Origin of the sequence: Streptomyces sp. NPDC021093 (assembly GCF_044333135.1) — a bacterium.
GTDB lineage: Bacteria > Actinomycetota > Actinomycetes > Streptomycetales > Streptomycetaceae > Streptomyces.
The window spans coordinates 114746-169445 of the sequence record NZ_JBIRQJ010000011.1 but is presented as its reverse complement, the minus strand read 5'-3'; the positions used below and the strand labels follow the sequence as shown (position 1 = coordinate 169445).

General features: G+C 71.6%; 55 protein-coding genes and 1 tRNA gene (2 of these 56 cut by a window edge). 28 read left to right on the top strand and 28 right to left on the bottom strand.

Annotation, left to right across the window (positions count from 1 at the left end; genetic code table 11):
* Positions 1-230: the 5' portion of a histidine phosphatase family protein gene (locus ACH4SP_RS32045; protein ID WP_398420047.1), read on the bottom strand. It extends 466 nt beyond the left edge of the window; 230 of the gene's 696 nt are visible here — the first part of the coding sequence; its start codon is at positions 228-230; the stop codon falls past the left edge of the window.
* 59 nt (positions 231-289) lie between these two features.
* Between ACH4SP_RS32045 and corA the strand changes: the two genes are divergently transcribed.
* Positions 290-1282 (top strand): magnesium/cobalt transporter CorA, encoded by a 993-nt coding sequence (gene corA / locus ACH4SP_RS32040; protein WP_398420045.1) that lies wholly within the window; start codon positions 290-292, stop codon positions 1280-1282.
* Positions 1283-1306: 24 nt separating this feature from the next.
* On the opposite strand, the gene ACH4SP_RS32035 is transcribed toward corA, so the two are convergent.
* Both ACH4SP_RS32035 and ACH4SP_RS32030 read right to left on the bottom strand, forming a co-directional pair.
* Positions 1307-2092 (bottom strand): ferritin-like domain-containing protein, encoded by a 786-nt coding sequence (locus tag ACH4SP_RS32035; protein WP_398420043.1) that lies wholly within the window; start codon positions 2090-2092, stop codon positions 1307-1309.
* Between the two features lie 291 nt (positions 2093-2383).
* On the bottom strand, positions 2384-3433 hold the full coding sequence (locus ACH4SP_RS32030) for an LLM class F420-dependent oxidoreductase (protein WP_398420041.1): 1050 nt from the start codon (positions 3431-3433) through the stop codon (positions 2384-2386).
* A gap of 130 nt (positions 3434-3563) precedes the next feature.
* Between ACH4SP_RS32030 and ACH4SP_RS32025 the strand changes: the two genes are divergently transcribed.
* Positions 3564-4547: an aldo/keto reductase gene (locus ACH4SP_RS32025; RefSeq protein ID WP_398420039.1), complete on the top strand. Its 984-nt coding sequence runs from the start codon at positions 3564-3566 to the stop codon at positions 4545-4547.
* Positions 4544-7081: a helix-hairpin-helix domain-containing protein gene (locus ACH4SP_RS32020; protein ID WP_398420037.1), complete on the top strand. Its 2538-nt coding sequence runs from the start codon at positions 4544-4546 to the stop codon at positions 7079-7081. The genes ACH4SP_RS32025 and ACH4SP_RS32020 overlap by 4 nt, the downstream gene beginning before the upstream one ends.
* 89 nt (positions 7082-7170) lie before the next feature.
* On the opposite strand, the gene ACH4SP_RS32015 is transcribed toward ACH4SP_RS32020, so the two are convergent.
* Positions 7171-7818, bottom strand: a complete 648-nt coding sequence (locus ACH4SP_RS32015; RefSeq protein ID WP_398420035.1) for a hypothetical protein — start codon at positions 7816-7818, stop codon at positions 7171-7173.
* Positions 7819-7865: 47 nt separating this feature from the next.
* On the opposite strand from ACH4SP_RS32015, the gene ACH4SP_RS32010 reads away from it, so the two are divergent.
* Positions 7866-8054 (top strand): DUF5703 family protein, encoded by a 189-nt coding sequence (locus tag ACH4SP_RS32010; RefSeq protein ID WP_005319466.1) that lies wholly within the window; start codon positions 7866-7868, stop codon positions 8052-8054.
* 119 nt (positions 8055-8173) lie between these two features.
* On the opposite strand, the gene ACH4SP_RS32005 is transcribed toward ACH4SP_RS32010, so the two are convergent.
* From ACH4SP_RS32005 to ACH4SP_RS31995, 3 genes are all read right to left on the bottom strand, one after another.
* A complete protein-coding gene (locus tag ACH4SP_RS32005; protein ID WP_398420033.1) occupies positions 8174-8917 on the bottom strand; it encodes a chaplin family protein in 744 nt (247 codons plus the stop codon).
* 145 nt (positions 8918-9062) lie between these two features.
* Positions 9063-9296 carry a chaplin ChpH gene (chpH, locus tag ACH4SP_RS32000; RefSeq protein WP_398420031.1) on the bottom strand — a complete coding sequence of 78 codons (234 nt, stop codon included), beginning with the start codon at positions 9294-9296 and terminating at the stop codon, positions 9063-9065.
* 168 nt (positions 9297-9464) lie between these two features.
* Entirely contained in the window at positions 9465-10796 is a 1332-nt protein-coding gene (locus tag ACH4SP_RS31995) for a M20/M25/M40 family metallo-hydrolase (RefSeq protein ID WP_398420029.1), read from the bottom strand.
* Positions 10797-11002: 206 nt separating this feature from the next.
* Here ACH4SP_RS31995 and ACH4SP_RS31990 point away from each other — a divergent pair.
* Together ACH4SP_RS31990 and ACH4SP_RS31985 are read left to right on the top strand one after the other, a co-directional pair.
* Positions 11003-11090 (top strand) — tRNA-Leu (locus tag ACH4SP_RS31990).
* A gap of 74 nt (positions 11091-11164) precedes the next feature.
* A complete protein-coding gene (locus ACH4SP_RS31985) occupies positions 11165-11521 on the top strand; it encodes a zinc ribbon domain-containing protein YjdM (RefSeq protein ID WP_398420027.1) in 357 nt (118 codons plus the stop codon).
* A 63-nt stretch (positions 11522-11584) separates the two neighbouring features.
* Here the strand turns inward: ACH4SP_RS31985 and ACH4SP_RS31980 are convergent, their stop codons facing one another.
* From ACH4SP_RS31980 to ACH4SP_RS31965, 4 genes are all read right to left on the bottom strand, one after another.
* Positions 11585-12217, bottom strand: coding sequence for an MBL fold metallo-hydrolase (locus ACH4SP_RS31980; protein WP_398420025.1), 633 nt, complete (start codon positions 12215-12217; stop codon positions 11585-11587).
* Positions 12214-13302, bottom strand: coding sequence for an S-(hydroxymethyl)mycothiol dehydrogenase (locus ACH4SP_RS31975; RefSeq protein ID WP_398420024.1), 1089 nt, complete (start codon positions 13300-13302; stop codon positions 12214-12216). Before ACH4SP_RS31975 ends, ACH4SP_RS31980 begins: the two co-directional genes overlap by 4 nt.
* 125 nt (positions 13303-13427) lie before the next feature.
* Positions 13428-14894: an amino acid permease gene (locus tag ACH4SP_RS31970; protein WP_398420023.1), complete on the bottom strand. Its 1467-nt coding sequence runs from the start codon at positions 14892-14894 to the stop codon at positions 13428-13430.
* Positions 14887-15762, bottom strand: coding sequence for a FadR/GntR family transcriptional regulator (locus tag ACH4SP_RS31965; RefSeq protein ID WP_398420022.1), 876 nt, complete (start codon positions 15760-15762; stop codon positions 14887-14889). Before ACH4SP_RS31965 ends, ACH4SP_RS31970 begins: the two co-directional genes overlap by 8 nt.
* A gap of 64 nt (positions 15763-15826) precedes the next feature.
* Here ACH4SP_RS31965 and ACH4SP_RS31960 point away from each other — a divergent pair, with 64 nt between their 5' ends.
* Complete coding sequence (locus ACH4SP_RS31960; RefSeq protein WP_398420021.1) at positions 15827-16330, top strand: gluconokinase; 504 nt, start codon at positions 15827-15829, stop codon at positions 16328-16330.
* Positions 16331-16851: 521 nt separating this feature from the next.
* Here the strand turns inward: ACH4SP_RS31960 and ACH4SP_RS31955 are convergent.
* The 4 genes from ACH4SP_RS31955 to ACH4SP_RS31940 form a co-directional block, all read right to left on the bottom strand.
* On the bottom strand, positions 16852-17499 hold the full coding sequence (locus tag ACH4SP_RS31955) for a cytochrome b/b6 domain-containing protein (protein WP_398420019.1): 648 nt from the start codon (positions 17497-17499) through the stop codon (positions 16852-16854).
* A complete protein-coding gene (locus tag ACH4SP_RS31950) occupies positions 17441-18106 on the bottom strand; it encodes a molybdopterin-dependent oxidoreductase (protein ID WP_398420304.1) in 666 nt (221 codons plus the stop codon). The genes ACH4SP_RS31955 and ACH4SP_RS31950 overlap by 59 nt, the downstream gene beginning before the upstream one ends.
* Positions 18107-18388: 282 nt before the next feature.
* Positions 18389-19990, bottom strand: coding sequence for an APC family permease (locus ACH4SP_RS31945; RefSeq protein WP_398420017.1), 1602 nt, complete (start codon positions 19988-19990; stop codon positions 18389-18391).
* Between the two features lie 55 nt (positions 19991-20045).
* Positions 20046-20996 carry a hypothetical protein gene (locus ACH4SP_RS31940; protein ID WP_398420015.1) on the bottom strand — a complete coding sequence of 317 codons (951 nt, stop codon included), beginning with the start codon at positions 20994-20996 and terminating at the stop codon, positions 20046-20048.
* A 186-nt stretch (positions 20997-21182) separates the two neighbouring features.
* Here ACH4SP_RS31940 and ACH4SP_RS31935 point away from each other — a divergent pair, with 186 nt between their 5' ends.
* Positions 21183-21692, top strand: a complete 510-nt coding sequence (locus ACH4SP_RS31935; RefSeq protein ID WP_398420013.1) for an ASCH domain-containing protein — start codon at positions 21183-21185, stop codon at positions 21690-21692.
* A gap of 198 nt (positions 21693-21890) precedes the next feature.
* Here the strand turns inward: ACH4SP_RS31935 and ACH4SP_RS31930 are convergent, their stop codons facing one another.
* Positions 21891-23612: an FAD-binding dehydrogenase gene (locus ACH4SP_RS31930; RefSeq protein ID WP_398420011.1), complete on the bottom strand. Its 1722-nt coding sequence runs from the start codon at positions 23610-23612 to the stop codon at positions 21891-21893.
* Positions 23613-23826: 214 nt separating this feature from the next.
* Here ACH4SP_RS31930 and ACH4SP_RS31925 point away from each other — a divergent pair, with 214 nt between their 5' ends.
* The 9 genes from ACH4SP_RS31925 to ACH4SP_RS31885 all read left to right on the top strand — a co-directional run bounded on the left by ACH4SP_RS31925 (position 23827) and on the right by ACH4SP_RS31885 (position 30847).
* Positions 23827-24717 carry a DMT family transporter gene (locus tag ACH4SP_RS31925; protein WP_398420009.1) on the top strand — a complete coding sequence of 297 codons (891 nt, stop codon included), beginning with the start codon at positions 23827-23829 and terminating at the stop codon, positions 24715-24717.
* A 146-nt stretch (positions 24718-24863) separates the two neighbouring features.
* Positions 24864-25502, top strand: coding sequence for a TetR/AcrR family transcriptional regulator (locus ACH4SP_RS31920; protein ID WP_398420008.1), 639 nt, complete (start codon positions 24864-24866; stop codon positions 25500-25502).
* Between the two features lie 14 nt (positions 25503-25516).
* Positions 25517-26287: a glucose 1-dehydrogenase gene (locus tag ACH4SP_RS31915; protein WP_398420006.1), complete on the top strand. Its 771-nt coding sequence runs from the start codon at positions 25517-25519 to the stop codon at positions 26285-26287.
* Between the two features lie 25 nt (positions 26288-26312).
* A complete protein-coding gene (locus tag ACH4SP_RS31910) occupies positions 26313-26861 on the top strand; it encodes an NUDIX domain-containing protein (protein WP_398420004.1) in 549 nt (182 codons plus the stop codon).
* Positions 26858-27250, top strand: coding sequence for a YidH family protein (locus ACH4SP_RS31905; protein ID WP_398420002.1), 393 nt, complete (start codon positions 26858-26860; stop codon positions 27248-27250). The genes ACH4SP_RS31910 and ACH4SP_RS31905 overlap by 4 nt, the downstream gene beginning before the upstream one ends.
* Positions 27238-27594 carry a DUF202 domain-containing protein gene (locus ACH4SP_RS31900; protein WP_398420000.1) on the top strand — a complete coding sequence of 119 codons (357 nt, stop codon included), beginning with the start codon at positions 27238-27240 and terminating at the stop codon, positions 27592-27594. The genes ACH4SP_RS31905 and ACH4SP_RS31900 overlap by 13 nt, the downstream gene beginning before the upstream one ends.
* 158 nt (positions 27595-27752) lie before the next feature.
* Positions 27753-28817, top strand: coding sequence for a phosphotransferase family protein (locus tag ACH4SP_RS31895; RefSeq protein WP_398419998.1), 1065 nt, complete (start codon positions 27753-27755; stop codon positions 28815-28817).
* A gap of 6 nt (positions 28818-28823) precedes the next feature.
* Positions 28824-30038 carry an acyl-CoA dehydrogenase family protein gene (locus ACH4SP_RS31890; protein ID WP_398419996.1) on the top strand — a complete coding sequence of 405 codons (1215 nt, stop codon included), beginning with the start codon at positions 28824-28826 and terminating at the stop codon, positions 30036-30038.
* Positions 30039-30199: 161 nt separating this feature from the next.
* On the top strand, positions 30200-30847 hold the full coding sequence (locus ACH4SP_RS31885; protein WP_398419994.1) for an acetate uptake transporter: 648 nt from the start codon (positions 30200-30202) through the stop codon (positions 30845-30847).
* Between the two features lie 20 nt (positions 30848-30867).
* On the opposite strand, the gene ACH4SP_RS31880 is transcribed toward ACH4SP_RS31885, so the two are convergent.
* The 3 genes from ACH4SP_RS31880 to ACH4SP_RS31870 all read right to left on the bottom strand — a co-directional run bounded on the left by ACH4SP_RS31880 (position 30868) and on the right by ACH4SP_RS31870 (position 33977).
* Positions 30868-31461, bottom strand: a complete 594-nt coding sequence (locus tag ACH4SP_RS31880) for a TetR/AcrR family transcriptional regulator (protein ID WP_398419993.1) — start codon at positions 31459-31461, stop codon at positions 30868-30870.
* A 63-nt stretch (positions 31462-31524) separates the two neighbouring features.
* The gene (locus tag ACH4SP_RS31875) at positions 31525-33219 is read right to left on the bottom strand and encodes a class I adenylate-forming enzyme family protein (protein WP_398419991.1); all 1695 of its coding nucleotides are present in this window, start codon (positions 33217-33219) and stop codon (positions 31525-31527) included.
* Positions 33216-33977 (bottom strand): SDR family oxidoreductase, encoded by a 762-nt coding sequence (locus ACH4SP_RS31870; RefSeq protein WP_398419989.1) that lies wholly within the window; start codon positions 33975-33977, stop codon positions 33216-33218. Before ACH4SP_RS31870 ends, ACH4SP_RS31875 begins: the two co-directional genes overlap by 4 nt.
* A gap of 167 nt (positions 33978-34144) precedes the next feature.
* On the opposite strand from ACH4SP_RS31870, the gene ACH4SP_RS31865 reads away from it, so the two are divergent.
* The 4 genes from ACH4SP_RS31865 (at position 34145) to ACH4SP_RS31850 (ending at position 38692) form a co-directional block, all read left to right on the top strand.
* Positions 34145-35398, top strand: coding sequence for an exo-beta-N-acetylmuramidase NamZ domain-containing protein (locus ACH4SP_RS31865; protein ID WP_398419987.1), 1254 nt, complete (start codon positions 34145-34147; stop codon positions 35396-35398).
* A gap of 76 nt (positions 35399-35474) precedes the next feature.
* A complete protein-coding gene (locus ACH4SP_RS31860) occupies positions 35475-36806 on the top strand; it encodes an MFS transporter (RefSeq protein ID WP_398419985.1) in 1332 nt (443 codons plus the stop codon).
* A gap of 323 nt (positions 36807-37129) precedes the next feature.
* Complete coding sequence (locus ACH4SP_RS31855) at positions 37130-37741, top strand: hypothetical protein (RefSeq protein WP_398419984.1); 612 nt, start codon at positions 37130-37132, stop codon at positions 37739-37741.
* Between the two features lie 198 nt (positions 37742-37939).
* The gene (locus ACH4SP_RS31850; RefSeq protein WP_398420302.1) at positions 37940-38692 is read left to right on the top strand and encodes a 3-keto-5-aminohexanoate cleavage protein; all 753 of its coding nucleotides are present in this window, start codon (positions 37940-37942) and stop codon (positions 38690-38692) included.
* A gap of 124 nt (positions 38693-38816) precedes the next feature.
* Here ACH4SP_RS31850 and ACH4SP_RS31845 read toward each other — a convergent pair whose 3' ends face one another.
* Both ACH4SP_RS31845 and soxR read right to left on the bottom strand, forming a co-directional pair.
* A complete protein-coding gene (locus ACH4SP_RS31845) occupies positions 38817-39719 on the bottom strand; it encodes a phytanoyl-CoA dioxygenase family protein (protein ID WP_398419982.1) in 903 nt (300 codons plus the stop codon).
* A gap of 68 nt (positions 39720-39787) precedes the next feature.
* On the bottom strand, positions 39788-40252 hold the full coding sequence (soxR, locus tag ACH4SP_RS31840; RefSeq protein WP_398419981.1) for a redox-sensitive transcriptional activator SoxR: 465 nt from the start codon (positions 40250-40252) through the stop codon (positions 39788-39790).
* A gap of 131 nt (positions 40253-40383) precedes the next feature.
* Here soxR and ACH4SP_RS31835 point away from each other — a divergent pair, with 131 nt between their 5' ends.
* Positions 40384-40845, top strand: a complete 462-nt coding sequence (locus ACH4SP_RS31835) for a MaoC family dehydratase (protein WP_398419979.1) — start codon at positions 40384-40386, stop codon at positions 40843-40845.
* Positions 40846-40860: 15 nt separating this feature from the next.
* Here ACH4SP_RS31835 and ACH4SP_RS31830 read toward each other — a convergent pair whose 3' ends face one another.
* The 3 genes from ACH4SP_RS31830 to ACH4SP_RS31820 all read right to left on the bottom strand — a co-directional run bounded on the left by ACH4SP_RS31830 (position 40861) and on the right by ACH4SP_RS31820 (position 43109).
* Entirely contained in the window at positions 40861-41529 is a 669-nt protein-coding gene (locus ACH4SP_RS31830; protein WP_398420300.1) for a TetR/AcrR family transcriptional regulator, read from the bottom strand.
* Positions 41530-41610: 81 nt separating this feature from the next.
* On the bottom strand, positions 41611-41898 hold the full coding sequence (locus ACH4SP_RS31825) for a YiaA/YiaB family inner membrane protein (protein ID WP_398419977.1): 288 nt from the start codon (positions 41896-41898) through the stop codon (positions 41611-41613).
* Positions 41899-41957: 59 nt separating this feature from the next.
* Positions 41958-43109, bottom strand: coding sequence for an acyl-CoA dehydrogenase family protein (locus ACH4SP_RS31820; protein WP_398419975.1), 1152 nt, complete (start codon positions 43107-43109; stop codon positions 41958-41960).
* A 98-nt stretch (positions 43110-43207) separates the two neighbouring features.
* Here ACH4SP_RS31820 and ACH4SP_RS31815 point away from each other — a divergent pair, with 98 nt between their 5' ends.
* Genes ACH4SP_RS31815 through ACH4SP_RS31805 form a run of 3 tightly spaced genes read left to right on the top strand, consistent with a single transcriptional unit; the run spans position 43208 to position 45644 of the window.
* Positions 43208-43879 (top strand): TetR/AcrR family transcriptional regulator, encoded by a 672-nt coding sequence (locus tag ACH4SP_RS31815; protein WP_398419973.1) that lies wholly within the window; start codon positions 43208-43210, stop codon positions 43877-43879.
* Between the two features lie 14 nt (positions 43880-43893).
* Positions 43894-44628: an ArsR/SmtB family transcription factor gene (locus ACH4SP_RS31810; protein WP_398419971.1), complete on the top strand. Its 735-nt coding sequence runs from the start codon at positions 43894-43896 to the stop codon at positions 44626-44628.
* A 32-nt stretch (positions 44629-44660) separates the two neighbouring features.
* Complete coding sequence (locus ACH4SP_RS31805; protein WP_398419968.1) at positions 44661-45644, top strand: DMT family transporter; 984 nt, start codon at positions 44661-44663, stop codon at positions 45642-45644.
* Between the two features lie 5 nt (positions 45645-45649).
* Here ACH4SP_RS31805 and ACH4SP_RS31800 read toward each other — a convergent pair whose 3' ends face one another.
* The 4 genes from ACH4SP_RS31800 to ACH4SP_RS31785 all read right to left on the bottom strand — a co-directional run bounded on the left by ACH4SP_RS31800 (position 45650) and on the right by ACH4SP_RS31785 (position 51617).
* Positions 45650-46732, bottom strand: coding sequence for a Zn-dependent alcohol dehydrogenase (locus ACH4SP_RS31800; protein WP_398419966.1), 1083 nt, complete (start codon positions 46730-46732; stop codon positions 45650-45652).
* 306 nt (positions 46733-47038) lie between these two features.
* Entirely contained in the window at positions 47039-48433 is a 1395-nt protein-coding gene (locus tag ACH4SP_RS31795) for an aldehyde dehydrogenase family protein (RefSeq protein ID WP_398420298.1), read from the bottom strand.
* Positions 48434-48513: 80 nt separating this feature from the next.
* Positions 48514-50775: a molybdopterin oxidoreductase family protein gene (locus ACH4SP_RS31790; protein ID WP_398419964.1), complete on the bottom strand. Its 2262-nt coding sequence runs from the start codon at positions 50773-50775 to the stop codon at positions 48514-48516.
* A gap of 242 nt (positions 50776-51017) precedes the next feature.
* Positions 51018-51617 carry a TetR family transcriptional regulator gene (locus ACH4SP_RS31785; RefSeq protein WP_398420296.1) on the bottom strand — a complete coding sequence of 200 codons (600 nt, stop codon included), beginning with the start codon at positions 51615-51617 and terminating at the stop codon, positions 51018-51020.
* A gap of 246 nt (positions 51618-51863) precedes the next feature.
* Between ACH4SP_RS31785 and hmgA the strand changes: the two genes are divergently transcribed.
* The 3 genes in view from hmgA to ACH4SP_RS31770 are tightly spaced (at most 28 nt apart) and all read left to right on the top strand, a layout consistent with a single transcriptional unit that may run on beyond the window.
* Positions 51864-53201, top strand: a complete 1338-nt coding sequence (gene hmgA / locus ACH4SP_RS31780) for a homogentisate 1,2-dioxygenase (protein ID WP_398419962.1) — start codon at positions 51864-51866, stop codon at positions 53199-53201.
* Positions 53202-53229: 28 nt separating this feature from the next.
* A complete protein-coding gene (locus ACH4SP_RS31775; protein WP_398419960.1) occupies positions 53230-53979 on the top strand; it encodes a GntR family transcriptional regulator in 750 nt (249 codons plus the stop codon).
* 21 nt (positions 53980-54000) lie between these two features.
* Positions 54001-54700: the 5' portion of a type ISP restriction/modification enzyme gene (locus tag ACH4SP_RS31770; RefSeq protein WP_398419958.1), read on the top strand. 527 nt of this gene lie beyond the right edge of the window; the window shows 700 of its 1227 coding nt (coding positions 1-700); its start codon is at positions 54001-54003; its stop codon lies beyond the right edge, outside the window.

Here is a 54700-nt window from a genome sequence, read left to right as displayed (position 1 = left end):
TGCAGCGGCAGACCGGGGCGTGCGTCGAGCAGCGGCTGCAGGGTTTCCCGGCAGCGCTGCAGGGGGCTGCTCACCACCGCCTCAAGAGGCAGTCCGGCGAGCCGTCCGGGCAGTGCGGCGGCCTGCTCGGTGCCGCGTTCGTCGAGGGCGACACCGGGCGTCCGGCCCGCGAGCAGCCCGGCGGTGTTGGCGGTGGAACGTCCGTGCCGTACGAGGATCAGCGTGGCCATGCCTCCCAGCCTAGGCGGAGCGGTGACCCCGGGTGCGCAGGACCCCGTGGCCGGGGAGAATGCACGCCGTGATCGTCGACTGCGCCATCTACCGCGAGGGCCGCCGCACCGAGGGCCCGTCCGACTTCTCCGACGCGCTCGAAGAGGCGCGCGCCGCGCAGGACCGCTTCCTGTGGATCGGGCTGCACGAGCCGACGGAGCAGGAGTTCGGCCTGGTCACCTCGGAGTTCGGGCTGCATCCGCTGGCCGTGGAGGACTCCCTGTCGGCGCATCAGCGGCCGAAGCTGGAGGTGTACGAGGACTCTCTGTTCGCCGTGCTGAAGCCGGTCGTGTACGAGCCGGAGAGCGACACGGTGACCTCCGGCGAGCTGATGGTCTTCGTCGGCGACTCGTTCGTGGTGACCGTCCGGCACGGCGAGGGCGCGCCGCTGGCCGCCGTACGCAAACGTCTTGAGTCCGACCCGCAGGTGCTGGCGCACGGTCCGACGTCAGTGCTCTACGCGGTGAGCGACGCGGTCGTCGACCACTATCTGGAGGTGGCGGCGGAGCTGGCGACGGACATGGAGGAGCTGGAGGCGGAGGTGTTCTCGCCGCAGGGCGGCGACGCCAAGGGCACCGCGGGCCGGATCTACACGTTCAAGCGGCAGGTGCTGGAGTTCCGCCGGGCGAGCGCGCCGCTGGCGCAGCCGATGCTGCGGCTGTCCAGCCCGGGGCTGCCGTTCGTGCACGACCACGCGCAGCCGTTCTTCCGGGACGTCGGCGACCACCTGACCCGCGCCAACGAGCAGGTGGACGGCCTGGACCGGCTGCTCTCCGACATCCTTTCCGCGCATCTGGCGCAGATGGGCGTCCGGCAGAACGACGACATGCGGAAGATCTCGGCCTGGGCGGCGATGGCGGCCGTGCCGACGATGGTGGCGGGGATCTACGGCATGAACTTCGAGCACATGCCGGAGCTGAAGTGGGGGTGGGCGTACTACGGGGTGCTGCTGTTCATGGCGTTGTGCGAGGTGGGCCTGTACCGGCTGTTCAAGCGGCGCGGCTGGCTCTGAGCCGGCCGGGTCCGCCCCGTCCGCTCACGCCGCTTCTCCGGCGGTGGCGGGCCCGTCCAGCGCTCCCCTGCGCTCCGGCATCGTCAGTGTGACCGCCTTGCGCCAGCCGCCGAGCCGTTCGTACAGGTACATCAGGCGGATGCCCGTGGAGAGCAGGGCGGACTTGTGCGCGGGCCAGCCCAGGACGCGGCCCATCCGGTCCATCACGGCGAGGCTGACGTCCCGGTAGACCTTGATCTCCACGCGCACGCACTCGCGCAGGGTGCGCTGGATGGTGCGGCCGTGGCCGAGGGCGGCGAGGCGCAGCAGCTCCTCGTGGCAGTAGGCGAGGTGGTTCTCCTCGTCCTGGCAGATCATCTTGATCGGCTTGCCCGCCTCGGGGTGGTCGCCGAAGTAGGTGACGAGCATGTCCATCTGGTCGGCGGCCCGCTGTTCGGTGACGCGGCTGTGCGAGAGGTAGACGACGATGTCCTCCTCGGTGAGGGTCTCGTCGGCGCGCAGCTTGCTGTGCGCGAGGCCGATGCCGGCGCGCTCCAGGAGGAGCGTGTAGTCGAGTTCGAGGGGCACCTCGACCTCTTTGAGGTCGCGTTTGCGCAGCAGAGCTCGGAAGAGGCGGCCGTGCTTGTCCTCGTCGGCGCCGTGCCGGGTGATCTTGGGCGCGAGGTCGCGCATGGTGTCCGGGACCAGGGCGGCGATCCGGCCGTTCTCCCAGCCGCCCTGTGCCTCACCGCTGGCGGCGACCGAACAGAACAGCTGGAACGACTCGTCGTTGTCGAGGATTTCCTGGAAGAGACTCCGAGCAGAGAGCATCACTGCCACCTCCGTGTGCCCTTCCGGGCGCCTGTCCGTACGCACTCAACTGCGCTCGATGAATCGAGTGAAGTGCGGCACGGACCGGGAGGCAACAGGTATGACGGACAAGTCGCCCGCATGGCGGAGTGTGCAATCCCTCAAGAGGGCGTAACCCCCTGGCGTCTCGGGCGTTGTTCTGCGTGACGGCCGTGGCGGGGAAGACCCCCGAGCCCCCACCACGGCCGCAGACTTCAACTCCCGCACACCTCTTGAGGGTTGTCCCCCTTGAGGAGTGCGCCCCTTCGAGGGTTACGCCAGTCCGGCGCGCTCCAGCGCCTCCGTGCCCGCCCGCAGTGCGGTGATCCGCTCGTCGAGCGTGAACCCCGCGGGGGCCAGCGTCAGCGTGGTGACTCCGGCGGCGGCGTACGCCTGCATCCGCTCGGCGATCCGCTCGACCGGGCCGAGCAGCGTGGTCTGGTCGATGAGCTGGTGCGGCACGGCTGCGGCTGCGCCGTTCTTGTCGCCGGACAGGTACTTGTCCTGGATCTCGGCGGCTTCCTTCTCGTAACCCATGCGCTGGGCAAGGCTGTTGTAGAAGTTCTGCTTGCGGCTGCCCATGCCGCCGACGTACAGCGCGGTGTACGGACGGAACATGTCGGCCAGTGCCGAGACGTCGTCGCCGACGGCGAGCGGCAGCGTCGGACAGACGTCGAACCCGTCCATCGACTTGCCGGCCTTCTCGCGGCCCGCGCGCAGCGGGGCGATCGCCGTCTCCTCAAGATGTTCGGCGGACGGGAAGATGAGCAGTGCGCCGTCGGCGATCTCGCCGGTCTGCTCCAGGTTCTTGGGGCCGATGGCGGCGATGTAGAGCGGGATGGTCTCGCGCTCGGGGTGCACGGTCAGCTTGATGGGCTTGCCGGGGCCGCCGGGCAGCGGCAGCGTCCAGTGCTGCCCTTCGTACGAGAGCCGCTCGCGGGACATGGCCTTGCGGACGATCTCGACGTACTCGCGAGTGCGGGCGAGCGGCTTGTCGAACTTCACGCCGTACCAGCCCTCGGACACCTGGGGGCCCGAGACGCCGAGGCCGAGCCGGAAGCGGCCGCCGGAGAGGGAGTCGAGGGTGGCGGCGGTCATCGCCGTCATGGCGGGCTGGCGGGCCGGGATCTGCATGATCGCGGAACCGATGTCGATGCGCTCGGTCTGGGCGGCCACCCAGGAGAGCACGGTGGGGGCGTCCGAGCCGTAGGCCTCGGCGGCCCAGCAGACCGAGTAGCCGAGCCGGTCCGCTTCCTTGGCGACGGCGAGGTTGTCGCCGTCCATGCCCGCTCCCCAGTAGCCGAGGTTGATCCCGAGCCGCATGCGTCGCTCCTCTTACTGATCAGTAACGTTCTGGTGCGGCGGAGCCTAGCGCGCATCGGGGGAATTCGTCAGCGGCGGGTTGTCCACAGGCCTCCTTCGAGCGGGGGTGCGGACCAGTAATCTCGCGGCCATGGAGCAGAGGCATCTCGGCCGCACGGGCCTGCGCGTTTCCAGAATCGGGCTGGGCACCCTCACCTGGGGCCGGGACACCGGCGAGCACGACGCCGCCGATCTGTTGAAGGTCTTCTGGGAGGCGGGCGGCACCCTCGTCGACACCGCCGACGTGTACGGGGACGGCGATGCGGAGTACGTGCTCGGGCAGCTCGTGGAATCCCTCGTACCGCGCCGCGACCTGGTGATCGCCACCAAGGCGGGCAGCGTCCCCGACCCGTACCGCCGCTTCGACTGCTCGCGCGGGCACCTGCTGGCCGCGCTCGACGCCTCGCTGGAGCGGCTGGGGACGGACTACGTCGACGTGTGGCAGGTGCACGCCTTCGACCCGGGCACCCCGCTGGACGAGACGCTGCAGGCCCTCGACATCGCGGTGGCCAGCGGACGGGCCCGCTATGCGGGGGTCTCCAACTTCTGCGGCTGGCAGCTCGCGAAGGCCGCCACCTGGCAGCTGGCCGCCCCCGGCACACGGACCCGGCTGGCCAGTACCCAGATGGAATACTCCCTGCTCCAGCGGGGCGTGGAACGCGAGGTGCTGCCCGCGGCGCTGGACCTCGGGGTCGGGCTGCTGCCGTCCTCCCCGCTCGGCCGGGGCGTGCTGACGGGCAAGTACCGGCACGGCACGCCGCCCGACTCGCGCGGCGCCTCCGAGCAGCTTTCCCCCTTCGTCGCCCCGTACCTGGACGACGCGGCGGGGCGCATCGTGGACGCGGTCGCGACCGCCGCCGACGGCCTGGCGACGACCGCGCTCCAGGTGGCTCTCGCCTGGGTGCGGGACCGGCCGGGAGTGGTCGCGCCGATCGTGGGGGCGCGCAACGCGCAGCAGCTCGCGGCGGCATTGTCAGTGGAGGCGCTTAGTCTTCCTGACGAGATCTGCCGAGCGCTGGACGATGTGTCCGCGCCCGTGCACCGCTATCCCGACCAGGACTGGAGCACGCTGTGACCGCGCACCCCCGGGGGGAGACCCCCGTCCCCCCGGCCGACCCCGAGACCGCCGACACGGCGGCCGGGACACCGGACGACGACACAGCAGCCGCGCCGCCGGACGCGCAGGCCGCACAGCACGACACCGGGACGGTGGAGACCATGGACACGGACGCGCGCACGGACGCGGAGACCACGACGGACCCGCAGGACGAAGCGGACGGGACGGATCCGCAGGACCAGGAGGGCGAGGCGGCCGAGGCGGCCTCGACGGCCGAGGAGGGCGAGGCGGGCGAGGCGGGCGAGACAGCCGCGGTGGCCGAACCCGCGGACGGCGAGGCAAACGCCGAATCCGCGGAAGCTGCCCCCGACGCCCCCGCCGTCCCCCAACTCTCCGAGGCCCAGGCCGAGTTGGCCGCCCAGCGGGAGTTCCGGGCGAAGATCGAGCAGCGCAAGGCCGAGAAGGCCGCCATTGCCGCCGGGTCCAAGCTGAGCGGTACGGCAGCCGACCTGATGGCTGCCGTACGGGCCGTGGAGAGCGGTGCGAAGCCGTCGGCCGCGTTCACGGCGGCGCCCACGCCCGCGCCCGCACCACCGCGTGCCGGGTCCGCGCCGGTCGCCGCCCCCGTTCAGGCATCCCCCGCAGCCGTACCGGCGCAGGCCGCGCAGACCGCGTCGGCCCCGCCCGCGCCCACCGCCGGAGCCGTCGTCGCGCCGGAGACGGTGGCGGACGTCCGGAGCGTGCTGACCGCCGGCGGCGCCCCCGATTCGCTTGCCCCCGAGGTCGCAGGGGCGCTCGGCGACCGGGCCGCGCAGGCGCTGCGCGAGGATCCCTGGCTGCTGCTGTCCGTCCCCGGGACGCTGCCGGAGCAGGCCGACGGGTTCGCCCGCGCGCTGCTCGGCGCTGAGTGCGGTCCCGCCGACGGACGGCGGGCCGCCGCTCTCGTCGGCTGGCTGCTGGAGCGGGCCGCCCTCAAGGGGCACACGGCCGTCACGACGGACCAGATCTGCAAGGCGCTCGCCGGGCTCGGGGTCCCCGACCCTGCCGAGGCGGTGGCGCACGCGGTCGCCGAGGGCGTCGCACTGGCCCTCCAGGACGGGCCCGAGGCCGAGGACACCGCGGAAGAAGCCCCGGAGGGGGCCGAGGACCCGGCGGCGGAAGCGGTCGAGCCCGCCCCGGCCCTCCTCGGCCTCGACCGGTACGCGATGGCCGAGGAGAGCCTGGCCGAGGGCCTCGCCCGGCTGGTGAACTCCCCCGTGCAGGACGCCGGGGAGTGGGAGCTGCTCCCGGGGTCCGCCGGTGATCTGGTGCGTGCAGTGGCGGGCCACGGCCTGGTCGCCCACACCGGCGGCGAGGCGTCCCGCGCCGAGCCCGCCGCCCTGCTGGCCGCCGCCCACCGGCTCGGCCTGCGGGCGTACGCGGCCACGCACAGCGCGGACGGCCGGGACCGGGTGGCGGCGGTGCTGCGCGCCCGCGCGGCAGACCCGGCAGGCGCGGCAGGCGCGGCAGGCGCGGCAGGCGCGGCAAAGGACGCAGCGGAGGACTCCGAGGGCGCGACGGCGGGCACCGAAGGATCCGAAGGCACGGACGGCACCTGGGCCGTCACCCTCTCCGGTCTGCTGTCCGGCGCCGAGGGGCCCGGCCGGGACGCCGACGGCGCCCTCGACCTCGATCTCCTGGTCGTGTTCGACGCCCCCCAGCTGGACGTGGAGACGGGTGCGGTGCTCGTCGAGGCGCTGCCCGACGGGGCCCGGCTGGTGCTCGCCGGCGACCCGGGTGTGCTGCCGTCGGCCGGTGCCGGGCAGGTCTTCGTGGATGTGCTGGGCGCCCGGGCCTGCCCGCAGGTCGCCTCCCGCACCCCCGACCCGGGCCCCATCGGCGAGCTGGTGTCCGGCATCGGCATCGGTGAGCTGAACCAGGTGGAGGCCCCGGAGAAGGAGGTCGTGATCGTGCCGGTGCGCGACGCGGGCGAGGCCGTGCACCGTACGGTCCAGCTCGTCGCGGACTCGGTGCCCAGGGCCATCGGCGTACCGCCCGAGCACACCCAGGTGATCACCCCGGGCCACGGTGGTTCGGCCGGCACCCGGGCGTTGAACGCGGCGCTCAAGCAGCGCCTCAACCCCGGTCCAGGGCGCTTCGGCGGCTTCGACCCCGGCGACCGGATCGCGTACGTCCCGGTGCCCGGCCGGACCGTGCCCGGCACGGTCCGGGGAGCCGACGCGGACGGGCTCCGACTGGACTGCTCCGGGGTACCCGTCGTCGTACCGAAGGAGCGGGTCGAGGCGTCCGTACGGCACGCGTGGGCGCTGACCGCGCACCAGGCGGCCGGGATGCGGTGGCCCGCGGTGGTCGTGGTACTGCCGGGCGACGCGGCGCAGGCCCTGAGCCGCGCGTGGGTGTACACCGCGTTCGGCCGGGGCGAGCGGCACCTGTCCGTGGTGCACGGCGTGGACCAGGCGCTGCCGCGCGCGGTGGCGGAGGTGGTGGCCCAGCCGCGCACGACCAGGCTGGCGGAACTGCTGCGCCCGGCACCGGCCGAGGCCCCGGCGTAACGGGGCAGTACGACGTAAGCAGGGCGGCGTACGGAGCAGGGGGTGCGGGCATTCGATGCCCACGCCCCCTCCTCCGTACCGCAGCGTGCTCAGGCCTCTTCGAGGTCGTCCATCTCGTCGTCGTCGAAGACCGAGCTGACGTCGAAGCGGCACACGACGTCTCTCTGGTCGGCGCTGTCGAAGGGGGAGCCCAGCCACTCCCCCGGCTCCGGCAGTTCCTCCACCGCGGCCACCCACAGCGTGGAGTCGCCCTCCTCCAGGCCGAACTCCTTGTGCCTGGAGGCGATTTCGTCCGGCTCGTACTCGCCGAAGAGGATCCCCAGTGCGGCCTGCACGCTGCTGCCGACGACTCCTCCGGAGGCGGGCAGTCCGTTCGGCCCGGAGTCCGGGTCGAGGTCGGCGAGGCGCTGCGCCTGGGACAGGAGGCGCTGGGGCTGGGCGACGGAGTAGTCGCGGCGGATCAGCACACTGAGCGCGTCGACCGGCCCCTTGTGGGCGGATACGGAGTCCTCGGGGCTGGGGATCTCGAAGGGGGTGACCTCGTCGTACCGCTCGTAGAGCAGTTCGTCGTAGTCCTCCGCGGCCGCGGCCAGTTCGTTGAAGGCGTCGTAGACGGCGGGGTCGTCGTCTCCGGAACGGCGCTCGACCGCCTCAAGGTGGCGGTCCAGCGCGGCTTTTACCGCCTCGGCGGCGGCGCGTACCTCGGCAGCGGTGGTGGGCTGAGCGGCATCAGACATAGTGCAGACGCTATCCGTAGACGACCTCTGCCCGCACAATAGATGCGATGCCGGAATACGAATTTGTCGACGTGTACGTCCCGCGCGGGGTCTCCCGCAAGGAAGCGACGCGTCTGCTGACCGACCACGCCGAATACGGACACTGGGAGCTGGACCGACTGAGTCTGCACCGCGACGGAAGCCGCCGGGTGCGGCTGCGCAGGCGGATCATCCGCCAGGTGCGCGCCACGTGGTGAGCCCACCGGACCACGGGTGAACCACAGGCACGACGCACGGAGCGGGCCCCGCGACCACGGGGCCCGCTCCGGGTACAGCTGTGTACGGTGCGGGTGTGACGCCGCCGGGTACAGGGGTGTTACGCCGCCGAGCGTGCCCTGCGGTAGAGCACCGCGCCCGTGAGGAGCAGTCCGGCGCCCACCGGGATCACCGTGCCGAGCGCACCGGACGCACCGGTCTCCGCCAGCATCTCGGTGGCCCTGGGCTGGGTGACGGTCTGCGTCTGCGGAGTGTTCGGGATCGCCCGGGTGGGCGGGGGGCCCGGCTCGTCCGGGGTGGCGGGGGGCAGCGGCTCGTCGGGGGTGGCCGGAATCGGCGGCTCGTCCGGGGTGGCCGGGGCCTGCGGCTCGTCGGGGGTGGCCGGGCCGGACTCGTTGGCGCAGTCGTTGCCGAAGGTCGGGTTGAGGAGCCCGATGACGCTGACGCCGTTGCCGCAGGCGTTCACCGGGACGTGCACCGGAACCTTGACGTTGTTGCCGGAGCCGACGCCCGGCGAGTTGCTCGTGTCGCCGTCGGCGGACGCACCGCCACCCGTGTGGGTGCCGGTGTGCGTGCCCGGTCCGCCGGGCGTGGCCGAACCGGACTTGTTGGCGCAGGCGTTGCCCATCGCCGGGTTGAGGGCTCCGACGACGCTGACGGTGTTGCCGCACGCGTTGACCGGGACGTGCACCGGGACCTGCACCGAGTTGCCGGACAGCACGCCCGGTGAGTTCGACGCGGTCCCGTCGGCACCCGAGTCGGCGTGCGCAGCGCCGCCGCTCAGTGCGAGCACGCCACCGGCGGCCGCGACGGTGATCAGACCTTTTGTGGTGACCTGACGCATTGGATCGTTCCCTTGCCTCTGCCTACCGGAATGTCCGCGGACGTCTGTGTCCGCGGACGGAAATCGCGAACGGCCCCGGAGTGCATGGCGCGCACTCCGGGGCCGCCCGGGAATATCAGACCCTCAGAGGGTCATACACACAGCGTCACTTGTTGATGCAGGTGTTGCCGAAGGTGGGGTTCAGCAGACCGATCACGTTGACCGTGTTGCCGCACGCGTTCACCGGCACGTGGACCGGGACCTGCACGACGTTGCCCGAGACGACGCCGGGGGAGTTCAGCGCGGCACCCTGGGCGCCCGAGTCGGCGACGGCCATGCCCGCACCCGCGAGAACGAGGCCACCCGTGGCAGCCGCAGCAGCGACGATCTTCTTGATCATTTTGTTCCTCCTAGTTGAAAGGTGCGATCCCAGCCGCGGACCGCATCACCTGTAACGAAGAGAAACCAGTGGGGCTACGACCCCGTCCGCCCATTCACTCTTTTCATTCAAGTAGCACACGCTGGCGAATAGTTGGGCAATACGTTTCCTCGGTCACAGCCCCGGGCATCAGCAGTTGTCGATGAACCGGTCCAGCACCCGGGCGCCGAACTTGAGCCCGTCGACCGGCACCCGCTCGTCCACGCCGTGGAACATGCCCGCGAAGTCCAGCTCGGGCGGGAGCTGGAGCGGCGCGAAGCCGAAGCAGCGGATGCCCAGGTCGTCGAAGTGCTTGGCGTCGGTGCCGCCCGAGAGCATGTACGGGATGGCGCGGGCGATCGGGTCCTCGGCGCGCAGCGCGCTCTGCATCGCGTCCACGAGATGGCCGTCGAAGTCGGTCTCCAGCGCCTTGTCGCGGTGCGAGCGACTCTCGTCGATCTTCACCTTCGGGCCGAGGATGCGGGCGAGGTCGGCGTGGAACTCCTCCTCGTACCCGGGCAGGAAGCGGCCGTCGACGTGGGCGCTGGCCTGGCCGGGAATGACGTTCACCTTGTAGCCCGCGTCCAGCATGGTCGGGGCGGCCGAGTTGCGCAGGGTCGCGCCCACCATCTTGGCGATGCCGCCGAGCTTGGCCAGGGTCTCGTCCATGTTCTCCGGGTCGAGCTCGGTCCCGAGCGCGTCGGAGAGCTCGTCGAGGAAGGACCGCACGGTCTTGGTGACGCGCACCGGCCATTCGTAACGGCCGAGCCGCCCCACCGCCTCGCACAGCTCGGTGATGGCGTTGTCCTTGTTGGTCATCGAACCGTGGCCCGCGGTGCCGTCCACCGTGAGCCGCATCCAGTTCATGCCCTTCTGCGCGGTCTCCACCAGGTACAGGCGCAGGTTCTCGTTCACGGTGAAGGAGAAGCCGCCGACCTCGCCGATGGCCTCCGTGACGCCCTCGAAGAGGTCCGGATGGTCGTCGACCAGATGCCGCGCCCCGTACGTGCCCCCCGCCTCCTCGTCGGCGAGGAAGGCCAGCACGATGTCGCGCGGGGGCTTGCGGCCGGTGCGCAGACGGTCGCGCACGACCGCGAGGGTCATCGCGTCCATGTCCTTCATGTCGACCGCGCCGCGGCCCCACACGCAGCCGTCGGCGATCTCGCCGGAGAACGGGTGGTGCGTCCAGTCCTCCGCGTTGGCCGGTACGACGTCGGTGTGGCCGTGGATGAGTAGCGCCGGCCGCGACGGGTCCTCGCCCTCGATGCGGGCCACGGTCGAGGCGCGTCCCTGGTGGGACTCGAAGATCTTCGGTTCGAGGCCGACCTCGGCGAGCTTCTCCGCGACGTACTCGGCGGCCTTGCGCTCCCCCGGCCCGGAGTGGTCGCCGTAGTTGCTGGTGTCGATGCGGATGAGATCCCGGCAGAGGTCGACGACCTCGTCCTCGCCGCTCACTGTCCGGGTCGTGTTCGACTCGCTCACGTTGCTTCCTCCCACTGCGTTGCTGGTGGTCCCCCTCATCCTCCCGCTCCCGGCTCCGCCGCCCAAGGGGGGCCCACCTGCGCAATGTGCCGTTCATGCAGGTGGGAGGGGACGAGGAGGGTGGTGATCGAGCACCCGAAACCCCTGGTATTGTTTTCCACGTCGGAACGGGACAGCACAGAACAGCCCCGAACGACAGACACCTTGTCCGGGTGGCGGAATGGCAGACGCGCTAGCTTGAGGTGCTAGTGCCCTTTATCGGGCGTGGGGGTTCAAGTCCCCCCTCGGACACCACAGAGAAGACCCCAGTTCATCTGGGGTCTTTTTGTATGTCCTGGAGCGTTCTCGCAGGCCGATATCCTGGGCGAATGATGGAGAACCTCCCCCCTTGCCCCGAATGTTCCTGTGAGTACACCTACGAGATGGACGCCCTCGTGGTGTGCCCGGAGTGCGGGCACGAGTGGGTGCCCCAGGAAGGGGCGGCCGACGACGGTGACGCGGGGCCGGCCGCCGTGCGGGACTCCGTGGGGAACGTGCTGGCCGACGGGGACAGCGTGACCGTGGTGAAGGCCCTCAAGGTGAAGGGCAGCCCGTCGGGGATCAAGGCGGGCACCAAGGTGCGCGGCATCCGGCTGGTCGAACCGGTCGACGGGCACGACATCGACTGCAAGGTGGACGGCTTCGGGGCGATGCGTCTCAAGTCGAGCCTGGTGAAGAAGGTCTGAGACGGGGGACGACGGAGGGGGCGGACCGTGTGCGGTCCGCCCCCTCCGTCGTCGTATGTGCCGTCAGTGGCCGCGGGCGATCCACTCGGCGAGGTGCGGAGCTTCCGCGCCGATGGTGGTGGGGTCGCCGTGACCGGTCCGTACGGACGTCTCCGCGGGCAGCGTCAGCAGGCGGTCGCGGATCGAGTCGACGATCGTCGGGAAGTGCGAGAAGGACCGGCCCGTGGCGCCCGGACCGCCCTGGAAGAGGGTGTCGCCGGTGAAGACCGTGGCCAGGGACTCGGCGTAGAGGCAGACCGCGCCCGGGGCGTGGCCCGGGGTGTGCAGGACCTTCAGGGCGGTGCCCGCGACGGTGAGTTCCTGGCCGTCGGTGAGGGCGGAGTCCGGGTCCCGGTCGGGGTGGGTCTGCTTCCAGAGGGGGAGGTCGTCCTCGTGGAGGAGGATCGGGGCGCCGGTGGCGGCCGCCAGGGCCGGGGCGGCGTCGATGTGGTCGTTGTGGGCGTGGGTGCAGACGATGGCGAGGAGGGTGCGGTCGCCGAGGGCGGCGCGGATGGCGTCCGCGTCGTGGGCGGCGTCGATGACGATCGCCTCGGAGTCGTCGCCGACGATCCACACGTTGTTGTCGACGTCCCAGGTGCCGCCGTCGAGGGAGAAGGTGCCCGAGGTGGTGAGGTGGTCGATGCGGGCCGCGGTCATGAGAACTCCACCACCGAGCGCAGTACGTCTCCCTCGTGCATCCGCGCGAAGGCCTTCTCGACGTCGCCGAGGCCGATGGTCTCCGTCACGAAGGCGGCGAGGTCGATGCGGCCCTGCTGGTGCAGGTCGATCAGCACGGGGAAGTCGCGGGAGGGCAGGCAGTCGCCGTACCAGGACGACTTGAGCGCGCCGCCTCGGCCGAAGACGTCGATGAGGGGGAGTTCGAGCTGCATGTCGGGGGTGGGGACGCCGACGAGGACGACCGTGCCGGCCAGGTCGCGGGCGTAGAAGGCCTGCTTGTACGTCTCGGGGCGGCCGACCGCCTCGATGACGACGTCGGCGCCGTTGCCGCCGGTGAGCGCGCGGACGGCCTCGACGGGGTCGGTGGAGCGGGAGTTGACGGTGTGCGTGGCGCCCATCGACTTCGCCGTTTCGAGCTTGCGGTCGTCGATGTCGACGGCGATGATCTTCGCCGCTCCGGCGAGGCGGGCGCCGACGATCGCGGCGTCGCCCACTCCCCCGCAGCCGATGACGGCGACCGAGTCGCCGCGGCCCACCTGGCCGGTGTTGATCGCGGCGCCGATGCCCGCCATGACGCCGCAGCCGAGGAGGCCCGCGACGGCCGGGGAGACCGACGGGTCGACCTTGGTGCACTGGCCGGCCGCGACCAGGGTCTTCTCGGCGAAGGCGCCGATGCCGAGCGCCGGGGAGAGCTCGGTGCCGTCGAGCAGGGTCATCTTCTGCTTGGCGTTGTGGGTGTCGAAGCAGTACTGCGGGCGGCCGCGGAGGCAGGCCCGGCACTGGCCGCAGACGGCACGCCAGTTGAGGATCACGAAGTCGCCGGGCGTGACGTCGGTGACGCCCTCGCCGACGGACTCGACGATGCCCGCCGCCTCGTGGCCGAGGAGGAAGGGGAAGTCGTCGTTGATGCCGCCCTGCTTGTAGTGCAGGTCGGTGTGGCAGACGCCACAGGCCTGGATCTTCACCACGGCCTCACCGGGGCCGGGATCGGGGACGACGATCGTCTCGACGCGTACCGGTTCGTTCTTGCCGGGGGCGATCACGCCGCGTACCTGCTGTGCCATCTGCGGTCCTTCCTGACCTGGATGCATGCCTGAATAGGTGTCTGACCTCGTAATACGTCCGACCATACGCCGGTCGGCCGCCTCCCAGGAGGGAGACGGCCGACCGGCGTGCGAGGGGGAACGGGTCAGGACTTCCCGGCCCGTTCGGCCGCGATGGCGTTCACCCGGCGGCGGACCAGGAACCAGCCGCCGACGAGCATCGCGGCGATCAGCGGGAGGCAGTAGACGGTGGTCCGGCCGACGCCTTCTCCGTACCACATCAGGAACACGACGAGCGCGAGGAAGACGAGCGTCACGATCTGGGTGTACGGGGCCCAGGGCAGCTTGTAGGAAGGCCGGCTGAGCAGGCCCTCCTTCGAGCGGCGGTAGAACAGCAGCGAGCAGATCATGATCATCGCCCAGGTGCCGAGGATGCCGATCGAGGCGAAGTTGAGGACGATCTCGAAGGCGTCGTCGGGGACGAAGAAGTTGAGGCCGACGCCGAGGGCGCCGAAGCCCGCGGTGAGCAGGATGCCGCCGTAGGGGACCTGGCCCTTGTTCATCAGGCCGGTGAACTTCGGGGCGGAGCCCGCGAGGGACATCGAGCGCAGGATGCGGCCGGTGGAGTACAGGCCCGAGTTCAGGCTGGACAGGGCGGCGGTGAGCACGACGAGGTTCATGATGCTCGCGGCGCCCGGGACGCCGATCTTGTCCATGACGGTGACGAACGGGCTCTGGTCCTCGCTGTAGGCCGTGTAGGGCAGCAGCAGCGCGAGCAGGACGACCGAGCCGACGTAGAAGATGCCGACCCGCCACATGATCGAGTTGATCGCCTTCGGCAGGATCTTCTCGGGGTTCTCGGTCTCGCCCGCGGCGACGCCGCACAGCTCCACCGAGGCGTACGCGAAGACGACGCCCTGGACGACGAGCAGCATCGGCATCATGCCCAGCGGGAAGACGCCGTTGTTGTCCGTGATCGTGGAGAAGCCGGGGGTGTGGCCGTCGACCGGGGTCTGGGTGACCACCAGGTAGATGCTGATCGCCATGAAGACCACCAGGGCGGCGACCTTGATGATCGCGAACCAGAACTCCATCTCGCCGAAGTACTTCACCGAGATCAGGTTGCCGGTCAGGACCACGGCCAGCGCGATGAGGGCGAGTACGCCCTGGGGTATGTCGCTGAAGGCGGACCAGAACTGGGCGAACACCGCGGCGGCCGTGATGTCGGCCACAGCGGTGGTCGACCAGTTCAGGAAGTACAGCCAGCCCGCCGCGAAGGCGCCCTTCTCGCCCATGAACTCACGGGCGTAGCTGACGAACGCGCCGGAGGACGGCCGGTAGAGGACCAGCTCGCCGAGCGCGCGCACGACGAAGAACGCGAAGACTCCGCAGACCGCGTACGCGATCGCCAGCGAGGGACCTGCGCCCGCCAGCCTTCCGCCCGCGCCCAGGAACAGGCCGGTGCCGATGGCGCCGCCGATCGCGATCATGTTGATGTGGCGGGACTTGAGGTCCTTGCTGTAACCCTCGTCGCCCGGGTCGACGTGGGGGGACGTCGGCGGGGCGGACAGCGGGGCAGAAGAGACTTCCGCAGTGCTGGTGCGGTCACTCATGTATCGCTTCGCCTTCGTGTGGGGGATGTGCGGGTCCGGGGCGCACGATCGAATTGAGGGCGGTCTCGACGAGTTCGAGGTGGGCGGCCATGGCGTGCACGGCTGCCCCCTCGGACCCCTCGACGATCGCTTCGACCAGGGCCCGGTGCTCGGTGTCCGACTGGCGTCGTCGGTCCCCGAGTTGGTTCAGGAAGCTGGACTGCCGCGCGAGGGCGTCCCGTATCTCTTCGATGATCTTCTGGAAGACGGGGTTGCCCGATGCCTGGGCGACGGTGAGGTGGAACAGCGTGTCCAGCGCCACCCAGGCGGTGGGGTCTGTTTCGCGCTCCATGCTCTCGATCAGCGTGAGCAGATGATCGATGTCGTCCCGGGTGCGGCGAGTGGCAGCGTACCCCGCCGCGGGGATCTCCACGTGACGGCGTACTTCCAGCAGGTCGCGGGCCGAGTAGGAACCGAAGACCGGGTTGCGGGTCGGGCCGGACGATTCGACGTACGTACCCTTTCCGGCGCGGGACACCGTCAGGCCGAGGGCCTGGAGGGTGCGCAGGGCCTCGCGGACCACGGACCGGCTGACGGCGAAGTGCTTTCCCAGCTGTGCCTCGGCGGGGAGCTTGTCGCCCACGGCCAGTTCGCCGGTCTCGATGGCGGCGCGGAGGTGGGTGAGGACGACGTCGGTCGCGCTCACGCGTCGCGGCACGGGGTCGGCGCCCGTGCCCGCGCAGGGAACGTCCGCGCTGCGGACTTCCGCGCCCGGGACGTCCGCGCTGGAGACGTCCGCGCCGGAGACGTCCGCGCCGAATGCGCGGTCGTCGGACGCGCCGCCGCCGGTTGCACCGCCGGGGGTTGTCCGGCTGTCTGACAAGGCCATGCGGAGAATGCTCGGGCGTGGTTACTGGTGCGTCAAGAGTGATCGGAGAGGAAGTGGCGGGCTGATGAATTTCTCACACGTGGTAGTGGTGATGGGCGTCGCGGGTACCGGGAAATCCACGATTGGGGCATTGGTGGCGGAACGGGTGGGGGTCTCGTACGCGGAGGGTGATGACTTCCATCCGGAGGCGAACGTCTCGAAGATGGCGGGCGGCGAGCCCCTGAGCGATGCCGACCGGTGGCCCTGGCTGGACCGGGTGGGGGCCTGGGCCCGGGAGCGGGGGGACCGGGGCGGCGTGGTGAGCTGTTCGGCCCTGAAGCGGGTGTACCGGGACCGGTTGCGGGAGGCGGCTCCGGGGGTGGTGTTCCTGCATCTGGCCGGGGAGCGGGAGTTGATCGAGGCGCGGATGGGGGCGCGGGAGGGGCACTTCATGCCGGTGGCGCTGCTGGATTCGCAGTTCGCGGCGCTGGAGTCCCTCGGGGCGGACGAGGCAGGAGTCACCGTGGGGGTGGACGGGACACCGGAGGAGGTCGCGGAGCGGGCGGCGGGGGCGCTGCGGAAGCTGTAGCGGGGGTGGGGCCTGGCTCGGTGAGCGGGGGTACCTCTGGCTCGGTGAGCGAGGGTGGTCCTGGCCTGGTGGAGTCCCCGGGCCCGGCGGAGCCCCGTGCACGGGGGAATCCGCAGGCCCGGCGGGGCCTCTGGGTCCGGTGGAGACTCCAGGCGAGGCAGAGTCCCCGGGGCCGGCGGAACCAGCGAGGGTCCAGTGGAGTCCTCGGCTCCGGCAGATCCCCTGGGCCCGGTGGGGCCTTGAGCCCAGTAGAGACCCCAGGGCCCGTGGAATCCTCGGCTCCGGCAGAACCCCTGAGCCCGGTGGGGCCTTGAGCCCAGTAGAGACCCCAGGGCCCGTGGAATCCTCGGCTCCGGCAGAACCCCTGAGCCCGGTGGGGCCTTGAGCCCGATGGAGACCCCGGGGCCGGTGGAGACCCCGGCTCCGGCAGAGCTCCTGGGCCCGGTGGGGCCTTGAGCCCAGTGGAGACCCCGGCTCCGGTGGAGTCCCCGGGTCCGGTAGAGCTCCCAGGCCTGGCGGAGTCAGGGGTGCCAGTGGGGGTGTTCGGTCTTGGCCCAGGTGCGGTCGACTTCGCCGGTGCGCATGCCCCGGCGGGACTCCGGGTGGGTCAGGGCCATCCAGAGGTGCCCGGCGATGACGACGCCCATGGCCAGGGAGAGCCAGTCGTGGACGAAGGTGGCGCCCGTGCGCCAGGTCAGCGGGGTCAGGTGGGTGAGCCACATCAGCAGGCCGGTGCCGAGCATGACGAGTGCCGCGCCCGCGATCCAGCCCGCGTACAGCTTCTGACCGGCGTTGAACTTCCCCGCGGGGCGGTGGAATTGGCGCCGGCGGGCGGCCCGCAGCCATTCCCTGTCGTACGAGGTGAAGCGGCCGAGCAGCGAGAGGTCGGCGCGGAAGGCCCGGGAGACCAGGCCCAGGACGTACGGGACGGGGAGCAGGACGCCCGTCCAGATGTGGACGGTGACCACCAGGTGGCGGCGGCCCACCAGTTCGGCGAGGGACGGCAGGTAGAGGCAGGCCGCGGTGGCGACGCAGGTGAGCATCAGGATCGCGGTCGTACGGTGCACCAGGCGTGCGGTGCGCGTGAACCTCCTTACCCGGGGCGGGAGTTCAGACGGTGGGGGTGTCGGAGCGGCCGTTGGACCTGCCGACCCAGGCGTCGACGTCATAGCCCAGTTCCTCCCAGTAGCCGGGCTGGACCCGGTCGGTGACGGTGATGCCGGAGAGCCATTTCGCCGACTTGTAGAAGTACATGGGGGCGACGTAGAGGCGGACCGGGCCGCCGTGCGCGTGGGTGACGTCCTTGTCCTGCATCCTCAGGGCCGCCAACACGTCTTTGCGGCCCGCCTGTTGGAGGGTGAGGCTCTCGCTGTACGTGCCGTCGAAGCAGGTGAAGCGGATCGCTCTGGCGGACGGCCGCACACCGGCCAGCGCGAGGAGGTGCGACAGCTGCACGCCCTCGAACGGGGTCTCCGGGACCCGCCAGCCGGTGACGCACTGGACGTCGCGGACCAGCCGGGTCTGCGGCATCGCCCTGAGCTGCGCCAGCGTGTACGTGGCGGGGCGGTCCACCAGGCCGTCGACGGTGAGGCGGTAGGTCTGCCCGGTCTTCTTCGGGGTGGAGGCTGCCACCGAGTAGTAGCGGAAGCCGCTGCTGTTGGGGAGGAGCCCGGTGACGCCGGTGGGGTCCTTTCCCGCGGCCGCCCCGAGGAAGGAGTCGATGCCGTTCTGGACGTACGGGGCCGCGGCCACGCCTGCGGCGCCGAGGCCGAGCATGCCGAGGACGAGCCGGCGGCCGATCGGAGCGCCGCGGGGTGCGGGAGCGCTCGGCACAGGGGCGCTCGGCGCGGGGTCTCGCGGCTCAGGAGCGCTCGGCGCGGAGTCGCTCGGCTCGGGGGCACGCGAGTCGGGGGCACGCGGCTCGGGGGCGCGCGGCCGTGCCGGTTCGTCCGGTGGTGGGGCTTGAGGGGTCACACCCACGATTCGAGCACTCGCGGCCGCCGGGGGCCAGGGTCCGCGAGTGCTCGTCAGCGTTTCGTCAGATTTGGACGGCGCGGATCAGCCGCGGGCCGCCTCCGACTCGGCCGCCGCCTTGTCCAGCTGGAACGCCTCGTTGCCGAGGCCGATCCGGGCGTGCACCTCGGGCTTCTTCGCCTTGAGCACCGCGCCGTACACCAGTCCGCCGACCGCGGTGACGCCGATGATGCCGGGCAGGATCCAGCCCAGTGCGGAACCGGACTCGGCGCCGACCAGGATGCCGAAGTCCTTGACGGTGTAGACGGCGATGCCCAGGAGCGCGAGCCCGGCGAGGCCGGAGCAGAGCAGCCGCCACTTCTGGGCCGCGCCCGCGCGGCGTCGTACGAAGAAGGCGATCACGGCGAACGAGGCCACCGCCATCAGCAGGATGACGCCCAGCGCACCGACGTTGCCCATCCAGGTGAAGAGGTGCAGGACCGGGGTGGTCGGGTCGCCGATCGGCTTGTCGTCGGTGAGCGCGAAGGCCAGCACGACGAGCAGGGAGACGACCGACTGGAGGACGGAGCCGGTGGCGGGGGCGCCGCTCGCCTTGTTCGTACGGCCGAAGGCGGCCGGCAGGAGGCCCTCGCGGCCCATCGCGAAGGAGTAGCGGGCGACGACGTTGTGGAAGCTGAGGAGCGCGGCGAACATGCCGGTCACGAAGAGGATGTGCAGCACGTCGGTGAAGGTGGCGCCGAGGCGCTCCTGGACCAGGGTGAAGAGCATCCCCGGGCCTTCCTTGGTGGCCATCCCGGAGACCCTGCCGGGGCCGGCGGCGACGCTGACCGCCCAGGAGCTGAGGGCCAGGAAGATCGCGGAGTAGGCGACGCCGAGGAACATCACGCGGGAGACGATCACGTGCGGGCGCTGGGTCTCCTCGGCGTACACCGGGGCCTGCTCGAAGCCGACGAAGGCGGCGATGGAGAAGCAGAGCGCGGTGCCGAGGGCGACGCCGGGGCCGGTGAGGGTGCTGGGGTCGAACGCGGTGAGGGACAGCCCGGCCGCCTTCGACGGTTCGGCAACGGCCGAAACGTCGAAGATGACGACGAGCACGCACTCGATGAGGAGCAGGACGCCGAGCACCTTGGCGTTGAGGTCGATCTTCAGCCAGCCGAGGAAGCCGACGAGGAGGACGCAGACCAGGGCCGGGATCCACCAGGCGATGCTGATGCCCAGGTACGTGGCGAAGATGCCGGACAGCTCGAAGCCGAGGATGCCGAAGATGCCGACCTGCATGGCGCTGTACGCGACCAGGGCGACCAGGGAGGCTCCGGCGCCGGCGGTGGCGCCGAGGCCGCGGGCTATGTAGGCGTAGAAGGCGCCCGCGTTGTGGATGTGCCGGCTCATCTCCGCGTAACCGACGCTGAAGAGGAGGAGGACCGCGCCGAGGATGAGGAACAGGAGCGGCTGGCCGACCACTCCCATCACACCGAAGATCGTGGGCATGACACCCGCGACGACCATCAGGGGGGCGCTCGCCGCGAGGACGGACAGCAGCAGACCGAGGGTGCCGAGGCGGCCCGCGCGCAGGGCCCCCTCCTCGCCCTTGTACGTGTTGATCCCGGTGTCGCCGCCGCCTTTGCCGCCGCTGCCGGTCGTTCTGGTCGCTCTGGTCGCGCGTGTGGGTGAACTTCCCGTCGCCATCGCGGGGTTGTCCCTTCGGTGTGGGTGAGGGGCTGGTGTGCGTAAGAGGTTCGGGTCAGGCGTCACCGAGCGCGACGCCGCGTGCGGTGCGGAACGCCTGGTGGGGGTCCCGGTCGGGGTAGGACCAGGGGGCCGCGGTGCGGTGCGGGCCGATTCGGTGGAAGAGCGCGGCGGCCTCCGCGGTGCGGCCCTCGCAGTACTTCGCGTGGGCCAGGAAGTTGAGGTCGACGCGGGAGCGCGGGTGCTCCTCGCGCTCCCACTCCAGCCACCAGTCGAAGGCGGCCTTCATGGTCTGGCGGGCACGGCGGCCGGCCCAGTGCCCGGAGGACTCGGGGTCGGGCGGCACCTGGCCCGCCACGGCGAGCGCCCGGTAGCGCTCGGCGTGCGCGACGACGGGGAGGACCGCCAACGGGGAGTCGGCGGGGGCCTGTTCGGCGGCCCAGGCGGCGAAGTCGTACACCTCGTGCAGGGGGTCCTGCCCTATGTCGGGGCGACGCTCCGCGAGCCGGGCGATGATCAGGTGGTGGGCGTGGTGGTGCTCCGGGTGGCGTGCCCTGACCTGGTCGTACAGCTGGGTGACCTCCTCCTCGGTGCCGAGGTGGCGGGCGAGCAGGAGCATGCCGAGCCAGGGCGTCGGGTCGTCCGGGGCGCGGCCGGCGGCGCGCCGGCAGGCCTGCCTGGCACGGTCCGGGCACCCCTTGCCGAGCAGGGCGCGGTGGATCTCGGCGCAGGCGAGGAGGGCGGAGGCGTCGGCGCTCTCCGGCTCGGCGATCAGCCAGTCCTGGGCCCAGGCCCGGCTGCCCTTCGGTTCGGCGAGGACGAGCAGGCGGTGGCCGCGGCGGTCCCAGTCGTCACCGGTACGGGCGAGCAGCGAGCGCACACTGGTCCAGCGCCCCTGGGCCAACTGATCGCGCACGTCGACGAGTTCGGTGTCGTCGAGGGCTGGGTCCGGGGGCGGCTCGCCCCGGCGGCGGGAACGGCCGAGGAGCGGCGGAGGTGGGGCCATCCGCGGGGTACCTCCACGGCGCGATGAGCCAGCGTTTGATCACGCACAGCAAAGCGGTAGGTGCGGCTCCACGTCAAGGCCCGATGGCTTTTAACGGCACCAACTCTCCCTTTTTGTGACGCACTTGAGGATGTCGGGTGCGGGATCTCCCCAGGTGGGGAGGGGTGTGCCTTCTAAGATGACGGGATGGATGACGACTTGACGACCAATGCCGGAAATCCGGCGGCGCAGGGCCCGGATTCGGCGCAGTCACCGGGTGAGCCGCAGTCGCCGGGTGAGCCGCGTCCGCCGCTGCCGCCGTACCTGCTCGCCTTCCCCGGCCCGTTGCGCGACCAGCTGGTCGCGGCGGTACTGTCGGGCGAGAAGGTGTCGACCACGGGGCTGCTCTGCGAGTACGAGGCGGAGAACGAGGAGCTTCCGCCGATCGGCGAGCTGGCCGCGCTGATCGACTCGGCGGGTCGCGAGGTGGCCGTCCTGGAGACGACCGAGGTACGGGTCCTGCGCCTCGGGGACGTGGACCTTCAGCACGCACTGGACGAGGGCGAGGGGTACACGTCGGTGGCCCAGTGGCGGGAGGCGCACGAGAGGTTCTGGCACGGGGAGGAGATGCGGGAGGCGATGGGGGACCCGGGATTCGTCGTGGACGATTCGACGATGGTGGTGGCGGAGAGGTTCAGGGTGGTGGAGCGGTTGTAGGTGCGGTGTCGGGCGGGGCGGTCGTGTGGGGGGGGCGTGCCGCAGTGGGGGCCGCCCCCTTGCCCACCCGTCCCGCCCCCGGGGGGCGGCCCCGCTGCCCAAGGGGGCTAGGGGGAAGCACCTAGGGGCGCGGGGAACTGCGCGATCAGCCACGACGCACCCGCACGACGAACCACCCACCGCCCCGCGCCCAAGCGGCTAGCTCACTGCTTGGGATGCTGCGCGACCCGCCGCCCGGCCCGAGAAGATGCAGCCGCCGAGGAACGTCCCCTCCAGGGACCGGTAGCCGTGGACGCCGCCGCCGCCGAAGCCCGCCGCCTCGCCCGCCGCGTAGATCCCCGGCAGCGGGCTGCCGTCCGGGGTGAGGACGCGGGAGGACAGGTCCGTCTCCAGGCCGCCCAGCGACTTCCGCGTCAGGATGTGCAGGCGGACCGCGATCAGGGGTCCCGCCGCCGGGTCCAGGATCCGGTGCGGGGTCGCGGTGCGGATCAGCTTGTCGCCGAGGTACTTGCGGGCTCCGTGGATCGCCGTGACCTGGAGGTCCTTCGTGAAGGGGTTCGCCATCTCCCGGTCGCGCGCGACGAGTTGGCGGCGCAGTTCCGCCTCGTCGATCAGCGGTTCCTCGGTGAGGGCGTTCATGCCGCGCACCAGCGAGGCGAGGTCCTTCTCGACGACGAAGTCCGCGCCGTTGTCCATGAACGCCTTCACGGGGGCGGGGACGGCGGCCCTCGCCCGGTCGAAGACACCGCGCACGGACTTGCCCGTCAGGTCCGGGTTCTGTTCGGAGCCCGACAGCGCGAACTCCTTGCCGATGATCTTCTGGTCGAGCACGAACCAGGTGTGGTCGAAGCCGGTCCTCATGATGTGGTCGAGGGTGCCGAGGGTGTCGAAGCCGGGGAAGAGGGGGACCGGGAGGCGCTGCCCCCGCGCGTCCAGCCACAGCGACGACGGGCCGGGCAGGATGCGGATGCCGTGCTTGGCCCAGATGGGGTCCCAGTTCTGGATCCCCTCGGTGTAGTGCCACATCCGGTCGCGGTTGATGTGGCTCGCGCCGGCCGCCTCCGTGATGCCGAGCATCAGGCCGTCGACGTGGGCGGGGACCCCGGAGAGCATGTGCGCGGGCGGGGTGCCGAGCCGCTCGGGCCACTGGGCGCGGACGAGGTCGTGGTTGCCGCCGATGCCGCCTGAGGTGACGATCACCGCCTGGGCGCGGAGCGAGAAGTCCCCGGTCACGGTGCGGGTGCTGGCGGTGCCGCGTGCGGCGCCGGAGGGTTCCAGGACCTCGCCGGAGACGGTGTCCACGACTCCTGCGGTACGGGAGAGACCCGTCACGCGGTGCCGGAACCTGAAGGTGACCAGGCCGCGTGCCACGCCCTCGCGGACCCGCCGTACGAAGGGAGCGAGCAGCCCGGGGCCCGTGCCCCAGGTGATGTGGAAGCGGGGCACGGAGTTGCCGTGACCGTTCGCGTCGTAGCCGCCGCGCTCCGCCCAGCCGACGACAGGGAAGAAGCGGACGCCCTGCTGGTGCAGCCAGTGGCGCTTCTCCCCCGCCGCGAAGTCGACGTACGCCTCGGCCCACTTCCGGGGCCAGGCGTCCTCGTCGCGGTCGAAGCCCGCCGTGCCCAGCCAGTCCTGGAGGGCGAGAGCGCGGCTGTCCTTGACGCGCATCCGGCGCTGTTCGGGCGAGTCGACGAGGAAGAGGCCGCCGAAGGACCAGTGCGCCTGGCCGCCCAGGGACTGCTCGGGCTCCTGGTCCAGGACGATCACCTTCCGACCTGCGTCGACCAGCTCGGCGGTGGCGACGAGGCCGGCAAGGCCCGCTCCGACGACGATGACGTCCGCGTCATGGCCCTTGGTGCCCGCTGCGCGGCCCCCGGCGGCCGCGTCGTGACCCTTGGCGTCGTTCCCCTTGGCATCCATGGCCCGATCTTCGGTACGCGGAAGTGACTAGTCAACCGTTCGACCGGCTGCTTCCCCGGCCCTGCTGCTTCCCTGGCCCCGCCGCCTTCCCGGCCCGTACGGGGGCGCCCGTAGCGGGAGCGCTCCCTCGTCTCCGCCGCAGCGATCACCGCCCTTGTACCGCTATGGTCGGCGAAACTTCCCGCATCCCCACCGCATTTTGAGGGTTTACACGGTGTCGCTGACTGTTCTGTTGCTGGCTCTGAGCGCTGCGTGCTGCCTTGGTTTCGGGTTTGTACTCCAGCAGGACGCCGCCCGGCGGGCTCCGCTCGGCGACTTCCTCTCGCTGCGGCTGCTGCTCGACCTCGTACGGGTGCCGCGCTGGCTGGCCGGGATCGGCTGCATGGTGGCGGGCATGGTGCTCGGCGCGCTGGCCCTTTCGTACGGCGAGGTGTCGCTGGTCGAGCCGCTGCTCGCGACGAACCTGCTCTTCGCCATGGCGCTGTCGCGGTGGCGGACCGGATGCCGGCTCGGCCGGCAGGGCTGGGCCGGGCTGTGGCTGCTCGCGGGCGGGGTCGCCGGATTCCTCGTGGCGGGGCAGCCGCACGGCGGCCGGGCCGAGGTCGGCCCGTTGCGGCACTGGCTGGTGATCGGGGTCGTGGTGGGGCTGGCGATGCTGCTGACCGCGCACGCGAAGCGGTCCCGGATGAGCTCCGGGCCCGCCCTGCTCGCACTGGCGGCCGGGCTGCTGTACGGGTTGCAGGACGCGCTGACCCGGCTGAGCGGGCAGCGGTTCGGCGAGGGCGGCTGGCCGGCGCTGCTCGGGAGCTGGCAGGTGTACGGGGTGCTGGTGCTCGGCCTCGCGGGGCTCGTCCTGGTGCAGAGCGCGTTCGAGACGGGGACGCTGCGCATGTCGCTGCCCGCGCTGACGGCGGCGCAGCCCCTGGCCGGGGTGGCGTGCGGGGTCGGGTTCCTGGGCGACCGGCTGCAGACCGGGCCGTGGGCGCTGGCCGGGGAGGCGGCCGGGCTGGTGGCGATCGTGGCGGGGATCGTGCTGCTCAGCCGCCACCCGGCGATGCCGAGCGGGCCGGCCGAGACCCGCGAGAAGGTCCTCGTACACAGCTGAAGCCCCCCGGAGCAGCCCCCTTCCCCGAGCCGGCCGGCACCCCCGAGCTGGTCGCCCCCCCCGAGCCGGTCCGCATCCCTGAGCCGGTCAGTCGCCCCTGAGCTGCTGCTTTCGTAATTAATAATGGCCAGCATTACAGTGTCCGCATGGCAAGGACGTCAGGACCCGAGACCCGGGAGAAGCTGATCCGCGCGGCCGAGGAGATCTTCGCCGCGCAGGGAGTCGACGGGGCGCAACTGCGGGACGTGGTGAAGCTGGCCGGGCAGAGCAATCCCTCGGCCGTCCAGTACCACTTCGGCTCGCGTGCCGGACTGCTCGACGCCGTGATGGCGGGACGCCAGGAGCGCACCGAGCAGGTGCTCGCACCGCTACTGGCCGCGTGCGGCGATTCCGTACAGGAGTTGATCACCGCACTGGTCGCGGCGGAGGCCACCGAGCTGGCCGCCGACCGGGGCCGCCGCTGTCTGCGCATCTCGGCGCAGCTCAGCCACGAGAGCGGCGTCCGCTCCAGGACCCCGCACCCGACGCTGGCGGGCACCGCGTACTGGCGGCTGATCGAGCGCGTCGAGGCCGTCCTCGTACGGGACGGGCTGCCCGAGCCGCTGCTGCTGGAGCGGCTCGACCTCGCGCTGACGCTGATCGGCGCCGCCATGTCGGACCGGGCCCGCCAGTATCTGTCCGATGTCACCCCGCTGACCGGCCAGAACGTGTTCCTGGCCGACCTCGTGGAGATGACCACGGCCCTGCTCGGCGCACCCCACACCCACGTACCCGCACACTCGTGAGAGAAGACAGCACCATGAGCAACAACGACCTCACCGGCAAGACCGTCGTCATCACCGGCGGCGCCCGGGGGCTCGGCGCGGAGGCCGCCAGGCAGGCGGTCGCCGCCGGCGCCAACGTCGTGATCACCGATGTTCTCGACGAGGAGGGCGCGGCCACCGCGGCCGAGCTCGGCGAGCGGGCCCGCTTCCAGCACCACGACGTGACGTCGGAGGAGGACTGGGCACGGGTGGCGGCCTTCGCGGTCGCCGAGTTCGGCGGCATCGACGGTCTGGTGAACAACGCCGGGATATCCACCGGCCGGTTCCTCGCGGACGAGTCGGTCGAGCACTTCCGCAAGGTCCTCGACATCAATCTGACCGGTGTCTTCATCGGCATGAAGTCCGTCGTCCCCGCGATGAAGGAGACGGGCGGCGGTTCGATCGTCAACATCTCCTCCGCCGCAGGTCTGATGGGCCTCGCGCTGACCGCCGGCTACGGCGCGTCCAAGTGGGGCGTGCGCGGTCTGACGAAGATCGGCGCGGTCGAGCTGGGCACCGCGAGGATCCGCGTCAACTCCGTCCACCCGGGCATGACGTACACCCCGATGACGGCCGCCGTCGGCATCCAGCAGGGCGAGGGCAACTACCCGAACACCCCGATGGGCCGGGTCGGCGAGGCGCACGAGATCGCGGGCGCGGTCGTCTTCCTGCTGTCGGACTCCGCTTCGTACGTCACGGGCGCCGAGCTGGCGGTGGACGGCGGCTGGACGACCGGCCCGACGGTGAAGTACGTCATGGGGCAGTAGTGGCGGGTGCTGTTGGATGGGGCGCATGACTTCCCCTTCTGGCACTTCCCCTTCCGACGAAATCCTGGACATCGTCGACGAGAACGACGAGGTCGTCGGGCAGGCCCCGCGCGGTGAGGTGTACGCGCGGGGCCTGCGCCATCGCTGCGCCTTCATCCGCGTGCGGGACGCGCGGGGCCGGACCTTCGTGCACCGGCGGACCGCGACCAAGCTGGTCTTCCCCTCCCTGTACGACATGTTCGTGGGCGGAGTCGTGGGCGCGGGCGAGTCGTACGACGCGGCGGCGCTGCGCGAGGCGGAGGAGGAGCTGGGGGTGTCGGGGCTGCCGCAGCCGGTGCCGCTGTTCAAGTTCCTCTATGAGGGCGAGGGACTCCACGGGGGCCCGGCGCCGACCTGGTGGAGCCATGTGTACGAGGTGCGCTGCGAGTTGCCGGTGGACCCTCAGGTCGAGGAGGTCGCCTGGCACGCCTTCCTGACCGACGAGGAGCTGACGCGGCGGCTCGGCGAGGGACCGGACGCCTGGGAGTGGGTGCCGGACGGGCGGGCCGCGTACGAGCTGTTGGTGCGCGGGTGAGCACCTTGCGGGAGGGGCTGCGGCTGTGGTGGGCGCCGCAGCGCATCCGTGCGGAGGGCGACACTCCGGACTACCGGTTCTCGCTGGCCAACGAGCGCACCTTCCTGGCCTGGGTGCGAACCGCGCTGGCACTGGTCGGGGCCGGTTTCGCGGTCGACCAGTTCCTGCCGGACCTGCGCTGGGGCGTACGGGTCGGGATGGCCCTCGCGCTGCTGGCGGCCGGGGCGCTGTGCGCGCTGCGCGCGGTCAACCACTGGGTGCGGTGCGAGCGGGCGATGCGGCGCGGCGAGGACCTGCCGGTGACGCGCTTCCCGACGGTGCTGAGCCTGCTGGTGGGGGTGGTCGCGGTGGCGATGGTGGTGGTCGTGCTGTTCGGGTGGGCGGGGTGAGTCCGCCTGCGGCGGTACCTGATCCGGGGCAGCACGATCCCGGTCGGCGTGATCCGGGGCTGCAGCCGGAGCGGACCCGGCTGGCGTGGCGGCGTACGACCTTGTCCTGCACGGTGGTTGCGGTGCTCGCCGGGAAGCAGACGATCCATGACGGCGTCACTCCGGCGGGGGTGCTGGCCGCCGCGCTGAGCGCGCTGGTGTGGGTGGGGTTCCTGGTCGTCGCGCATCGCAGGATGCGGGAGCTGGGCAGGGCGCGGCCGGAGGCGCTGGGGGCCCGGAGGGCGCTGACGGGGGTGTGCTGCGTGCTGGCGCTGGCGGGGTTCGGGGTCGCGGTGGTGTGGTGAGGCGCCCGGGGCGTTCCGGGGCGGACGGGGGTGCGGGCGCGGGCGCGCCGTGAGTGGGCAGGGCCACAGAGCGGGAGAGGCTCTGGACGGCATACCGACTGGTCGGCATCATGGGGCGCAACATCCCGCACGTACGTACGCGCCCGGAGGTACCGCACATGAGCACCGTCCCCCCACCAGGGCCCCAGTCCGCAGCCGCACCGCCGCCCGGTCTCGATCCGGAGCGGCTGCGCGCGCATCTGGACCGCGAGCGGCCGGGCCTGGTGGCCGGGCCGCTGTCCGCCCGGCTGATCGAGGGAGGGCGCTCCAACCTGACGTACGACGTCACGGACGGGACCTCGCGGTGGGTGGTGCGCCGCCCGCCGCTCGGCCACGTACTGGCGACGGCGCACGACATGAAGCGCGAGTTCCGGGTGATCAGCGGGCTGCATCCGACGAAGGTGCCGGTGCCCGCACCGGTCCTGCTGTGCGAGGACGAGTCGGTGCTCGGATCGCCGTTCTACGTCATGGAGTTCGTGGCGGGGACGCCGTACCGGACGGCGGAGGAGCTGGCTCCGCTGGGTCCCGAGCGGACCCGGGCAGCCGTACTGGGTCTTGTCGACACGCTCGTCGAGCTGCACGCCGTGGACCCGGAGGCGGTGGGACTCGGCGACTTCGGCCGTCCCGATGGCTTCCTGGACCGTCAACTGCGGCGCTGGGGCAAGCAGTTGGACGCCTCCCGCAACCGTGAGCTGGCCGGGATCGACGAGCTGCACGCCGCACTGGGGCGCGCACTGCCCGACTCCCCCGCACCCACGGTCGTACACGGCGACTACCGGCTCGACAACGTCCTGATCGGCGGCCCTGACGACTGCATCCGCGCCGTCCTCGACTGGGAGATGTCGACGCTCGGCGACCCGTTGACCGACCTGGGCCTCCTGGTGATGTACGGGACGGAGCTGAACCTGCCGAACTCCCCCATCTCCACGACGGCTTCGGCGGCGGGCCACCCGACGACCGACGAGATCGTCGCGCGCTACGCGGCCGCGTCCGGGCGGGACGTGTCGGCGGTGAACTGGTACACGGCGTTCGCCTGGTTCAAGCTCGCCGTGATCCTCGAAGGCATCCACTACCGCTACACGCTCGGGCAGACCGTCGGCGCCGGCTTCGACCGGATCGGCGAGCTGGTGCCCGTCTTCATCCAGCACGGCCTGACGACCCTGACGACCCCTCAGAAGGGCTGAAGACTCATGGACTTCGCATACGACGCACGGACCGAAGAGCTGCGCGGCAGGCTGCTCGCCTTCATGGACGCGTACGTGTACCCGGCGGAGGCGGTCGCGCACGAGCAGCGGGCGCGGCTGGCGTCGCCGTGGGACACCCCGCCCGTGGTCGAGGAGTTGAAGGCGGAGGCGCGGCGACAGGGGCTGTGGAACCTCTTCCTTCCGGATGCCGAGCACGGGGCGGGACTGACCAATCTCCAGTACGCGCCGCTCGCCGAGATCACCGGTCGTTCCCCGCAGTTGGCGCCGACCGCGCTGAACTGTGCGGCGCCGGACACCGGGAACATGGAGCTGCTGTTCCAGTTCGCCACCGAGCAGCAGAAGAAGCAGTGGCTGGAGCCGCTGCTGTCCGGCGAGATCCGGTCGGCGTTCGCGATGACCGAGCCCGAGGTGGCGTCGTCGGACGCGACGAACATCGAGACGCGGATCGAGCGGCAGGGGGACGCGTATGTCGTCACCGGGCGGAAGTGGTACATCTCCGGGGCGATGAACCCCGACTGCAAGATCTTCATCGTGATGGGCAAGACCGACCCGGACGGCGCCGACGTGCGCCGCCAGCAGTCGATGATCCTGGTGCCGCGCGACGCACCGGGCGTCGAGATCCGCCGCGCGATGCAGGTGTACGGGTACGAGGACCACTACCACGGGGGGCACGCGGAGGTCGTCTTCCACGGTGTACGGGTGCCGGCCGCGAATCTGGTGGGCGAGGAGGGCGGCGGTTTCGCGATCGCGCAGGCGCGGCTCGGACCCGGCCGCATCCACCACTGCATGCGGCTGATCGGCATGGCCGAGCGGGCCGTCGAGCTGATGTGCCGACGGGCGGTGGGGCGTACCGCTTTCGGTAAGTCGCTGGCCCAGCAGGGCGTCGTGCAGAACTGGATCGCGGACGCCCGGGTGACCGTCGAGCAGCTGCGGCTGCTGGTGCTGAAGACGGCCTGGATGATGGACACGGTCGGCAACCGGGGTGCGCACACCGAGATCCAGGCGATCAAGATCGCGACGCCGCGTGCGGTGCTCGACATCATCGACAACGCGGTGCAGCTGTACGGTGCGGGCGGCGTCAGCCAGGACTTCCCGCTGGCCGAGCTGTGGGCGGGGGCGCGGACGCTGCGGCTGGCGGACGGGCCGGACGAGGTGCACCAGAGGTCGCTGGCGCGGCGGGAGCTGAAGAAGTACCTGTAGCGGGTGCAGCCGCGGGGAGGCGACCGCGGGACCTTCGGCCCCTTTCGGCGGGACTTCAGACCCGGCGAAAGGGGCCGCACTTCGTAGGTCAATGTCCGGAAGGACCGGTAATTTCGATTGGTCGTCCCCCTTGATAGTCGCCCAATCGAAGGTTCCCCCATATGACTCACGCTCCGACCGCTCCGGCTGTCCCGGCTGCTCCGACCGCTCCGGCTGTTCCGACCGCTCCTGCGGCTGCCGCCCCTGCGGCTGTCAGGATCGCCAATCCCGGTCCGCTCGGGCTGGCCGCGTTCGCGCTGACCACGTTCGTGCTCAGCATGTTCAACTCGGGCCTGGTCACGAATGCCGCGCTGAGCGCGGTCGTGCTGCCGCTCGCGCTGTTCTACGGCGGGCTGGCGCAGTTCGCCGCCGGTCTCTTCGAGTTCCGGCGCGGGAACACGTTCGGGGCGACGGCCTTCGTGTCGTACGGCGCCTTCTGGATGGCCTTCGCGGGCTATGTGAAGTTCGTCGTCCCCGGGCTGCCGAAGGAGGACGCGCACCTGGCGACGGGGCTGTTCCTGATCGCGTGGTTCGTGTTCACGCTGTACATGACGGTGGCGGCGCTGAAGCTGGACGTGGCGCACCGCCTGATCTTCGTCACGCTGACCCTGACGTTCCTGTTCCTGGCGCTCGGCGACTTCGCGCAGAGCCAGGCGCTGGGTCACGTGGGCGGCTGGCTGGGCCTGCTGTGCGCGGGCTTCGCCTGGTACACGTCGTTCGCGACGGTGACGAACGAGACGTGGGGGCGGAAGGTGCTTCCGCTCGGATAGCTCCCCTCCGCCGGGGACCACTACGGCCGCAGCGCCCGCAGCAGCAGGTCCGCCAGGTGGTCCGCCACCTGCTGCGGGGCCAGCGGGCCGTCCGGGCGGTACCAGGTCGACAGGTGGTGGACCGAGCCGAAGTGGTAGTCGACCACCAGGTCGGCGGGGGTGGCGGTCGAGAAGACGCCGCTCTGCTGGCCCTCCTCCACCAGGGCGCGGAACCGCTCGTGGTAGCGCCGCCGCTCCGCCCTTACCTGCTTGTCCTTCTCCGGGCTCAGGTGGTGCATCGAGCGGAAGAAGATCGACGCGTCGTCGAGGTTCTCGATGGTGGTGACCACGACGTCAGCCGCCGCGTCCCGCAGCCGCTGCTCGACCGGTGCGTCCGCGTCGGCGAACGCGTCGAGCCGCTCCTGCTGGACCCGCAGCACCCGTGCGTACACCTCGTGCAGCAGGTCGTCCTTGGAGCCGAAGTAGTGGTAGAGGGCGCCCTTGGTGACGCCCGCCGCCTCGACGATCTCCTGGACCGAGGTGCGGTCGTAGCCGCGCTCGGCGAAGAGCCTGGTGGCGGCGGCCAGCAGCCGCTGGGGAACGGGGGTGCCGCCCGGGTCCGTCGTTCTGGCCATTGCCGCCACCTGCCTTGCGTGTACGTACGTGTGCGTGGAGTCGAAAGCTGCCGGGCTGCTGTGCTACCGGGTGGAACGTAGTTCCCGCCTGAGGATCTTCCCACTTGCCGTCTTGGGCAGCTCCGGCAGGACCTCCACCTCGCGCGGGTACTTGTACGCCGCGAGCCGCTCCTTGCAGTACGCGATCAGCTCGTCGGGCCCGGTCCCCGCGCCGGGGCGCAGGCTGACGTACGCCTTGACGCTCTCGCCCCGGTACGGGTCGGGGACGCCGACCACGGCCGCCTCGCGGACCGCCGGGTGGGTGTAGAGGACGTCCTCGACCTCGCGCGGCCAGACCTTGAAACCGGACGCGTTGATCATGTCCTTCTTGCGGTCGACGACGTACAGCCAGCCGTCCGAGTCCATGAACCCGATGTCGCCGGTGCGCAGTTCACCGTCCGGGAAGGTCTCGGCGGTGGCCTCGGGCAGCCGCCAGTAGCCGGTGACGACTTGCGGGCCGCGCACCGCGATCTCGCCCTGCTCGCCGAAGGGCACGTCCGCGCCCGTCTCGTCGATGATGCGGACGACGGTGTCGGGTCCCGGCACGCCGACCGACAGCGTCCCCGACACCGGGTCGAGGGGTGCCTCCTTCTCCGGCGGTACGGCCGCGCAGGGCGCCGTGCACTCGGTGAGCCCGTAGCCGTTGCGGATGTAGGGGCCGAAGCCCGCCCGGAACTTCTCCACCAGCGCGGGCGGCAGCGGGGCGCCGCCAGAGGAGACCACCTCGAAGGAGGCGAAGTGCTCCCGCGTGGCGCCCGGGGCGGCCGCCAGTGCCATGAACGCCGTCGAGGGGCCGACGGTGTACGCGGGCCGGTGCTCGGCGAAGGCGTCCAGGACCACCTGGGGGTGGAAGCGGTAGGCGAGGACGAGGGTGCCCGCGTTGGTGAGACAGGTGGCCAGCTGGGCGACCATTCCGGTGATGTGGAAGAGCGGGGCGAGGGCGAAGTAGGACGACCCCTCGGCGATGGGGTGCCCGGTGCGCTGCCGCTCCGCGTTGATCATGATGTTGCCGTGGGAATTCATCGCCCCCTTCGGTGTGCCGCTGGTGCCCGACGTATAACTGATCAACGCCGTGTCGGTGGGGCCCGGTTCCCGCTCCGAGGGTGAATCGAGCGGGGGCGGGCGCAGACCGGCCCGCGCGGCCTCGACCAGGTCGTCCGCGTCGGCGGCCTGCGGCAGCCGCTCGAAGTCCAGCACCCGCTCGTCGTTCGCGCTCTGCAGGTCCAGCTCGCAGCCGGTCAGCACGATCCGTACGGAGGGGGCGCCCGCGACGGTCTCCCGCAAGTATCCCTGCCAGGCCCGGTCGGCGCAGATCAGCGCGGTGACCTCGGCGTCCTTGAGGACGTGGCCGACCTCCGCGGACTTGTACATCGGGTTGAGCGGGACGACCGTGGCACCCGCCTTCCAGGCGCCGAGCAGCGCGAGCACGAAGTGCGGCGAGTTCTGCAGCATGATCGCCACGCGGTCGCCGCGCCGCAGTCCCTTCGCCGCGAGGTGACCGGCCACCGAGTCGGACAGGGCGTCCGTCTCGCGGTAGCTCAGCCGCCCGTCGAAGTAGGCGAGGGCGGTGCGGTCGGGGGCCCGCTCCGCGCTCCGCCGGAAGGCGTGCACCAGGGTCGGCGCCGGGTGCACGGGGGCCCGCTGGGCCTCGCTCAGCTGGCCGAGCCACGGCTTGGCCGCATAGATGGACCCGGCCCCTCCGCCGACGGGCCCGGTCACCTGCCCTCCCCTTCCCACTTCTGCTGGAGATGGTTCATTCCGGTCAGCCAGCGGTCAGGGTCCGCCGCCCGCGCCTTGTAGTAATCGGCCACCTCGGGGTGCGGCAGGATCAGGAAGCGGTCGGCCGCCATGCCGTCGAAGAGGGCGTCGGCGACGTCCTCCGGCTCGATCGCGGTCGGCGCGAGGACCAGGTCGCCCGCCGATCCGGCGGAGGTCAGCATGTCCGTACGGACGCCCTGCGGGCAGATCGCGTGCACCTTGACGCCCTTGTGGCGGTAGGTCAGCGACAGCCACTCGGCGAAGGCGAGCGCACCGTGCTTGGTGACGCTGTACGGGGCCGCGCCGATCATCGTCAGCAGGCCGGCCGCCGACACGGTGGAGACGAACCGGCCGCTCCCCCGTTCCAGCCACTCGGGCAGCAGCGCACGGGCCGCCCGTACGTGGGCCATCACGTTGACGTCCCAGGCCGTCTCCCAGAGTTCCTCGGCGAACGGGTCGCCGCCGCAGCCGACCCCGGCGTTGGCGCAGTACACGTCGATCGCGCCGCCGAGGGCGTCGCGCGCCTCGGCCACGATCTCTGAGGCGTCCCCCGGCACGGCCGTCGCGCCGATCTCCTCGGCGACCGCCTCGGCCTTCCCCGCATCCAGGTCGTTGACCACGACCCGGGCTCCGCCGGCCGCGAACCTCCGGGCCAGTGCGGCTCCGATGCCGCCTCCCGCGCCCGTGACCACGACTCCCGCGTCCTGCACCGCATCCATCTGGGGCCCGCCTCTCCATGCCGAATTCCTCCGCAGACTAACCAGTCGGTATGGACTGGGGAAAGGGGGCGACGCAGGTGATCCGGGGCGCGTTCCGTTCCGTACGGGAAGGACACGGGCTAGCGTGCGCGGACATGACAGACCGTCCGATCACGGAGGTTGCGCACATGAGCTTGTCCAGAAGAGGGCTGCTGGCGGCGGGCGGCGGCACGGTGGGGGTGCTCGCCGCCGGCGGTGGCCCCGCGGCTGCGCAGCCGCGGCACGGGGACGGCCCCCTGGTCCGTACCGGATTCGACCGGCTCGCGGCCGACGGGTACCGGCTGCTGCGCGGCCGGAAGGTCGGTGTCGTCACCAACCCGACCGGCGTCACCGCCGACGTCCGGCACATCGTCGACGTGATGCACGCCGATGAGCGGGTGAACCTCACCGCCGTGTTCGGCCCCGAGCACGGCTTCCGGGGGACCGCGCAGGCGGGCGGCTCCGAGGGGCGCTACGACGACCCCGCGACGGGGCTCCCGGTCTACGACACGTATCTGAAGAGCGGGCAGCCGCTCGCCGACATCTTCACCGCGTCCGGCGTGGACACCGTCGTGTTCGACATCCAGGACGCGGGCGCGCGCTTCTACACGTACATCTGGACCCTGTACGACTGCATGGTGGCGGCGGCGCTCGCGGGCAAGCGGTTCATGGTGCTCGACCGGCCGAATCCGGTGACCGGGCGGGCGGCGCTGGGTCCTGTTCTCGACCGGGCGTTCGCGACGTTCGTGGGACGGGAGCCGATCGCGCAGGCGCACGGGATGACGGTGGCGGAACTGGCGCTCTTGTTCAACGCGGAGTTCCTGACGAGGCCGGTGCCTCTTGAGGTGGTCCGGACGACGGGGTGGCGGCGCGGCGACTTCTTCGACGCGACGGGGCTGCCCTGGGTGCCGCCGAGCCCCAACATGCCCACCGCGGACACGGCGTTGGTGTACTCCGGCACCTGTCTCTTCGAGGGCACGAACCTCTCGGAGGGGCGCGGCACCACCCGCCCGTTCGAGCTGCTCGGCGCGGAGGGCATCGACCGGCGGTGGGCGGCGGCGGCGAACGCGGAGCGGCTGCCCGGGGTGCGGTTCCGGGAGGCGTACTTCGCGCCGACGTTCTCCAAGTTCCAGGGGAAGACGGTCGGGGGCGTCCAACTGCACGTCCACGACAGGAAGTCGTACGACCCGGTGCGCACCGGGATCGCGCTGCTGGTGACGGCGAAGAAGAGCTGGAGCGGCTTCGCCTGGCGGCCCGACAACTGGATCGACAAGCTCACCGGGAACGCCCGGGTGCGCACCATGATCGACGCGGGGGCGGGGACGGACGAGGTGGTGGGCGCCTGGCAGGCGGACCTGGCGGCCTTCCGCCGGGTGCGGCGGGAGCACCTGCTGTACCGCTGAGCATCACGGTCCACATTGTGGGACTGACCGTCCCACCTATTGACTGCCTCATACACCGACCGAGAACCTGCCGGTCGTGAACGACGAACCCCGCACCACGAAGACAGCGACACCGGCCACCGCCGCCGACGCACCCTCCGAGAGCCCGGAGAGTCTGCGCCGGGTGGCGGTGGCCAGTTTCATCGGCACCGCCATCGAGTTCTACGACTTCTACATCTACGGGACGGCGGCGGCGCTCGTCCTCAACGAGGCGTTCTTCCCGAACCTCACACCGCTCAACGCGACGCTCGCCTCCTTCTCCACGTACGCCGTGGCCTTCGCCGCCCGTCCCCTCGGCTCCGTGGTCTTCGGGCACTTCGGCGACCGGGTCGGCCGCAAGTCGGTCCTCGTCGTCTCGCTGCTGCTGATGGGGCTCTCGACGGCGCTGGTGGGTCTGCTGCCCGGCTACGGCAGTTGGGGCATCTGGGCGCCGCTGCTGCTGGTCCTGCTGCGCTTCCTGCAGGGCATCGGGCTCGGCGGCGAGTGGGGCGGGGCGGCGCTGCTCGCGGTGGAGCACGCGCCGCGCGGCAGGCGCGGCCTCTATGCGGCGTTCCCGCAACTCGGCCCGTCCATCGGCTTCTTCGCGGCGACAGGCATCTTCTGGCTGCTGTCGGCGGTCCTCGACGACGCGGCGTTCAAGAGCTGGGGGTGGCGGATTCCGTTCCTGCTGTCGTTCCTGCTGGTCGCGGTGGGTCTGTTCGTACGGCTGAAGATCAGCGAAACCCCGGTGTTCCAGCGGGTGATGGAGAAGCAGGAGGCCAGCAAGGTCCCCACCCTTGAGGTCTTCAAGAAGTTCCCGCGCGAACTGCTGCTCGGCGCGGGCGGCATGATCGTCGCGTACGGGCTGTTCTACACGGCGACGACGTACTGCCTGTCGTACGCGACGACGACGCTCGGGGTGCCCCGCAACACCATGCTCGGACTGTCCATGGTGGCCTGCCTGTTCCTGGCGGCGGGAACCTGGCTCGCGGCGACGCGCTCCGACGCGGGCGGCCGGCGCAGGCTGATCCTGTGCGGCTGCGGGCTGGCGGTGGTGTGGGGTCTGGTCATCTTCCCGCTGCTCGACACCGGACAGCCGGTGCTGATCGCGGTGGCACTCGGCGGGGCGCTGTTCTGCATGGGGGTCGTGTACGGGCCGATGGGCGCGTACCTGCCGGAGCTGTTCGGGGCGCGGGTGCGCTACTCGGGCGCGTCCCTGGCGTACAACCTGGGCGGGGTGCTCGGCGGGGCGGTGGCACCGCTGGTGGCGACGCGGCTCCAGGCGGGCTTCGGTTCGGCGTCGGTCGGCTGGTACGTGAGTGCGATGGCGGTCGTGTCGCTGCTGTGCGTGCTGGCGCTGCCGGAGACGCGGGAGCGGGAGCTGGGCTGAGGCGCGAAGAGGGGGCGGGGATCTCGTACGGCCCCCGCCCCTTCCGCATGCGTGCGGGCGGCGCACCACTGCTCGCCCGCCTTGCGGAGGTTGCCGGCGATCGACCCGCCGGGGAAGGTGAACACCCGTCGCTTTTCCCCGTTCTCCACACGTTCGAGTGAGGCGTTCGATTCATGGAGTGGCACGGAGAGTCGGGAGTGTTCCCTGCGAATCGGGACCAATTGATCCCTGATGGGGCCCATCGGATTTTCGATGGAGCCGAAACGGGCACTCGTACGTCCATTCATCGACGCCGAAGTACCAGCGACGGAGGTGGCAGTGCGATGGCCGGTTTTCGGAGTCTCGCGAGACAGGTCCGTGATCCGAGGTGTGATCTTGCGCTGCGGCGGTATTCGCTGCGCAAGTGTCTGGAGAGGTTCGCCCCTTACGGGCACAGGGCGACCTGGGACCATCTGTGCACCCGGCACGGGTTCGGTCAGGAGGACCGGGCGCCCGACCCGGTGCGGCTGGTGGCCGCACTGGAGGAACTGGAGGAGGCGCGGGCCGTCTGGCTCGCGTACGAGGTGGAGTTCGCACAGCGCCGCAAGCGCGAGAAGCACGACGGGCTGCGGCGGCCGGGCTCCTTCGACGACTGGCACCGGCGGACCTGGGGCGGTTTCGGGGTCGCCTGGTGCGACGATCCGACGGTCCATCCGTCGCCGCCGCTGGCCGACGTGCTGCGCGGGCTGATCTCCGCCCTGGAGTCGGAGCCCGGCACGCACTGCCCGGTGTGCGCGTCGGAACGGATCGTCTGGAAGCAGGACATGATCCACGAGCCGTGGTTCGGTCCGGTCTGCACGGGATGCGGAATCCTGGTCCCGCAGCCCGTCCTGACGCCCGGGGCACTGGCGGAGGCCAAGAGAATACGGCGCCGGGAGCTGGCGTCCGTGGCGTGAGAGCGTGGGGCGTGGCGGACCTCCATCCCCGTGGCGCCGCGTCCCCCGTGTCAGCCGCACAGTCGTTCCGCGCGTCCCGCACGGCCCCCGTGCCGTCACGAGGAGCACTCGGAATTTCCCCCGCAACAACCGTGCGAATGCTCGGTGCATGGCTGATTGTCAGTGGTGGGTGTCACCATCGAATGCATGGTCGAGCCCTTGATACAGGTCTGTTTGAACGGTCAGCGCGGTACCGGTGACGGCGCCGCGGTTCCGGTGACGCCCGGTGCGATGGCCGAATCGGCCGCGGCCGCGGTCGCGTCCGGTGCCGCGGAGGTGCATGTGCACCCCAAGTCCCCCTGCGGGGACGACACGTTGTCACCGAGCGTTCTCGCGGCGACTCTCACGGCGATACGGAGTGCGGTGGACGTGCCCGTCGGGGTGACGACCGGTGCCTGGACCGAGCCCGAACCGCAGCGGCGCATCGAGCGCATCGCGTCCTGGACGGTACTGCCCGACCACGCCTCGGTGAACTGGCACGAGCCGGGCGCGGAGGAGGTCGCCGGGGCGCTGCTCGCGCGCGGCGTCGCCGTGGAGTCCGGCCTGTGGTCCGGCACGGAGGGGGTGGACCGCTTCCTCGGCTCCCCGCTGCGGTCCAGATCCCTGCGGGTGCTGCTGGAGGTGACCGACCCCGACCCGCTCACCGCCGAGGACTCCGCGCTCCAGTTCCTGGCGGACCTCGCGCGCCGGGGCGCGGTGGGGTCGCAGGGGGACGTGTGCGGGGCCCCGATGCTGCTGCACGGCGAGGACGGCGGCGCCTGGCCGGTGCTCGCGCTGGCCCGCCGGCTGGGTCTGGCCACCCGGATCGGTCTGGAGGACACGCTGCTGCTCCCGGACGGCAGGCCGGCCGGGTCGAATGCCCAACTGGTGAGCGCGGCCAAGGACATTCGGTGGCCGGTGAAGGTGGCGTAACCGCACAGTGGGGGCGGATCCGTCGCCGTACGACACGTGGTCCGAGTGAGGACGGGTGCCGTCGGGCCGTCGGGGCGTCAAGCGGATGCGTCAAGCGGATGCGTCGGGGGGATGCGTCGGGGCCCTACAGCCCGTCGTCCAGGTGCCAGTGGTTCTGCCAGCGGCCGTCGACCGGATCGGCGGCCGACTGGTAGCGGATGTCGGTGGAGAGCCTGATCACGCCGTCCGGGTCCCGGTTGTCGAGCGAGGCGTGCACGAGGTAGGGCGAGTGGACGACCATGTCGCCCGCCGCGTAGTCGGCGACCAGCCACCGGGCGTCGTACTCCTCGGCGAGGGACGGCAGATCCGCGGTGAGCGAGGCGGCCGGGCGGCGCAGCCGGCCCGCCGTCTCCTCGGCGCGCACGCGGTGGTGGCTGCGCTCCAGGTAGACCAGGCCGCCGCGGGCCACCGGGCAGTCGCCGAGCGGGATCCAGCTGGAGAGCACCCGGTCGGTGCCCTCGCGGAGGTAGACCAGGTCGTAGTGGGCCTGGGTGGCGGTGCCAATGCCCGACTCGCCGGGCAGGGCGTGCCGGATGATCTTGCGGCGGTGCAGATGGACCTCCGGGGCGCCGAGGAACCACCGGTAGAAGGCGACCAGTTCGGGCCGTCGGCACATCGCCTCGTACGCGGGCCCCGGCACGATCCCCCGGAACAGGGCCGTCCGGAAGGCCGCGTGGTCGAAGCCGCCGCGGTCGGGTGCGGCGATGCCGTCGCCGGGGTCGGAGCCGGGGCGTACGAGACCGGTGTGCGCGGTCGCCTCGAAGTAGTGGCGGCGGAAGGCCTCCACCACCTCGGGGCGGAAGAACCCCGGGAGGTAGAGGTGGCCCTCGCGGGCGAACCGCGCCCGCAGCGCGGCGAGGTCGCCCCGCTCGCCCGGCGGCACGGGCCCCAGCCGGCCGAGCCGGTGCGGGGCCCCGGAGAGGGTGTAGCCGTTGGAGGTCGGCCCGTCCGGGCGGGACCTGGGGTGCGCAGCCGTCGCGTTCGCCATGCGCCCCATGCTGCGCGGCCCCGCCCGCCCTCGTACATGGACGGAGGCCGCCCCTCCTTGGACTCGTATCAGCCCTTCCGCTTCTCGCCCATCAGACGGGAGCCGCTGATCATGTCGCCGATGACATCGTCCGGGTTGGACAGCACGCAGGTCTCCAGGGACAGGCAGCCGCAGCCGATGCAGTCGGTGAGGTGGTCGCGCAGACGTCCCAGCTGCTTGATGCGGGCGTCGAGTTCGGAGCGCCAGTTCTCGGAGAGCCGGGCCCAGTCCTCGCGGGTCGGGGTGCGCTCCTCCGGCAGTTCGGACAGTGCGTCACGGATGGTGGCGAGCGGGATGCCGACGCGCTGTGCGGCGCGGACGAAGGCGACCCTGCGCAGCGCGTCGCGCCCGTACCGGCGCTGGTTGCCGGAGGTGCGGCGGCTGCTGATCAGGCCCTTGGCCTCGTAGAAGTGCAGGGCGGATACGGCGGCACCGCTGCGAGCGGACAGCTGACCGACGGTGAGCTCGTGGATCTTCTCTGGAATCTGCGGCACCCCGTGAAGCCTAGTGGGCGTCCGTTGACAGGAACACCTGGGCCCAACCATGCTGAGCAAGCGCTTAGGCAAGTGATGTGAGCAGTTCTTTTTGCAGTATCTGGGCAGATTTGAGCAGAGGGAGCAGACGAATGGCCGAGCCGAGGATCTTCACGTCCGCCGAGGAGCTGCGTGCCGGGGTCGGCGAGCAGCTGGGGCACAGCGAGTGGCTGGAGGTCGACCAGAAGCGGATCGACCTGTTCGCCGACGCGACCGGTGACCACCAGTGGATTCACGTCGACCCGGTACGGGCGGCCGAAGGGCCGTTCGGGAAGACGATCGCGCACGGCTATCTGACGCTGTCGCTGCTGCCGACGTTCGTACCGCAGGTGCTGCGGGTCGAGGGCATGAAGATGGGCATCAACTACGGGACGGGCAAGGTCCGTTTCCCCGCGCCGGTGCCGGTGGGCTCGCGGCTGCGCGCCACGGCGGTGCTGACGGACGTCGCCGAGGCGGGTGACGGTGTGCAGGTCACGGCGAAGGTGACGGTGGAGATCGAGGGCGGCGAGAAGCCGGTGTGCGTGGCGGAGTCGATCTCCCGCTACTACTTCTGACCCGCTCCGCTGCGGCTACGGGGTGGCCGCGACCATCCGGAGCACGAGGTCGGCGTACAGTGCGCCGACCTCGTCGGGGGTGCGCCTGCCCTCCACGTTGAACCAGCGGGCCACGTCGATGCACAGCGACAGCACGGCGAGCGTGGTACCGGGGATGTCGGGGACGTCGAACTCCCCCGCCTCCACACCGTCGTTGATGATGCGCCGCACCGCCGCGTCGCTCCTGCGGCGCAGCTCCACGATCTCCGCGCGGTGCTCGTCGCCGAGCGCGTCCAGCTCGTACTGGACGACGCGCGCCGTGGTGTGGTGCGCCGCGTGCCACCGTACGAAGGTGACGACGGCGTCCGTGAGGCGCTCGGCGGCGCTGCCGTCGCCGTCGGCGGCGCTCTCCAGGATGTGCAGGGCCTTGTCGTGCCCGATCCGGCTGATCCGGTGGAGCAGCTCTTCCTTGGTCTTGTAGTGGATGTAGAGCGCGGCCGGGCTCATGCCCGCACGGCCCGCGATGTCACGGGTGGTGGTGGCGTGGTAGCCGCGCTCGGCGAAGGCTCCGACGGCGGCGACGAGCAGCCTCCGGGCCGCTTCCGGGGCCACCTCGCCCCAGGCGGACGCCTCGCCCGACCCGGACCCGCCGCCGGGCGCCTCCTCGGTGCCCTCTGTGCCCTCCGCGTCCTCCGCCGTGCTCATCCGCTCGCCCCTTTGTCCGTACAGCAGGACGAACACCATACCGCGCACCTCTGAGCAAGCGCTTAGCCCGAATCCTCGGAGTCAGAGCTTCTGGAAGGGATCGTGCTCGGCGAGGATCTTCTCCAGGCGCGCCTGGTCGACCCGGCTGACGATCTGACCGGCCTCCTGCTTGTCCCTGATCACCTTGGCGAGTGTGAAGGCGGAGGTGGTGAGGTAGAGGACGCCGATGGCCAGGAAGGCGCGCACCCAGCCGCTGGCGTCGAGGTAGAAGATGCCGATGGCGGTCGCCGACAGCGCGACGACGAACGAGGCGATGGCCTGGCCGTAGTAGGCCCCGGTGCCCTGCTGCTTGACCTGTGTGTCACTCATGGGCCCAGAGTGGCGCCGCACACACCGGAGCGATATCCGTACGCGTACTCAGGAGGTACTCAGAAGGCCGAAACCCCGGTCAGCGCACGGCCGATGACGAGTTTCTGGATCTGGCTGGTGCCCTCGTACAGGGTCATCACCCGGGCGTCGCGCAGCAGCTTCCCCGCCGGGTACTCGTCGATGTAGCCGTAACCGCCGTACACCTGGAGGGCGTTGTTCGCGGCGCGCACGGCGGCCTCGGAGGCGAAGAGCTTGGCCTTGGAGGCCTCGGTCACGAAGGGCTCGCCGCGGTCGATCAGGTCGGCGACTCGCCAGGTGAGGAGGCGGGCGGCGTCGACGTCGACCGCGATGTCGGTGATCAGTTCCTGTACGAGCTGGTGGTGGGCGATCGTCCTGCCGAACTGCTCGCGCTCCCCCGCGTAGGAAAGGGCCGCGTCCAGTGCTGCCTGGGCGATGCCGACGCAGCCCGCGGCGACCGACATGCGGCCCTTGGCGAGCGCGGACATGGCGACGGAGAAGCCCTTGCCCTCGGGTGCCAGCATCGCGGACGCGGGGACGCGGACGTCTTCGAGGACGAGTTCGGCGGTGGCCTGGCCGCGCAGACCGAGCTTGCCGTGGATGGTGCGGCGGGTGAGGCCCGGGGTGTCCATGGGGACGAGGAAGGCGGAGACGCCCTTGTGGCCGGGGGCGTCGGTGGAACGGGCGAAAAGAAGGACGACATCGGCCCAGGTGCCGTTGGTGATGAACATCTTGGTGCCGTTGACGACGTAGTCGTCGCCGTCCCTGACGGCCCGGGTGATGAGGTTTCCGGCGTCGGATCCGGTGCCGGGCTCGGTCAGGCCGAAGCAGCCGATGGCCTCGCCCGAGGTGAGGCGGGGCAGCCACTGCCGCTTCTGCCCCTCGTCGCCCCAGGCGGCGATCGTCTTGGCGACCAGGCCGAGCGAGACGGAGACGATGCCGCGCACCGAGGAGTCGCCGCGGCCGAGCTCCTCGGTGACGAGGCAGTACGCGAGGTGGTCGCCGCCGGAGCCGCCGTACTCCTCGGGGATCGTGAGACCGAGGAAGCCGAGCGCGCCCAGCTTCTTCACTATCGACCTGTCGACGTTCTCGGCGCGGTCCCACTCGACGGCGTGCGGGGCGATCTCACGGGCCACGAAGTCCACGGCGAGCTGCCGGACCGCGCGCTGCTCCTCGCTGAGCTCCAGGTTCACGGACACCCACCCCGCTTTCTCAGTGCTTGTCCAGCGCTGTTTCCGCCGCGCTTAATTAGCACTGCTAGTTTCTTGTCGGCAGGCCTACTATGTGCCGCATGGCCCGACCGCGCAAGCCCCTGTTGAGCAGAGACCGCATCGTCGAGACGGCGAGCGCACTCGTGGACTCCGAGGGCCTCGACGCGGTCTCCACGCGGCGGCTCGCGGCGGAGCTCGGGGTCAGCGGACCCTCCCTCTACAACCACTTCCGCAACAAGGACGAGATCCTGGAGGCGGTCGCGGACGCGGTGTCGGCCAAGGTCGACCTGTCGATGTTCGAGGAGGGCGACCCACGGGACTGGCGGGTGGCACTGCACGACTGGGCCCTCTCGTACCGTTCGGCGCTCACCGAACACCCGCACATCGTCCCGGTGCTGGCACGCGGCCCCGGGCGCCGGCCGGCCGGGCTGAAGGTCGCGGACGCGGTGTTCGGCTCGATGGTGCGGGCCGGATGGCCGCCCGCCCAGGCGACGTACATCGGCGCCCTGATGCGGTACTTCATCACCGGCTCCGCGCTCGGCTCCTTCGCGCGCGGCTTCGTGGACGACGAGGCGGCGTACGACCCGGCGGACTATCCGCACCTCGGGCAGGCGCATCTGCTCGCGGACCGCAGGGAGCAGGTGGACGAGGGGGCGTTCGAGACGGGGCTGAGGGCGCTGGTGGACGGGCTGGGCCACCAGTACGAGGCGGGGGAATTCCGGACAGTTCGGCCCGTGCCGAACCATTCTTAGGGCACTCTGGAGGGATGCCGAATCCCGCCGCCAGAGCCGCTGTCAGAGCCGAAAGCCCCGGCACCCGGCTCGCCGCCCTCGCGTCCCTGCTCGCCGACGAGACCAGGGCCGTCTTCCTCCTCTCCCTCCTCGACGGCCGCGCCTGGACCGCGAGCGAGCTCGCCCGGCAGGCGGGCGTCGCCGCCTCCACCGCGAGCGAGCATCTGAGCAGGCTCATCTCGGCCGGACTGCTCACCGAGGAACGGCAGGGCAGGCACCGGTACGTACGCCTGGCGGACGCGTCCGCCGCACAGTTCGTCGAGTCGGTCGCCGCGTACGCGCTCCCCGGCCGCGACAACCCGCACACGCTGCGCGCCTCCAGCGCCAGCTCCGCCATGGCCCGGGGCCGCACCTGCTACGACCATCTGGCCGGGCGGCTCGGCATCGCGATCACGGACGCGATGGAGCGGCGCGGGCTGCTGCTGATGGGCAGCGGGTTCGCGCTCACCGACGAGGGGCTGGACTGGTTCGGCGGGCTCGGCATCCAGCTGCTCAAGGCCAAGGGCCGTCGCCCGATGGTGAGTTCGTGCCTCGACTGGACCGAGCGCAAGCGCCATCTCGCGGGCATCGCGGGCGCGGAGCTGTGCCGTCTCGCCCTGGCGGAGAAGTGGTGCGTACGGATCGGGAGCGAGCGCGCGGTGAAGGTGACGGCGGCGGGCGAACGGGCCTTCAACGACCTGCTAGACATCGACGCATCAATACTTCGGTGACAACCGAAGTATCAGTGCCCTAGCATCGCGGAATGAGCAACTCTTCCTCCCCCACGGGCCGTTCCGAGCCCCTCGCACTGGCCGCCGCCGGTGTCACCGTCGTGCTGTGGGCCTCGGCCTTCGTGTCGATCCGCAGCGCGGGCGAGTCGTACGCACCGGGCGCGCTGGCGCTGGGCCGGCTGCTGTCCGGCTCGCTCGTCCTGGTGGCGCTGCTGCTGATACGCCGCGAGGGTCTGCCGCCGCGCGCCGCCTGGCCGGGCATCATCGCCTCCGGGCTGCTGTGGTTCGGGGCGTACGCGGTCGCGCTCAACTGGGGCGAGCAGCTCGTCGACGCGGGCACGGCGTCCCTGGTGGTGAACGTGGCGCCGATCCTGATGGCGCTGCTCGCCAGCCGCTTCCTCGGCGAGGGCCTGCCGCCCCGGCTGCTGGCGGGGATGGTGGTCTCGTTCGCGGGTGCGGCGATCGTGGGCGTCTCGATGTCGGGCGGCGGCGGAACGTCACTGCTCGGTGTGGGGCTGTGCCTGGCCGCGGCCGTGACGTACGCGATCGGCGTGGTCGCACAGAAGCCCGCGCTGGGGCACGCGACGCCGCTGCAGGCGACCGCGTACGGCTGCCTGATCGGGGCGGTGGCATGCCTGCCGTTCGCCGGACAGCTGGTCAGGGACGTGGCCCAGGCGCCGCTCTCCGCCACCCTCAACATGGTCTACCTGGGCATCTTCCCGACCGCCCTGGCCTTCACCACCTGGGCGTACGCACTGAAGCGGACGACGGCCGGGAAGATGGGCGCGACCACCTACGCGGTGCCCGCGATCGTCGTCCTGATGTCGTGGCTGCTGCTGGACGAGGTGCCGGGGTGGGTGACGCTGCTCGGCGGCATGGTGTGCCTGGCGGGGGTGGCGGTCTCGCGGTCGCGGTCGCGGCGTACGGCGGCTCCGGCGGCGGGGGTGGTGGCCAAGTCCGCCACGGCCACCGCCCCTGCCGGTGCCGACGCGGACGCCGACGCCGAGAAGGTCTAGAAGGCCTAGAAGACGATCAGTGCCCGGCCGCCCTTGCCCGCGAGCATGTTGTCGAAGGCGGCCGGGATGTCGTCCAGGGTGATGCGTTCGGTGACCATGGAGGCCAGGTCGAGGCGGCCCGCCCGGATGTGTTCGGCAAGGACCGGAAGGTCGCGGGCCGGGTCGCTGTTGCCGTACACGCAGCCGGTGAGGGTGCGGCCCCAGTGGAAAATCTCCAGGGCGTTGAAGGTGACCTGCTGGTCCTTGCCGCCGATGCCGACGACCGTGGTGCGGCCTCCCCTTCGGGTGGATTCCCAGGCGGTACGGATGGTGGCGGCGCGGCCCACGCACTCGACGGCGACGTCCGCACCGTGGCCGCCGGTGAGCCTGCGCACCTCCTTCGCGGTGGTGTCGGAGGCGACGAGGTAGTCGGTGGCTCCGGCGGCGCGGGCCAGTTCCTCCTTGGCCGGGGAGACGTCGACGGCGATGATCTGTGCCGCTCCGGCGATCCGGGCCGACTGGAGGGCTGCGAGTCCGACACCGCCGACGCCGTACACGACGACGGTCTCGCCCTCGCGGACGCGGGCACTGTGGTGGACGGCGCCGTATCCGGTGAGGACGGCGCAGCCGAGGAGGGCCGCGTCGGTGAGCGGGATGCCGGGCGGGGCCGGGACGACGCACTTCGCGGCGACGACGGTCTCTTCGGCGAAGGCGGCGACGTTGAGGCCGGGGTGGAGGTCGGTGCCGTCGGCCGTCGTACGGGCGTAGATGTCGCCGGAGCCGGTGAGGGCGTCGGCGCACAGCCATACTTCGCCGAGCCCACAGGCGTGACAACTGCCGCAGGACGGGGCCCAGTTGAGGACGACGTCGTCGCCGGGGGCGAGGTGGGTGATGCCTTCGCCCACGGCGGTGACGGTGCCTGCGCCCTCGTGGCCGAGGACGGCGGGGACGGGTACTCGCATGGTGCCGTTGGTGAGGGAGAGGTCGGAGTGACAGACACCGGCGGCGGCGAGGCGGATGCGGACTTGGCCGGGGGCGGGGGCGGGGAGGTCGATGTCGGTGACTTCGAGGGGGGTGTGGGGGGCGCGGAGTATGGCGGCGCGGGTCATGTGGCGGGCTCCTGAGTATGGGAGGGGTGGGGCGGCGGCGAGGGCGTGCGGTCGGGGGGGGCGGCTCCGCGTGGGGGCCGCCCCCTTGCCCACCCGTCCCGCCCCCGGGGGGCGGCCCCGCTGCCCAAGAGGGCTAGGGGATCGGCGGCGTCAGCCGCCCAAGGGGCTAGGGGGCAGGCATTTAGGGGCGCGGGGAACTGCGCGATCAGCCACGACGCACCCGCACGTACAAACCACCCGCCCCGCGGCAGCACCACACGGCCGCCCGCCGGGCAACAGACAGCAGACAGCAGACAGCAGACAGCGTCAGAACTGCAGGGACTTGGTGTGGAGGTACTCCGCCAGCCCGTGCCGCCCCAGCTCGCGCCCCACTCCCGACTGCTTGTACCCCCCGAAAGGCGCCAGCGGATTGAAGCGGCCGCCGTTGATGTCGACCTGCCCCGCGTCCATCCCCCGCGCGAAGGCCGTCGCCGTCTCCGGGTCCGCAGCCCAGACCGCACCCGCGAGCCCGTAGACCGTGCCGTTGGCGATGCGCAGGGCGTCGGCCTCGTCCTCGTAGCGGAGGATCGAGATGACCGGGCCGAAGATCTCCTCCTGGGCGATGGTCATGTCCGGGGTGACGTCGGCGAAGACGGTCGGCGAGACGTAGTACCCCTTGTCGAGGGGGGATTCGGGGCCGCCCGCGACGATCCGGGCGCCCTCCTCGACGCCCTTCTCTATGTAGCCCCGCACGCGCGCCTGCTGCTTGGCGTTGACGAGCGGGCCGACCCGCTCGCCCGGCGCGTACTTGGCCACCGCGTCCGCGGCCAGCGACACCGCCTCGTCGTAGCTGTCGCGGTGGACCAGCATGCGGGTCCAGGCGCTGCACGTCTGACCGGAGTTGGCCATGACATTGGCGACGCCCACATTCACCGCCTTCGCGAGATCCGCGCCCGGCAGGATGACGTTGGCCGACTTGCCACCCAGCTCCAGGGCGACCCGCTTGACCGCCGCGCCCGCTGTCGCGCCGATCTGCCGGCCGACGGCGGTCGAGCCGGTGAAGGACACCAGGTCGACACCCGGGTGCTCGGCGAGCGCCTGGCCCGCGACCGGTCCCAGGCCCGTGACCAGGTTGAACACACCGGCGGGCAGGCCGGCTTCATGCACCACCTCGGCGAAGAGCTGCGCGGTCAGCGGGGTGTCCTCGGCGGGCTTGAGGACGACCGTGCAGCCCGCCGCGAGAGCGGGTGCCACCTTGGCAACGATCTGGTGCAGCGGGTAGTTCCAGGGCGTGATCGCACCGACGACGCCGACCGGCTCCGAATGGACGGTGGAGTTGCCGAGCTTCTCCTCGAAGGCGTACGTGGCGGCCAGTTCGGCGTACGAACCGGCGACCAGGATCGGCAGCCCGGCGTGCACGGCCTGGGCGAGGGCGGGCGGTGCGCCCAGCTCGGCCGTGACGGTTTCCGCGATCTCGTCCTTGCGGGCGACCAGGCCGTCCCGCAACGCGCCGATCAGTGCGGCCCGTTCGGCCTGCGGGGTGGCCGCCCAGCCGGGGAACGCGGCCCGGGCGGCGCTCACCGCGGCGTCCACGTCGGCCGCCGTACCGGCCGGGACGTGCCCGATGACCTGCTCGTCCGCCGGGTTCACGACGGCGATCGTGTCCCCTCCTTCGGCGGGCCGCCATGCGCCGCCGATGTACATGCCCCGCTGCGCCTGCACCGTCATCGAAGTTCCTCCACCGGTCCGGTCCGCCACTGCTTACGAGCCCTACGAGCCCTACGAGCCCCAAACTAGCGGCGTTAGTTTTTCGGCGCCAGGGGTCGCCCGGCCGCCAGAGCGTGAATGCTCACCTCGAACCCGTTCAGTACCGACGTCCCCGACAGCGGGTCCAGCAGGGATCCGTCCAGCAGTTGGTTGACGTTGGTACCCGGACGGGAGGCCGCCACCGACATGCGGGTTCCCGGGCGGTCGTGGCCCCAGCCGTGCGGGAGGCTCACCACTCCGGTGCGTACCGTGTCCGTGATCTCCGCCGGGGCCTCGATCTCGCCGCCCGTGCCCCGGATCCGTACCGTCGCGCCGTCCACCACGCCCAGGCGCTCCGCGTCCCGCGGGTGGAGCTGGAGGGTGCAGCGGTTGGAGCCGCGGTTCAGCGCGGGCACGTTGTGCATCCAGCTGTTGTTGGAGCGCAGATGCCGGCGGCCCACCAGGACCAGCGTGTCCTCCTCGCGCCGCCTGTCCAGGGCTCGGCGCAGCCGGGGGAGGTCGGCGGCGATCGGGGCGGGGAGCAGTTCGACCCGTCCGCTGCGGGTCTTGAGGACCTGGCCGAGGCGGGGTTTCAGCGGGCCGAGGTCGATGCCGTGCGGGGCTGCGGCGACCTTGGCCAGGGTCAGGCCCTCGTAGGGGCCGAGGCGCAGCATCAGGTCGAGGCGGCGTTCCGGGCCGGTGGAGCCCGTGAGTTCCGCCTTGAGCTGCGCCGCCCGGTCCGCCGGGAGGCCCGTCTTCGCGAGCGTACGGTCGATGACCAGGTCGTCGACCGCCGTCGGGTCGGCGCCGTGCAGGCCGCCGACGGCGAGGATCAGCCGGGCGTGGATCTCGCACTCGTCCATCGACCGGGAGCCGGGTGGTGCCGGGACCGCCGCGGGTGTGTAGCGGACCTGGTCGTGGACCGCGAAGCCGTTGAGCGCGAAGTCGAAGTGGGCGCTGCGGGACGGCGGTGGCGGCGGAAGGATCACGTCCGCGTGGCGGGACGTCTCGTTGAGGTACGGGTCCACGGCCACCATGAAGTCGAGGCCGTCCGCGAGCGCCCGGTCGAGGCGGTCCCCGTCGGGGGCCGAGAGCACCGGGTTGGCCGCGATGGTGATCAGGGCGCGGATCCGCGCGTCGCCCGGTGTGGCGATCTCCTCGGCGAGTGCGGCGAGCGGCAGTTCGCCCTTGGCCTCGGGGTGTCCGCCCACCCGGCTCCGCCACCTGCCGAGGTCGAATCCCCTGCCGGGGGCGGGAGTCCTGGGCTTCGGGGCGGTCGCGGAGAGGGGGAAGAGGGCGCCGCCCGGACGGTCCAGATTCCCGGTGAGCACGTTGAGCACGTCGACGAGCCAGTTGGCCAGCGTCCCGAACTCGACCGTCGAGCTGCCCACCCGCCCGTAGACGGCCGCCGTGGGTGCGTCGGCCAGCTCGCGCGCCACCTGCCGAATCTCCTCGGCGGGTACGTCGCACATCACGGCGACCGCCTCCGGCGTGAACCCGGCGACGGCGGCGGCCACTTCCGGCACGCCTTCCACCTGCTCCGCCAGCTCTCCCAGGTCGACCAGCTTCTCCTCGAAGAGGACGTGGGCGAGGGCGGCGAGCAGTGCGGCGTCCGCGCCGGGGCGGATCGCGAGGTGCCGGTCGGCGAGCTTCGCGGTGCGGGTACGGCGCGGGTCGACGACGGTGAGCGTGCCGCCGCGCGCCTTCAGCGCCTTGAGCCTGCCGGGGAAGTCGGGTGCGGTGCACAGACTCCCGTTGGAATCCAGGGGGTTGGCGCCGAGCAGGAGGAGGTGGTCGGTGCGGTCCAGGTCGGGGACGGGGATGGCGAACGGGTCGCCGAAGAGCAGTCCGCTGGAGACGTGCTTGGGCATCTGGTCGAGCGTGCTGGCGGTGAACAGGCTGCGGGTCTTCAGGGTGGACAGCAGTACGGGCGGGTAGAGGGCGCCCGCCATGGTGTGCACGTTGGGGTTGCCGAGGACGACGCCGACCGCGTTGCCTCCGTACCTCTCGACGAGGGCGGGCACCCGGGCGGCGATCAGGTCGAAGGCCTCGCCCCAACTCGCTTCCCGCAGCTCCCCGTTCGTACGGACGAGGGGGCCGGTCAGCCGGTCGGGGTCGCCGTCCAGCTCGCCGAAGGCGGCGCCCTTGGGGCAGATGAAGCCGCGGCTGAAGACGTCCTCGGCGTCGCCGCGGGCACCGGTGACCCGGGTTCCCTCGATGGTGAGGGTGAGCCCGCAGGTGGCCTCGCAGAGGGGGCAGATGCGGAGGGCGGTACGGGACACGGTGGGCCTCCCTGGCTTCGGCAACGGGGCGAGCATACCGACCGGTTGGGACGGTGGGAATGGGCGGGCAGCGGGCCGGGACACCCCTCCACCACCCGGCCACCACCCGCCCACGCGCTTCCCGCGCGGAGCGCCCCCGCGCCCCGTGATCCCCGCACCCCACCCGTGCGACCCCCGGGACCCCCACGACCCCGGACCCGAGCGAAACTCAGCCGCCGGACTTCAGTCGCCGAGCTTCAGTCGCCAAGCTTCAGGCGCCGGACTTCAGCCGCCGGACTTCAGTCCAGCACCCGCGCCAGATAGGCCCGCAGCAGCTCCCGCGCTTCCTGGACCACCTCGGGATCGCCCGAAGGGTCGCTGCGGAAGGCGAGTTGGAGGACCGCGTCCGCCGCCTCCACCGCGACCAGGAAGGTGCGGCGCAGGGCCGCGTCGGGGGTGCGGCCGATGTGTGCGGAGAGGAGGGTGGTCAGCCGGTCGGCGACCCGGTGGTTGGATTCGTCGGCCGGGCGGCCCAGCGGGATCTGCATGCCGAAGTCGACGAGCGTGAAGCCGGGCACGGTGCGGCGCATCGCCAGGTACTCGTCGAGGACGACGTCGATCGCGCCCCGCCAGTCGGCGCCCGCGAGCGCGGCGACCCCGGCGCCGACCCGCTCCGCGTAGTGGTCGAGGTTGCGCAGGGCGAGGGCGTCGGCCATGGCGCGTTTGTTGCCGAAGAAGCGGTAGACGGACCCGATCGGCACTCCTGCGCGGGCGGCGACCGCACGGGTGCTCAGCTCCTCGTACCCCACCTCGTCGAGGAGGGCGGCGCACGCGTCGAGTATCCGGGTGAGCCGCTCGGCGCTGCGCTGCTGCACGGGGGCCCGGCGCAGGGCTGCCACCGGGGGAACGCCGGGGGGACCGGCATCGGCGGCCGGCGGGGCGTCGGGCTCGTGTCCGTGTCCGTGTCCGTGTCCGTGGGTCACGGGCCCATCATGCCGCCCGTCCGTTTCGGCCTGCCCCTTCCTGCCGCCCACGTGTTTCGGCCTGTCCCTTTGCCCACCGTTGACGTTCCGGGCGCGCAATCCTACTGTCACGCATAGGATTCCTTATACGAGCCCTTATTCACCGGGACCCGGGAGTGGACGATGAGCGGCAACGGCACGGACCGATACGTCGAAGCGGCACGGAAGACCGCGGAGGGCCTGGCGTACTCCTCCGGCTTCGGCAACGCACACAGCTCGGAGGCAGTTCCCGGTGCGCTCCCCGATGGCCGGAACTCGCCGCAGCGCGCCCCGCTTGGCCTGTACGCGGAGCAGCTGAGCGGCAGCGCCTTCACCGAGCCCCGCGCGCACAACCACCGCTCCTGGCTGTACCGGATCCGCCCCTCCGCCGCGCACCCGCCGTTCTCCCGCGTCGACAACGGCGGCATCCGCAGCGCCCCCTTCACCGAGACCGTCCCCGACCCCAACCGGCTGCGCTGGAACCCACTGCCCGACCCCGCCCCCGGCACCGACTTCCTGGCCGGTCTGTGGACGCTCGGCGGCAACGGCGACGCCACCCAGCGCACCGGCATGGCGATCCACCTCTACCACGCCAACTCCCCCATGATCTCCCGGGTGTTCAGCGACTCGGACGGCGAGCTGCTGATCGTCCCCGAGCACGGCGGGCTGCTGCTGCGCACCGAGTTCGGCATGCTGCGCGCCGAGCCCGGCGAGGTCGCCCTGGTCCCGCGCGGCATCCGCTTCCGCGTGGAGCTGCTCGACGCCACCGCCCGGGGTTACGTCTGCGAGAACTACGGCGCACCCTTCCAGCTCCCCGACCTGGGCCCGATCGGCGCCAACGGTCTCGCGAACGCCCGGGACTTCCGTGCCCCGGTCGCCGCGTACGAGGACGTCGAGGGCCCGGTCCAGGTGGTCAACAAGTTCTGCGGCAACCTCTGGTCGGCGATGTACGACCACTCTCCGCTCGACGTCGTCGCCTGGCACGGCAACCACGTCCCGTACGTCTACGACCTGCACCGCTTCAATGTCATCGGGTCGATCTCGTACGACCACCCGGACCCGTCGATCTTCACGGTCCTCACCTCGCCGTCCGACACCCCCGGCCTGGCGGGCGTGGACTTCGTCGTCTTCGCGCCGCGCTGGCTGGTCGGCGAGGACACGTTCCGCCCGCCGTACTTCCACCGGAACGTGATGAGCGAGTACATGGGCCTCATCGAGGGCGCCTACGACGCGAAGGCGGAGGGCTTCGTGCCCGGCGGCGGATCGCTGCACAACATGATGTCGGCGCACGGGCCCGACCGGGAGACCTTCGACCGGGCGAGCGCCGCCGAGCTGAAGCCGCAGAAGATCGACGACGGCCTCGCGTTCATGTTCGAGACGCGCTGGCCGGTGACGGCGACCGAGCAGGCCGCGAACGCCGATCACCTGCAGTCCTCGTACGACGACGTGTGGCAGGGTCTCCAGCGACACTTCCGCCCGTAGCCGCCCGCAGGACCGACGGAGACCCGCCGTGACCGCCTTCGCCCCCGACTCCCTCGTCCTGAACCGGAAGCTCCCTCTCTGGTACCAGGTCTCCCAGTCGCTGCGCGCCTCGATACTGGGCCGCGCCCCCGACGCCTCGCTGCGGCTGCCCACCGAGGAGCAGCTCGCCGCGCACTACGGGGTCAGCGTCCTGACCATGCGCCAGGCGCTCAAGGAGCTGGAGTCGGAGGGTCTGATCAGCAGGCACCGGCGGCGCGGCACGTTCATCGAGCCGGGGGCCAGGCGGGGCGCCCCGCGCCGCCTCCTCGGCTCGATCGACGCGATCGTGGCCCAGCAGTCGGGCGAGCCGACCACGCTGCTCGGCCACGGCCCGGTCCGGGTGCCGGGCGAGCTGGCCGAGTACTTCCCGGACGTGACCGAGGTGATGACGTACCGGCGGCTGCGGCACGACGCGGAGAGCGGCGAGCCCACCAACTGGGCGGAGAACGCGGTACGCCCGGAGATCGCCGACTGTCTCAAGGCCGACGACCTGGAGCGCTGGCCGATGACGAAGGTGCTGCGCGACGTCGTCGGCGTGCGCATCAGCCGCATCACCGACACCATCGAGGCCCGCCTCGCCGACCCGGAGACGGCCGGCCTGCTGAACGTCCCGCTGCTGTCGCCGATCCTGCACTACACGGGCGTGACGTACGACGCGGACGGCCGGGTCGTGGACGTGGCACGGATCCGCTACCGGGGCGACCGGTTCTCCTTCACGGTGACGGTCGAGGCGAACTGACCCCGGGCTCCACCGCCTACGATGCGGGACGTGAGCGATGTTGCAGAAACGCCGCAGCCTCTACTTCCTCTGCTGCTCGACGAGCTGGTGCCGTGGTCCGTGGCGCCGCTGCGCCTGGGGCGCGGGTGGGTGACAGGACCCGATCCCGCTTCCCTGCGGGCCCGTTGGGACGCGGTGGTACGGTCCGCCGCGGCGGACCGCGAGGCACTCTTCGGCCCGACCCGCCACCGGACGCCCGCCACCTCGGTCGCCGCGCTGCCCGGCCAGCGGACCGCCACCACCCGGTTCGCTGCCGAGTCGGGGCGCTGCCCGCAGCCGGTGCGCGTCCTGCACGGCCCGTTCGACGAGCAGTGGCTGATCCCCGACCACCGGCTGATCGACGCGGCCCGCCCCGAGCTGTGGCGGGTGCTCGACTCCACCCACCAGGTGTTCGCCGTCGAGCAGGGGTACGTGCCCGGGGCGCCGGGCCCCGCCCTGCTCGCCACCGCGCTGCTGCCCGACGGCCGCTCCCCCGCGGGCAGACCGGGCCGCATCCGTCCCCTGTACCGCAGGCCGGGCGGCCTTGAGCCCAATCTGACGCCGGGCCTGACCCGCTTCCTGAGCGGCCGGTACGGCTGCCGGGTCGCTCCTCAGGACGTGCTCGCCTGGGCCCTGGCGGCCGCCCGGCCGTCGGCGCGGGGCGCGGTGGTACCGCTGCCCCGGGACGCCGCGGTGTGGTCGG

Coding starts and splice junctions, on each gene's coding strand:
- corA (WP_398420045.1), top strand. CDS start 290: ATGCACGCCGTGATCGTCGACTGCGCCATCTACCGCGAGGGCCGCCGC.
- ACH4SP_RS32035 (WP_398420043.1), bottom strand. CDS start 2,092: ATGCTCTCTGCTCGGAGTCTCTTCCAGGAAATCCTCGACAACGACGAG.
- ACH4SP_RS32030 (WP_398420041.1), bottom strand. CDS start 3,433: ATGCGGCTCGGGATCAACCTCGGCTACTGGGGAGCGGGCATGGACGGC.
- ACH4SP_RS32025 (WP_398420039.1), top strand. CDS start 3,564: ATGGAGCAGAGGCATCTCGGCCGCACGGGCCTGCGCGTTTCCAGAATC.
- ACH4SP_RS32015 (WP_398420035.1), bottom strand. CDS start 7,818: ATGTCTGATGCCGCTCAGCCCACCACCGCTGCCGAGGTACGCGCCGCC.
- ACH4SP_RS32010 (WP_005319466.1), top strand. CDS start 7,866: ATGCCGGAATACGAATTTGTCGACGTGTACGTCCCGCGCGGGGTCTCC.
- ACH4SP_RS32005 (WP_398420033.1), bottom strand. CDS start 8,917: ATGCGTCAGGTCACCACAAAAGGTCTGATCACCGTCGCGGCCGCCGGT.
- chpH (WP_398420031.1), bottom strand. CDS start 9,296: ATGATCAAGAAGATCGTCGCTGCTGCGGCTGCCACGGGTGGCCTCGTT.
- ACH4SP_RS31985 (WP_398420027.1), top strand. CDS start 11,165: ATGATGGAGAACCTCCCCCCTTGCCCCGAATGTTCCTGTGAGTACACC.
- ACH4SP_RS31980 (WP_398420025.1), bottom strand. CDS start 12,217: ATGACCGCGGCCCGCATCGACCACCTCACCACCTCGGGCACCTTCTCC.
- ACH4SP_RS31975 (WP_398420024.1), bottom strand. CDS start 13,302: ATGGCACAGCAGGTACGCGGCGTGATCGCCCCCGGCAAGAACGAACCG.
- ACH4SP_RS31970 (WP_398420023.1), bottom strand. CDS start 14,894: ATGAGTGACCGCACCAGCACTGCGGAAGTCTCTTCTGCCCCGCTGTCC.
- ACH4SP_RS31965 (WP_398420022.1), bottom strand. CDS start 15,762: ATGGCCTTGTCAGACAGCCGGACAACCCCCGGCGGTGCAACCGGCGGC.
- ACH4SP_RS31960 (WP_398420021.1), top strand. CDS start 15,827: ATGAATTTCTCACACGTGGTAGTGGTGATGGGCGTCGCGGGTACCGGG.
- ACH4SP_RS31955 (WP_398420019.1), bottom strand. CDS start 17,499: ATGACGTCGACGCCTGGGTCGGCAGGTCCAACGGCCGCTCCGACACCC.
- ACH4SP_RS31950 (WP_398420304.1), bottom strand. CDS start 18,106: ATGCTCGGCCTCGGCGCCGCAGGCGTGGCCGCGGCCCCGTACGTCCAG.
- ACH4SP_RS31945 (WP_398420017.1), bottom strand. CDS start 19,990: ATGGCGACGGGAAGTTCACCCACACGCGCGACCAGAGCGACCAGAACG.
- ACH4SP_RS31940 (WP_398420015.1), bottom strand. CDS start 20,996: ATGGCCCCACCTCCGCCGCTCCTCGGCCGTTCCCGCCGCCGGGGCGAG.
- ACH4SP_RS31935 (WP_398420013.1), top strand. CDS start 21,183: ATGGATGACGACTTGACGACCAATGCCGGAAATCCGGCGGCGCAGGGC.
- ACH4SP_RS31930 (WP_398420011.1), bottom strand. CDS start 23,612: ATGGATGCCAAGGGGAACGACGCCAAGGGTCACGACGCGGCCGCCGGG.
- ACH4SP_RS31920 (WP_398420008.1), top strand. CDS start 24,864: ATGGCAAGGACGTCAGGACCCGAGACCCGGGAGAAGCTGATCCGCGCG.
- ACH4SP_RS31915 (WP_398420006.1), top strand. CDS start 25,517: ATGAGCAACAACGACCTCACCGGCAAGACCGTCGTCATCACCGGCGGC.
- ACH4SP_RS31910 (WP_398420004.1), top strand. CDS start 26,313: ATGACTTCCCCTTCTGGCACTTCCCCTTCCGACGAAATCCTGGACATC.
- ACH4SP_RS31895 (WP_398419998.1), top strand. CDS start 27,753: ATGAGCACCGTCCCCCCACCAGGGCCCCAGTCCGCAGCCGCACCGCCG.
- ACH4SP_RS31890 (WP_398419996.1), top strand. CDS start 28,824: ATGGACTTCGCATACGACGCACGGACCGAAGAGCTGCGCGGCAGGCTG.
- ACH4SP_RS31885 (WP_398419994.1), top strand. CDS start 30,200: ATGACTCACGCTCCGACCGCTCCGGCTGTCCCGGCTGCTCCGACCGCT.
- ACH4SP_RS31880 (WP_398419993.1), bottom strand. CDS start 31,461: ATGGCCAGAACGACGGACCCGGGCGGCACCCCCGTTCCCCAGCGGCTG.
- ACH4SP_RS31870 (WP_398419989.1), bottom strand. CDS start 33,977: ATGGATGCGGTGCAGGACGCGGGAGTCGTGGTCACGGGCGCGGGAGGC.
- ACH4SP_RS31865 (WP_398419987.1), top strand. CDS start 34,145: ATGAGCTTGTCCAGAAGAGGGCTGCTGGCGGCGGGCGGCGGCACGGTG.
- ACH4SP_RS31855 (WP_398419984.1), top strand. CDS start 37,130: ATGGCCGGTTTTCGGAGTCTCGCGAGACAGGTCCGTGATCCGAGGTGT.
- ACH4SP_RS31845 (WP_398419982.1), bottom strand. CDS start 39,719: ATGGCGAACGCGACGGCTGCGCACCCCAGGTCCCGCCCGGACGGGCCG.
- ACH4SP_RS31835 (WP_398419979.1), top strand. CDS start 40,384: ATGGCCGAGCCGAGGATCTTCACGTCCGCCGAGGAGCTGCGTGCCGGG.
- ACH4SP_RS31830 (WP_398420300.1), bottom strand. CDS start 41,529: ATGAGCACGGCGGAGGACGCGGAGGGCACAGAGGGCACCGAGGAGGCG.
- ACH4SP_RS31825 (WP_398419977.1), bottom strand. CDS start 41,898: ATGAGTGACACACAGGTCAAGCAGCAGGGCACCGGGGCCTACTACGGC.
- ACH4SP_RS31815 (WP_398419973.1), top strand. CDS start 43,208: ATGGCCCGACCGCGCAAGCCCCTGTTGAGCAGAGACCGCATCGTCGAG.
- ACH4SP_RS31810 (WP_398419971.1), top strand. CDS start 43,894: ATGCCGAATCCCGCCGCCAGAGCCGCTGTCAGAGCCGAAAGCCCCGGC.
- ACH4SP_RS31805 (WP_398419968.1), top strand. CDS start 44,661: ATGAGCAACTCTTCCTCCCCCACGGGCCGTTCCGAGCCCCTCGCACTG.
- ACH4SP_RS31800 (WP_398419966.1), bottom strand. CDS start 46,732: ATGACCCGCGCCGCCATACTCCGCGCCCCCCACACCCCCCTCGAAGTC.
- ACH4SP_RS31790 (WP_398419964.1), bottom strand. CDS start 50,775: ATGCTCGCCCCGTTGCCGAAGCCAGGGAGGCCCACCGTGTCCCGTACC.
- hmgA (WP_398419962.1), top strand. CDS start 51,864: ATGAGCGGCAACGGCACGGACCGATACGTCGAAGCGGCACGGAAGACC.